The organism is Nostoc flagelliforme FACHB-838 (genome assembly GCF_014698065.1).
Classification (GTDB): Bacteria; Cyanobacteriota; Cyanobacteriia; order Cyanobacteriales; family Nostocaceae; genus Nostoc; species Nostoc flagelliforme_B.
Map to the genome: position 1 here is coordinate 1 of NZ_JACJSI010000022.1, position 57,671 is coordinate 57,671.

Annotated in this window: 49 protein-coding genes and 3 pseudogenes (1 of these 52 running past the window's edge); 15 read left to right on the forward strand and 37 right to left on the reverse strand. The window is 41.8% G+C overall.

Annotated elements, in window-relative coordinates:
* Positions 1-76 precede the first annotated feature (76 nt).
* On the reverse strand, positions 77-487 hold the full coding sequence (locus H6G97_RS13420; protein ID WP_190941084.1) for a hypothetical protein: 411 nt from the start codon (positions 485-487) through the stop codon (positions 77-79).
* A 363-nt stretch (positions 488-850) separates the two neighbouring features.
* Positions 851-979: pseudogene (locus H6G97_RS13425) on the reverse strand (transposase family protein); the annotation flags it as partial.
* Between the two features lie 235 nt (positions 980-1,214).
* On the opposite strand from H6G97_RS13425, the gene H6G97_RS13430 reads away from it, so the two are divergent.
* On the forward strand, positions 1,215-2,807 hold the full coding sequence (locus tag H6G97_RS13430; RefSeq protein WP_190941085.1) for an alkaline phosphatase D family protein: 1,593 nt from the start codon (positions 1,215-1,217) through the stop codon (positions 2,805-2,807).
* A gap of 312 nt (positions 2,808-3,119) precedes the next feature.
* Complete coding sequence (locus H6G97_RS13435; protein ID WP_190941086.1) at positions 3,120-4,565, forward strand: alpha/beta hydrolase; 1,446 nt, start codon at positions 3,120-3,122, stop codon at positions 4,563-4,565.
* A 364-nt stretch (positions 4,566-4,929) separates the two neighbouring features.
* On the opposite strand, the gene H6G97_RS13440 is transcribed toward H6G97_RS13435, so the two are convergent.
* Positions 4,930-6,939, reverse strand: a complete 2,010-nt coding sequence (locus H6G97_RS13440) for a protein phosphatase 2C domain-containing protein (protein ID WP_190941087.1) — start codon at positions 6,937-6,939, stop codon at positions 4,930-4,932.
* 231 nt (positions 6,940-7,170) lie between these two features.
* Between H6G97_RS13440 and H6G97_RS13445 the strand changes: the two genes are divergently transcribed.
* The 3 genes from H6G97_RS13445 to H6G97_RS13455 all read left to right on the forward strand — a co-directional run bounded on the left by H6G97_RS13445 (position 7,171) and on the right by H6G97_RS13455 (position 9,648).
* Complete coding sequence (locus H6G97_RS13445) at positions 7,171-7,605, forward strand: NfeD family protein (RefSeq protein ID WP_190941088.1); 435 nt, start codon at positions 7,171-7,173, stop codon at positions 7,603-7,605.
* Between the two features lie 104 nt (positions 7,606-7,709).
* Positions 7,710-8,717: an SPFH domain-containing protein gene (locus H6G97_RS13450; protein WP_190941089.1), complete on the forward strand. Its 1,008-nt coding sequence runs from the start codon at positions 7,710-7,712 to the stop codon at positions 8,715-8,717.
* Positions 8,718-9,078: 361 nt separating this feature from the next.
* Positions 9,079-9,648 carry a Uma2 family endonuclease gene (locus H6G97_RS13455; RefSeq protein WP_190941090.1) on the forward strand — a complete coding sequence of 190 codons (570 nt, stop codon included), beginning with the start codon at positions 9,079-9,081 and terminating at the stop codon, positions 9,646-9,648.
* Positions 9,649-9,779: 131 nt separating this feature from the next.
* Here H6G97_RS13455 and H6G97_RS13460 read toward each other — a convergent pair whose 3' ends face one another.
* Complete coding sequence (locus tag H6G97_RS13460; RefSeq protein ID WP_190941091.1) at positions 9,780-10,013, reverse strand: type II toxin-antitoxin system Phd/YefM family antitoxin; 234 nt, start codon at positions 10,011-10,013, stop codon at positions 9,780-9,782.
* Positions 10,014-10,112: 99 nt separating this feature from the next.
* Complete coding sequence (locus H6G97_RS13465) at positions 10,113-10,517, reverse strand: Fur family transcriptional regulator (protein WP_190941092.1); 405 nt, start codon at positions 10,515-10,517, stop codon at positions 10,113-10,115.
* Positions 10,518-10,661: 144 nt separating this feature from the next.
* On the opposite strand from H6G97_RS13465, the gene purS reads away from it, so the two are divergent.
* The 3 genes from purS (at position 10,662) to H6G97_RS13480 (ending at position 13,616) form a co-directional block, all read left to right on the forward strand.
* The gene (gene purS / locus H6G97_RS13470; protein WP_190941093.1) at positions 10,662-10,940 is read left to right on the forward strand and encodes a phosphoribosylformylglycinamidine synthase subunit PurS; all 279 of its coding nucleotides are present in this window, start codon (positions 10,662-10,664) and stop codon (positions 10,938-10,940) included.
* A 174-nt stretch (positions 10,941-11,114) separates the two neighbouring features.
* Positions 11,115-11,789 (forward strand): phosphoribosylformylglycinamidine synthase subunit PurQ, encoded by a 675-nt coding sequence (purQ, locus tag H6G97_RS13475; RefSeq protein WP_190941148.1) that lies wholly within the window; start codon positions 11,115-11,117, stop codon positions 11,787-11,789.
* 258 nt (positions 11,790-12,047) lie between these two features.
* Positions 12,048-13,616 carry a hypothetical protein gene (locus H6G97_RS13480; RefSeq protein WP_190941094.1) on the forward strand — a complete coding sequence of 523 codons (1,569 nt, stop codon included), beginning with the start codon at positions 12,048-12,050 and terminating at the stop codon, positions 13,614-13,616.
* Positions 13,617-13,618: 2 nt separating this feature from the next.
* Here H6G97_RS13480 and H6G97_RS13485 read toward each other — a convergent pair whose 3' ends face one another.
* Positions 13,619-14,206, reverse strand: coding sequence for a Uma2 family endonuclease (locus H6G97_RS13485; RefSeq protein WP_190941095.1), 588 nt, complete (start codon positions 14,204-14,206; stop codon positions 13,619-13,621).
* A gap of 165 nt (positions 14,207-14,371) precedes the next feature.
* Here H6G97_RS13485 and H6G97_RS13490 point away from each other — a divergent pair, with 165 nt between their 5' ends.
* The gene (locus tag H6G97_RS13490; RefSeq protein WP_190941096.1) at positions 14,372-14,827 is read left to right on the forward strand and encodes a nuclear transport factor 2 family protein; all 456 of its coding nucleotides are present in this window, start codon (positions 14,372-14,374) and stop codon (positions 14,825-14,827) included.
* Positions 14,828-15,236: 409 nt separating this feature from the next.
* Here the strand turns inward: H6G97_RS13490 and H6G97_RS13495 are convergent, their stop codons facing one another.
* From H6G97_RS13495 to H6G97_RS56460, 4 genes and pseudogenes are all read right to left on the reverse strand, one after another.
* Positions 15,237-15,929 carry a hypothetical protein gene (locus tag H6G97_RS13495; RefSeq protein WP_190941097.1) on the reverse strand — a complete coding sequence of 231 codons (693 nt, stop codon included), beginning with the start codon at positions 15,927-15,929 and terminating at the stop codon, positions 15,237-15,239.
* 156 nt (positions 15,930-16,085) lie between these two features.
* Positions 16,086-16,730, reverse strand: a complete 645-nt coding sequence (locus H6G97_RS13500) for a pentapeptide repeat-containing protein (RefSeq protein WP_242054919.1) — start codon at positions 16,728-16,730, stop codon at positions 16,086-16,088.
* A gap of 417 nt (positions 16,731-17,147) precedes the next feature.
* A complete protein-coding gene (locus tag H6G97_RS13505) occupies positions 17,148-18,110 on the reverse strand; it encodes an orange carotenoid protein N-terminal domain-containing protein (protein ID WP_190941099.1) in 963 nt (320 codons plus the stop codon).
* A gap of 144 nt (positions 18,111-18,254) precedes the next feature.
* Positions 18,255-18,350: pseudogene (locus tag H6G97_RS56460) on the reverse strand (hypothetical protein); the annotation flags it as partial.
* A gap of 580 nt (positions 18,351-18,930) precedes the next feature.
* On the opposite strand from H6G97_RS56460, the gene H6G97_RS13510 reads away from it, so the two are divergent.
* Positions 18,931-19,170: a hypothetical protein gene (locus tag H6G97_RS13510; RefSeq protein ID WP_190941100.1), complete on the forward strand. Its 240-nt coding sequence runs from the start codon at positions 18,931-18,933 to the stop codon at positions 19,168-19,170.
* Between the two features lie 579 nt (positions 19,171-19,749).
* Here the strand turns inward: H6G97_RS13510 and trpE are convergent.
* From trpE to H6G97_RS13535, 5 genes are all read right to left on the reverse strand, one after another.
* A complete protein-coding gene (gene trpE, locus H6G97_RS13515) occupies positions 19,750-21,279 on the reverse strand; it encodes an anthranilate synthase component I (RefSeq protein WP_190941101.1) in 1,530 nt (509 codons plus the stop codon).
* Between the two features lie 94 nt (positions 21,280-21,373).
* Positions 21,374-21,799: a photosystem I reaction center subunit II PsaD gene (locus H6G97_RS13520; RefSeq protein ID WP_190941102.1), complete on the reverse strand. Its 426-nt coding sequence runs from the start codon at positions 21,797-21,799 to the stop codon at positions 21,374-21,376.
* A 152-nt stretch (positions 21,800-21,951) separates the two neighbouring features.
* Positions 21,952-23,961 (reverse strand): DICT sensory domain-containing protein, encoded by a 2,010-nt coding sequence (locus tag H6G97_RS13525; RefSeq protein WP_190941103.1) that lies wholly within the window; start codon positions 23,959-23,961, stop codon positions 21,952-21,954.
* Between the two features lie 1,428 nt (positions 23,962-25,389).
* Positions 25,390-25,719: a DUF2973 domain-containing protein gene (locus H6G97_RS13530; RefSeq protein ID WP_104905415.1), complete on the reverse strand. Its 330-nt coding sequence runs from the start codon at positions 25,717-25,719 to the stop codon at positions 25,390-25,392.
* A gap of 300 nt (positions 25,720-26,019) precedes the next feature.
* Complete coding sequence (locus tag H6G97_RS13535; RefSeq protein WP_190941104.1) at positions 26,020-26,337, reverse strand: DUF2605 domain-containing protein; 318 nt, start codon at positions 26,335-26,337, stop codon at positions 26,020-26,022.
* A gap of 588 nt (positions 26,338-26,925) precedes the next feature.
* Between H6G97_RS13535 and thrS the strand changes: the two genes are divergently transcribed.
* The 3 genes from thrS to H6G97_RS13550 all read left to right on the forward strand — a co-directional run bounded on the left by thrS (position 26,926) and on the right by H6G97_RS13550 (position 30,425).
* Complete coding sequence (thrS, locus tag H6G97_RS13540; protein ID WP_190941149.1) at positions 26,926-28,776, forward strand: threonine--tRNA ligase; 1,851 nt, start codon at positions 26,926-26,928, stop codon at positions 28,774-28,776.
* Between the two features lie 309 nt (positions 28,777-29,085).
* The gene (locus tag H6G97_RS13545) at positions 29,086-29,601 is read left to right on the forward strand and encodes a hypothetical protein (protein ID WP_242054920.1); all 516 of its coding nucleotides are present in this window, start codon (positions 29,086-29,088) and stop codon (positions 29,599-29,601) included.
* Between the two features lie 380 nt (positions 29,602-29,981).
* A complete protein-coding gene (locus H6G97_RS13550; protein ID WP_190941105.1) occupies positions 29,982-30,425 on the forward strand; it encodes a DUF29 domain-containing protein in 444 nt (147 codons plus the stop codon).
* Between the two features lie 260 nt (positions 30,426-30,685).
* Here the strand turns inward: H6G97_RS13550 and H6G97_RS13555 are convergent, their stop codons facing one another.
* The 5 genes and pseudogenes from H6G97_RS13555 to typA form a co-directional block, all read right to left on the reverse strand.
* On the reverse strand, positions 30,686-30,970 hold the full coding sequence (locus tag H6G97_RS13555) for a hypothetical protein (protein WP_190941106.1): 285 nt from the start codon (positions 30,968-30,970) through the stop codon (positions 30,686-30,688).
* Positions 30,967-31,205, reverse strand: a pseudogene (locus H6G97_RS52420) (hypothetical protein). The gene H6G97_RS13555 and the pseudogene H6G97_RS52420 overlap by 4 nt, the downstream one beginning before the upstream one ends.
* On the reverse strand, positions 31,189-31,350 hold the full coding sequence (locus H6G97_RS13560) for a BrnT family toxin (protein WP_190941107.1): 162 nt from the start codon (positions 31,348-31,350) through the stop codon (positions 31,189-31,191). The pseudogene H6G97_RS52420 and the gene H6G97_RS13560 overlap by 17 nt, the downstream one beginning before the upstream one ends.
* Positions 31,351-31,404: 54 nt before the next feature.
* A complete protein-coding gene (locus H6G97_RS13565; protein WP_190941108.1) occupies positions 31,405-33,102 on the reverse strand; it encodes a DUF4435 domain-containing protein in 1,698 nt (565 codons plus the stop codon).
* Between the two features lie 321 nt (positions 33,103-33,423).
* Positions 33,424-35,214 carry a translational GTPase TypA gene (typA, locus tag H6G97_RS13570; protein ID WP_190941109.1) on the reverse strand — a complete coding sequence of 597 codons (1,791 nt, stop codon included), beginning with the start codon at positions 35,212-35,214 and terminating at the stop codon, positions 33,424-33,426.
* A 546-nt stretch (positions 35,215-35,760) separates the two neighbouring features.
* Between typA and atzF the strand changes: the two genes are divergently transcribed.
* Both atzF and H6G97_RS51225 read left to right on the forward strand, forming a co-directional pair.
* Positions 35,761-37,146, forward strand: coding sequence for an allophanate hydrolase (gene atzF, locus H6G97_RS13575; protein ID WP_199349373.1), 1,386 nt, complete (start codon positions 35,761-35,763; stop codon positions 37,144-37,146).
* Positions 37,143-37,562, forward strand: a complete 420-nt coding sequence (locus H6G97_RS51225) for an allophanate hydrolase-related protein (protein ID WP_199349374.1) — start codon at positions 37,143-37,145, stop codon at positions 37,560-37,562. Before atzF ends, H6G97_RS51225 begins: the two co-directional genes overlap by 4 nt.
* 158 nt (positions 37,563-37,720) lie before the next feature.
* Here the strand turns inward: H6G97_RS51225 and aroF are convergent, their stop codons facing one another.
* The 17 genes from aroF to scyB form a co-directional block, all read right to left on the reverse strand.
* A complete protein-coding gene (aroF, locus tag H6G97_RS13580) occupies positions 37,721-38,821 on the reverse strand; it encodes a 3-deoxy-7-phosphoheptulonate synthase (RefSeq protein WP_190941110.1) in 1,101 nt (366 codons plus the stop codon).
* A gap of 81 nt (positions 38,822-38,902) precedes the next feature.
* Positions 38,903-39,994 carry an anthranilate phosphoribosyltransferase gene (gene trpD, locus H6G97_RS13585; protein ID WP_190941111.1) on the reverse strand — a complete coding sequence of 364 codons (1,092 nt, stop codon included), beginning with the start codon at positions 39,992-39,994 and terminating at the stop codon, positions 38,903-38,905.
* 89 nt (positions 39,995-40,083) lie between these two features.
* Complete coding sequence (gene trpB / locus H6G97_RS13590; protein WP_190941112.1) at positions 40,084-41,325, reverse strand: tryptophan synthase subunit beta; 1,242 nt, start codon at positions 41,323-41,325, stop codon at positions 40,084-40,086.
* A gap of 49 nt (positions 41,326-41,374) precedes the next feature.
* Positions 41,375-42,676 (reverse strand): tyrosinase family protein, encoded by a 1,302-nt coding sequence (locus H6G97_RS13595; RefSeq protein WP_242054921.1) that lies wholly within the window; start codon positions 42,674-42,676, stop codon positions 41,375-41,377.
* Between the two features lie 102 nt (positions 42,677-42,778).
* Entirely contained in the window at positions 42,779-43,606 is an 828-nt protein-coding gene (gene trpA / locus H6G97_RS13600) for a tryptophan synthase subunit alpha (RefSeq protein WP_190941113.1), read from the reverse strand.
* 48 nt (positions 43,607-43,654) lie between these two features.
* Entirely contained in the window at positions 43,655-43,960 is a 306-nt protein-coding gene (locus H6G97_RS13605; RefSeq protein WP_190941114.1) for a hypothetical protein, read from the reverse strand.
* Positions 43,961-44,062: 102 nt separating this feature from the next.
* Positions 44,063-44,890, reverse strand: a complete 828-nt coding sequence (gene trpC / locus H6G97_RS13610) for an indole-3-glycerol phosphate synthase TrpC (protein WP_190941115.1) — start codon at positions 44,888-44,890, stop codon at positions 44,063-44,065.
* A 105-nt stretch (positions 44,891-44,995) separates the two neighbouring features.
* Positions 44,996-47,197: an anthranilate synthase gene (locus H6G97_RS13615; RefSeq protein ID WP_190941116.1), complete on the reverse strand. Its 2,202-nt coding sequence runs from the start codon at positions 47,195-47,197 to the stop codon at positions 44,996-44,998.
* 346 nt (positions 47,198-47,543) lie between these two features.
* Complete coding sequence (locus H6G97_RS13620) at positions 47,544-48,752, reverse strand: 3-dehydroquinate synthase (RefSeq protein ID WP_190941117.1); 1,209 nt, start codon at positions 48,750-48,752, stop codon at positions 47,544-47,546.
* Positions 48,749-49,393: a DsbA family oxidoreductase gene (locus H6G97_RS13625; protein WP_190941118.1), complete on the reverse strand. Its 645-nt coding sequence runs from the start codon at positions 49,391-49,393 to the stop codon at positions 48,749-48,751. The genes H6G97_RS13620 and H6G97_RS13625 overlap by 4 nt, the downstream gene beginning before the upstream one ends.
* A 12-nt stretch (positions 49,394-49,405) precedes the next feature.
* Positions 49,406-50,491 (reverse strand): bifunctional chorismate mutase/prephenate dehydrogenase, encoded by a 1,086-nt coding sequence (tyrA, locus tag H6G97_RS13630; RefSeq protein ID WP_190941119.1) that lies wholly within the window; start codon positions 50,489-50,491, stop codon positions 49,406-49,408.
* A 114-nt stretch (positions 50,492-50,605) separates the two neighbouring features.
* Positions 50,606-51,895, reverse strand: a complete 1,290-nt coding sequence (locus tag H6G97_RS13635) for a glycosyltransferase family 4 protein (RefSeq protein WP_190941120.1) — start codon at positions 51,893-51,895, stop codon at positions 50,606-50,608.
* A 220-nt stretch (positions 51,896-52,115) separates the two neighbouring features.
* Positions 52,116-53,297: a scytonemin biosynthesis PEP-CTERM protein ScyF gene (scyF, locus tag H6G97_RS13640; protein ID WP_190941121.1), complete on the reverse strand. Its 1,182-nt coding sequence runs from the start codon at positions 53,295-53,297 to the stop codon at positions 52,116-52,118.
* A gap of 173 nt (positions 53,298-53,470) precedes the next feature.
* Complete coding sequence (locus H6G97_RS13645) at positions 53,471-54,856, reverse strand: ScyD/ScyE family protein (RefSeq protein ID WP_190941122.1); 1,386 nt, start codon at positions 54,854-54,856, stop codon at positions 53,471-53,473.
* Positions 54,857-54,953: 97 nt separating this feature from the next.
* Entirely contained in the window at positions 54,954-56,258 is a 1,305-nt protein-coding gene (locus H6G97_RS13650) for a ScyD/ScyE family protein (protein WP_190941123.1), read from the reverse strand.
* Positions 56,259-56,373: 115 nt separating this feature from the next.
* A complete protein-coding gene (gene scyC, locus H6G97_RS13655) occupies positions 56,374-57,342 on the reverse strand; it encodes a scytonemin biosynthesis cyclase/decarboxylase ScyC (RefSeq protein ID WP_190941124.1) in 969 nt (322 codons plus the stop codon).
* A 25-nt stretch (positions 57,343-57,367) separates the two neighbouring features.
* Positions 57,368-57,671, reverse strand: the final stretch of a protein-coding gene (gene scyB / locus H6G97_RS13660; protein ID WP_190941125.1) for a tryptophan dehydrogenase ScyB. 758 nt of this gene lie beyond the right edge of the window; the window shows 304 of its 1,062 coding nt (coding positions 759-1,062); its start codon lies beyond the right edge, outside the window — the gene reads right to left on this strand; its stop codon occupies positions 57,368-57,370.

The window sequence follows — 57,671 nt, forward strand, 5'->3', positions numbered from 1 at the left end:
TCTGGCGCACAGTGGAATGTTGATAGTGTTAATCACATCCTCTCTATTCGTTGTGCTTATCTCAATGGTTTATTAGCTATTTGAGTCTTTCTGCCAAAAGTGGATGCTCCCCTAAAAAAGTTAGTGTAGTGCGAATTGATAACGGTAAAAAATTCTCGCTTAAAATAATTGCACTTGCTAAACCAATTGGCACAGCTAAAAGCAAGGCAATTAATGAACTCAGGAGTGTTCCATAAATCATCGGCAACACCCCATAAGTGTCTTCTACAGGGTTCCAAGCACTTTTAGTCAGGAATTGTAGACCAAACTCTCGAATAGCAGGTATTGAGTTTATGGCGACTTGTACGGCTATCCAAACCAAGACTGCTGCAACAGCAAGTGCTAATATGCGTGTACCCCACAAAAAACTTTGATCTAGCGTTTTTTCAGTCTGCGATCGCGCTGCTTCAGAGTCTATCTGAGATTCATTGCTAGTTATTAAAGTCATAAATTACCTCTATCACAGCAAAGCTAATAATGAATACAATTAATGCTCATTACTTGAGATTTATGTACTCAAAATATTTTTTCAGAAAACTATAGAGGATATAAAAACATTTTTCCGAATATTTTATAATTACTTGTTTAAGACAAGTAATTATTATTATTTGATTAAGGTGTATTTATCTAAACTTTAAAAAAGCAACAAATTCAACGATTCTGATGATGAATACTTGGTGATTGTATAGCTTATCTTGTTTACTTTTTTACAACTTACGATGGATTTATTCTGAAAAAGTTATCGTTATTATCCGATAATGTCTGGTTGTACTGGTCTAACTCTGACTTCACCTGTACAAGCGTTAATTTTTCTGGGAAGTCCGTCAGAAGATGGTATCCCATTTGGTAGCTCTAAAAACGTTTTTAACCACTCAGACTTCGCACATCCGTATGTTTCAATTGCTACCCAACTATCTGCCTCACATATCACTACACAAATGGCAAAAATGCAAGAAATAGTAGGCATTCCCATCTCTGACAGAAATTCGCGGTAACTGTGGCTGCCCGCACTCCTCCACTTATTCACTGGCTGATTGTGAATAAATTATTGCAATATTAATAACTTCTTAAGCCCTAATTAAACCTGACTTGGTAATTAATCTTGTTAATAACTAGATGGTTATTATTTAGGTTTTTTATTCCCTTTTATTGTATAAATCTCAACAAGGACTTTTATGGAGCGTGTACATTTCCAGCGATTGCTATCCACTACAGCAAAGCGGCGACGTTTTCTGCTCGGTGCCGGTACATTGACCGCAAGCGCCATTGCTAGTCTTTGGACTCATAAAGTTGTTGCACTGTCAAGATTCTCTGCCTATCCCTTCAGCCTTGGTGTTGCTTCTGGCGATCCTTTACCAGATAGTATAGTGCTATGGACGCGGCTGGCTCCAGATCCCTTAAATGGCGGTGGTATGCCGCAGGTGAATGTGCCAGTACGATGGCAAGTTGCTTTGGATGAAAACATGAGACAAGTTGTGCTGAGGGGCGTGGCATTAGCAACCCCCGAATTAGCGCATTCTGTTCATGTAAATGTACGTGGTTTAGAGCCTAACCGTTGGTATTGGTATCAGTTTAAAGTGGGTAATGAAGATAGCCCGATTGGTCGTACCCGTACTGCTCCAGCCATTGGCGCTAGGTTGAATCAGCTTAACTTTGCGTTTGTTACTTGCCAAAAATGGGAGGATGGTTTCTATTCTGCTTATCGTCGTCTAGCTGAAGAAGATTTAGATTTAGTTTTTCACTTGGGTGATTATATTTACGAATACGGCATCCCTGCTACAGGTGGTGTACGCAACGTATCTTTACCAGAGGAGTTTAGAAAAGAAACGAATACACTGGAGCAATACCGCCTTCGATATGCTTTATATAAAACTGACCCGGATTTACAAAAAGCTCACGCCTTATTTCCTTTTACAGTCACTTGGGACGACCACGAAGTTGAAAATGACTATACCGATGACATTTCGGAAAACAACGATCCGGTCAAAAAGTTTCTCAAAAGGCGTGCTGCTGCTTATCAGGCTTATTATGAGCATCAGCCATTGCGGGAATTTTCCCTACCACAAGGGTCAGATATGCTGATTTACCGTCGGCTGACTTTTGGTAATCTGGCGGAGTTTAGCGTACTTGATAGCCGCCAGTATCGGAGTGATCAGCCATGCGGTGACGGTGAAACACTCCGTTGCCCAGCAGCGCTAGATCCATTTAAAACCATGCTCGGTACTCAACAGGAGCGCTGGCTGCTGGATGGTCTTGACCGTTCTCAAGCACGTTGGAACATACTTGCTCAACAGGTGCTGATGGCAGAGCTAGATCATAAAATTGGGCCAGGCGAAATCTTTTGGAACGACTCATGGGATGGATATCCCCTTGCACGTAATCGTGTTTTAAGTCACATCGCCAACCGCCAGATTTCTAACCCAGTGGTGATTACTGGGGATTGGCATTCTACATTTGTCAACGACCTCAAGCTCGACTTTAAGGCTTCTAACTCTCCAACAGTGGCTACAGAGTTTGTGACTCCTTCGATTACTAGCAATGGTGATGCTAATGTCTATGGCCCCTACTACGGCCCGATGATTCCAGAAAACCCACATATTAAGTTCTTTGATGGCGATCGCCGAGGCTACTTCCGAGTCAACCTTAACTATGAGCGTTGGCAGACTGACCTGCGTATTGTTACAACTGTAAGTCGTTCAGATGCGCCTGTATACACCTTTGCTTCCTTTGTTGTTGAGAATGGTCATCCTGGTGCCAAATTAGACTAGTATTTAAGTTTTTGCGTATTCAAATATTTGAATACGTAAAAGCAAAAAAGTGTAATCGCTAATCTGCTAGTTCTTCTTGCTGGAAAACTAAGATTGCTTCAACAAATTGATTGAGTATATCGAGAGGGATGCTAGAAATTTTTGGTTTATTTATCCATTTACCAGAAGCCTGTAATTTTGCAATCACAAAATAGCGTTGATTCTAAGAGAATGTCTGAGAAGTAAGAAAGCTCATGTAACAGTATCCTGTCGTGAGAAGAAATACTTAAGTATTGAAAATAATTTTGCAAAGGGTCTATTAACTAGAAGCCTATGAACAATAAGCGTTTACTGACGCTAATTTTGGCACTATTAGTAATTGCTATTTCTTGGTGGAGAGTAATGACGGTACAGGTGTCTCTTACGGTAAAAGAAATAGTCTCTAATGGTGTGCCGCTATTATACATAGTGTCAGAGAATGCAAAAAACGTACCGGGCGTTTTAATAGCACATGGGTATGCAGGTTCTAAGCAGTTAATGCTTGGGTACGCCTACACATTAGCAGATGCAGGTTACGCAGTGATGGTGTGGGACTTTGATAGTCATGCAGCTAATACTAAACCGTTGGAAAAAAATTCACTTCAGCAAAATCTTGATGTTGCTTATGAAGCACTTGTAAAACAACCAGAGGTAGATAGATCGCGTTTAGCTACTTTAGGTCACTCAATGGGTAGCGGTGCAGTAATGTCTGCTGCTATCAATAATGTCAATCGTTATGCGGCAACCGTAGCTATTTCTCCTACAAGTGCTTCAGTTACACCAAAAGCTCCCCATAATCTGCAATTGCAAGCAGGAAGTTGGGAAGGTAGATTTATTGCCAATGCAAAGCGGTTACTTGAAAGCGCAGGTGGAGAAAATAAAAATTTATTTCAGGGCAAGGGAAGAGAGCTAGTAATTATTCCTAATGCTGAACATATTACAATTTTGTTCCGTAATCAAAGCCACCAAGCAGCTAGAAACTGGCTTGATGCTACTTTTGGAATCCAGCGTCAAAGCAACTATGTTGATTATCGAATAATTTGGTACGTTTTACACTTATTAGCGTGGTTAGTAATATTAGGAGCAATTGCTCCGGTTTTAACTACTTCTTTCCTCCCTAGTAAAGTAGAACAGCTAAAAAGCTGGGCAGGTTTGTTAATAGCGCCTTTTATCGCAAGTGGTACGCTTTTAGTAGGTAATCGACTTGGTGATATTGATAACTTAGGTGGAGTTTTAGTAGGCACAGCAGTAAGTATTTGGTTTGGTGCAGCAGGATTAACTTGGCTTGTGATTATGTCACGAATGCAACTACCTACAGTTAGAGGTTTAGGAATCGGCATTGTTCTATTCATAGTGTTATGGATTGGTTTCGGAGCGATGGCTCAAGTAGTGTGGTTACAGTGGTGGCTAACTGGGATACGTTTGCAGTTGTTTCCTATACTTGCACTTGTTAGTTTTCCTTGGTTTTTAGCATCAGGTATAGCCCAACAAAATCTCTTGTTTGGAAAACGTCTTTTGTGGTGGCTAGGACAAAGTGCAGCCTTAATTGGAGGTTTTATTTTAGTACTTTACTTGCTACCAAATCTTGGGTTTATTTATCTTTTACTGCCCTTGTTCCCTATACTTGTGGCTATTTTTTCATTTACTTCTAGCTTACTTAACGAATATTGGAGCTATGCTATCGGTAATGCCTTATTCTTTGGATGGATGTTAGCAGCAACTTTTCCTTTAGCAAGCTGAAACTATGATCAATTTTGCTCTCAACCCCAGCCGTGAGATCCATCAGCACAGCCCGCAGTCCCAGCCACTGAAGATGCGATCGCTAACCTAGATTAACCCACTAGCGATCGCTACTTTTTTATTCATAACCCTGAATATTAAAACCATTCTGACAAACATTGCAGCATTCATAAGGAACATTGTAATATTCCTCATAAACATTACAATATTCCTTATCAATACTCTAATATTCATCAACATTGCAGCATTCATAAAGAACATTGTAATATTCCTCATAAACATTACAATATTTCTTATCAATATTGCAATATTCCTCATAAACATTACAATATTTCGCCATAACCTATCCCCCAATCCCCAATCTCTACTTTCCAGGCGGACAAAGTTGCTGTACTTTTTGAGGAAATTGCCGACACATTTGCCGGAACCCTTGAGGATTAATTTGCCACCAAGCAAATAATCCCAGACTTGTACCCCCTACAAGCAACGCCAACACTCCCCCCAGCATTACTAAACGTTTACCACGATTAGGCTTTGTAATTAAAGTTGGTGGAATTTCTGGGTTTAGAGGTGATTCTTCTGAAAGCTCCAAATCTAAATCTAAATCTAAATCAAGCATTGTTTGCGAACTTTCTGTGAAATAAATTAATTCCTCTTGTTCCTCTTCTTCTAATATTTCCTCTTCTAGTACTGGTATTTTTTCCTCTTGTATTTTTGCTTCTATAATCTCTTCTGGCAACTCTGGAGTCACAGGTATTAAATATTCTGGAGAAACACGGCAATAAGTGAGAACAACCGATGTATTATCCCGCCCATTTTTTTCATTTGCCAAGTTAATCCAGTTGCTGACGGCATCATTAAGTGTAAGTTTACCTGCAAACACTGGAATTGCATAATCTTGCCAAGATTGTTCCACCCAGTTATTATCACTTAAACCATCAGAACACAGTAGCAATATCCCATCTTCTTCGATAATAAATCGCTGAACTTTCAGACGCAAAAATTCTGAATCTCTTGTCCCTAATGCTTGAGTTAAAGCACTAGCATCTGCTCTCAAAACTGCCTGACGATACAAGCTTTTAGCAAAGCGTACTTCGCGTGTTGCCACATCATCATCTACCGTAAGTAACTGGCAATAATTACGAGTAATCCAATAAGCACGGCTATCGCCAACACTAGCTAAATAAAGCTCATGAGTATTATTTGATTGCCAACCAGTACTCGTCTGTACTCGTTGGGGAACTTGCAGCGCCATAACAATAGTTGTCGCCATGCGCTCTTTGCCTTGGCGATTTTGTTCATTATTACGCGCACAAATCACATTATTTACCACCCGCAAGCTGGCCTCTAATTGTTCTTGTAACAACTCTGGCGCTACAGATAAAGTTTGTTTTGCAACCTCCGCTAGTAAAACCCGAATTTGCAATTTTACAGACTGCACTGCCAATTTACTAGCAACCTCGCCGCCTTCATGTCCACCAATGCCATCACAAACAATCGACAAATAAGGCAATAAAGGTTCATTTAAATCAGTTAAAGCATTGGGATAGCAAGCGTCTTCATTTTGCGCCATAATTGGGCCAATATCTGTAGAACCTGCCACCTTTAAAGTTAATGGCAATTCTGCCGCAGATGCTAGTAATAAATTATTGAGTTGAATATTAATAGCTTCTAACTCAATCTCAGTTTCACACATCTGCTGGACAATATTTTGTAACCCTTTAGCAACTGATGTCTTAGCAGAAACTACCCAAAACTGCCAACACTCCCCCAGATTTTGTAAACTCAGCTTCTCATTTATTGGTGTTTGGTAAAGTTCTAACAGTCGCACACACCAACCTTGAACTCTCAAATTATCTACTACCAATAAACTCCGGCTAACTCCCAATTCTGATAAAGGTTTCCAAAGTTGGAGAATTTGCCACAGCCAATAAACTTGTCGTACTGCCGTTGCTTGCTCCCATGCCTCAACAATAGTTGGATAGATATTTCCTGTTTTATCTATCGGCGCATTTTCCAATAAGAGGATATCGGCTGTATCTTCTTCAAGATTACTAGCAAACCCATAAGCCTGGGGCAAATGTAACCGCTCTTGATATAACCGTAGATAAGGAATTACTTCTGTTGGCAATTCTTCAGGTACATCTGGCGTTAATCCGGGTTGAGTATCCAGCCAAATCTGGTGACTAATTACTTCATACCTATCTGCTACCTTTGTGCCGGGTGCGATTTGAGCAGACAATGAGCCAGTAGCCCAAAGATAGCGGTGAACTAAAGGAGTTTGGCAATTGGCGCAAATAGTATCACCCATAGGATTTATGGGGCTATTACAGCGTGGATTTATACAATAAATTATCAGTTGAGTAGAAATCATAAAGGTATAAATTAAAAAACCAATCAACTTATGAACTTCGATTAACTTTAGCTGGCAATGACTTAAAGGCTAGAATAGACTAGATTTGTGTACTGTTAGCTACACCTAGTTACTGAAATTAATCAAAATATTGGTAAAACTACCAAGTTTTGTTTTCTGTAAATAACTTACGTCTGGCTGTATCTAATCGTAGAAATGCATTTACGTCAATGTAGAGACTAGGATGGCGCTATGCCAAGTTTTACCTTAATCTGGCTTCTGGCAGGAGCAGTTTTGTGTTTGATGGAACTGTTCTTACCATCGGCGTTTGTCGCCTTCATGATGGGAATTAGCGCTTTTGTGGTGGCGCTGCTGTCTGGAGTGGGTTTGGGAAGTGTATGGTTGCAAGTTTCAATTTGGTTATTACTTTCCACATTATTAATCGTGCTTTCTCGTCGGTTTTTGCAACCACGACGACGCCAATCGAAAATTCAGGATGCAGTTATAGCTGAAACCTTAACAGAAATTCCGCCTGGGAAAACGGGGCGAGTGCTGTATGAGGGAAATTCTTGGCAAGCACGATGTGACGATGACAAATTTACTATATTACCCCATCAAAGAGTTTATGTAGTCAGGAGAGAAGGTACTACTTTAATTGTGATACCCGAAAATTTGTTGAATTCTTAGGAGGAGGCAGAAGGCAGTAGTTTTTTATCTTCCTCTGCTCCCGTGTCTCTCACTCTCTTATGCTTTTGAGTGACATTAAATACTTAAAAATCAGGAGATTTATAATGGAACAGTTTTTTTTACTTATATTTCTAGCCCTTGGTGGTTCTGCTGTAGCGGGGTCTGTAAAAGTCATTAATCAGGGCAATGAAGCTTTAGTGGAAAGATTGGGTAGCTATAACAAAAAGCTGGAACCAGGACTGAATTTTTTAGTGCCTTTCCTAGATAAAATCGTTTACAGAGAAACCATCCGAGAAAAAGTCTTAGATATTCCTCCCCAAAAATGCATTACCCGCGACAACGTTGGTATTGAGGTGGATGCAGTGTTTTACTGGCGGATTGTGGATATGGAAAAAGCCTGGTATAAAGTAGAAAATCTCCAATCGGCAATGGTGAACATGGTGCTGACTCAAATTCGCTCGGAAATGGGGCAATTGGAGTTAGATCAAACCTTTACTGCTCGTTCTCAAATCAATGAACTTCTTTTAAGGGATTTGGACATTGCCACAGATCCTTGGGGTGTGAAAGTGACGCGGGTAGAACTGCGGGATATTATTCCTTCGCAAGCAGTGCGAGAATCGATGGAATTGCAAATGTCGGCAGAACGACGCAAACGGGCAGCAATTTTAAATTCTGAGGGTGAACGCGAAGCTGCGGTTAATAGTGCTAGAGGTAAAGCAGAAGCGCAAATATTGGATGCCGAAGCTCGTCAAAAATCAACAATTTTGCAAGCGGAAGCTGAACAAAAGGCGATCGTCCTCAAGGCTCAAGCTGAACGTCAGCAACAAGTTTTAAAAGCCCAAGCGATCGCAGAATCATCAGAAATTATTGCCCAAAAACTCCAGACGAATCCCAATGCTAATAAAGCAGTTGAAGTTCTGTTTGCCTTGGGTTATCTAGACATGGGCGCGACAATTGGTAAAAGCGATAGCAGCAAGGTGATTTTTATAGATCCGCGTTCAATTCCTGCCGCTTTAGAAGGTATACGTTCTGTTGTTTCAGATGGTCAGGCTAACCCTAACGAATTATTTTCCAAGCAAATCCCAGGATTAGAAAACAACTCTCTTCGTTAAGAGAATGTTGGAAAAGTCCTCTTCTCGGTAGTGAAACGTTTAGATCCCCCTAAATCCACGGCAGTTGCTCATGGGGGAAACCCCCTTCTCCACGAGACGCTCCGCGTTGGCGGAAGCCTCTCGCAAAGAAGGCGCTAGCCTCTCCCTTTGGGAGAAGACCGCACTGGCTCCCCTATAAATTGGGGGACTTTGATTCAATAGGGTTCAGTTAAGGCTATCGCCTCATAATTTCATCTAACCCATTCGATAAAATTACAATAACTAGTGAAGAAAATGCGATGTCTACGATGGGCTAGACCTACGCATTAATTGTCGTATTCTTCCAGTGATAAAATAATCAAGCTTTGATAAGTTGTAAATTATGACCTTATCTATTCAGCCAACTACAGCATTAAGTGTAGGAGAGTTCTTAAAATTACCAGAGACAAAGCCAGCAAGCGAGTATTTTAACGGGCAAATATACCAAAAATCTATGCCACAAGGAGAACAAAGTACATTACAAAGCAGTTTAATCACGGCTATTAATGAGATTGCTAAACCGCAAAAAATTGCTTATGCTTTTCCTGAATTACGCTGTACATTTGAAGGCCGTTCAATAGTACCAGATATTGCAGTTTTTGAATGGCAAAGAATTCCATTACTTCCTAATGGAAGAATTACAAACAAATTTGAAATTCCTCCAGATTGGATAATCGAAATTCTCTCACCAGAGCAATCACCCAACCGAGTTATCAGCAAAATTACATTTTCTATTCAAAATGGAGCAAAACTAGGTTGGTTGCTAGATTCTGCTGATGAGTCAATCATGATTTTTGAACCCAATAAATTACCAGAATTAAAAGAACAGCAAGATATCTTACCCGTTTTGAGTGTTTTAGAAAATTGGCAATTAACAGTTGCAGACGTATTTAATTGGTTGAATTTTGTATAACGTAGAAACGAGTTCAACCTCAACCAACTGACTTAAACCTACTTCAGTTTTATTCAGTAGTAATTGTTCAACTGTATCGCTTAAAGCTTCTGCCCAATACAAAGGAGCTATAACGCTTGTATCTAAATAAATCAACAACGTTCCTCTGTACGTGCATTTAGCACAGTTGTACTCAATGACTCACCCTTAATCGCAAGAGTATCACGAAATTGTCTCATACTTGCTAATCGTTCTTCTTTTTGTAGCGGAGGGACTAAATGAGCTACAGCTTTATCTTGCTCTAGCAAAATTACTTCTCCTCTAGCTACTCGTTCCAAGAGAGATTTTAAATTCATAGCTGCTTCTTCAACGCTAATTCTCAACACTGCATTACTCCTGTAGTTAAGCTTGAAGATCAAAAAAAATGTCCTGTTTACCGAAGAAAGGCAGAGGGCAGGAGGTAGAAGGAATATAAATTGATATGGCTATTGACCAATACCAGTAGTTTGATTTACCTGGCATTGACTGCACAACCCAAAAAACTCTAGGGTATGGTAAAAAACTTTAAACTTATGGCTGGATTCTAACTGGTCTTCTAAATCATGAACGGGGCATTGATTAATCGGAATTGAGACACCACATTGCAAGCAAGTAAGGTGATGTTTATCTTGCTGCGCTAAACTATAGAGGGCTTCACCGTTAGCCAAATTCCGCACTTGTACCATACCTTCGAGCTTTAAAGCATCTAGGGAACGGTAAACTGTTGCTAAACCCATGCTCTGATTGGTGTTACGTAGTTCTACGTAAATATCCTGGGCGGAAATGCCTTTTTTGATGGTTTTCAGTAGGTTGAAAATACGCTCTTGACTGCGGGTGCGTATGGCTCTCATAGATGATTCTTTAAATATGCCACTGTAGTTGAAGCTGTTAAATCAGCTAATTAATCAATTAACTTTAACCGCTTCGTAATCTTATTTTCACTCACTTGGAACAGAAAGTTATAGTATAGCGATTGCAGCATTCAGCAAAAGCCCGTGCAAACCAAGTATCTAGCCAAAATTTTCGTAACGCTTCGTCCTTCAGTCCTAGACCCTGCTGGTGTGGCTGTACAATCCGGTCTTGAGCAATTGGGATACGATAACGTTGACCACGTGCGGATTGGCAAGTACATTGAACTCACCATCACCACGACTGACGAGAAAAAAGCGCGTCAAGACCTTGATAACATTTGCAACCAAATGCTATCAAATCCCGTAATTGAAAATTACCGCTTTGAATTAATTGAGGTCGAAACACAAACTGGGGTTTTTTAGGAACTGGGCATTGAGAATTGGGCATAGGGCATAGGGCATAGGGCATGGGGCATAGGGCATTAGTTATTCTTTTTTCCCCTGCCTCCTCTGCCTACCCTGCCTCCCTTGCCTCCCCTGCTCCCCAAGACGCGATTAATCGCGTCTCTACCCACTCCCCACTCCCATTGACTAATGATGAAATTTGGTGTTGTTGTTTTTCCAGGTTCTAATTGCGATCGCGATGTTGCTTATGTAACCAGAGATTTGCTCTTACAACCAACTCGCATGGTTTGGCATCAAGAAACAGATATTGCTGATTTGGATGCCATTATCATCCCTGGTGGCTTTAGTTACGGGGATTATTTGCGCTGTGGTGCAATCGCGCGTTTTTCACCCGTGATGCAGCAAGTTGTCGAACACGCTCGAAAGGGTAAGTTTGTCCTCGGCATTTGCAATGGATTTCAGGTATTAACTGAAGCTGGACTTTTGCCAGGGGTGTTAACCAGAAATCGAGATTTGCATTTTATCTGCGATCGCGTTCCCGTTAAAGTTGAGCGTAGTAATCTCTCATGGACGCAAAATTATACCAGTAGCGAAGTTATCACTTTGCCCATTGCCCACGGAGAGGGACGATTTTACGCTGATGCAGCTACTCTCGCAGAAATTGAGGATAACGGACAAGTCGTGTTTCGCTATGAAGGAGAGAACCTCAACGGTTCATTGAACAATATTGCCGGGATTTGCGATCGCCAGGGCAATGTGTTGGGGATGATGCCGCACCCAGAAAGAGCATCAGACGCGATGCTAGGGGGTAGTGATGGCTTGAGGTTGTTTCAAGGCTTGCTAGAGAAGGTTGCAGCGTTGGTTTAAAGTCGATGCTTGCACCTGGCATAGCAAACAAAGGGCGTTGCATATTTGCAGAATAATTTTGATGATTTTGGGGGATGGGTATTTACCTGTCCCTTAAATTTATATTTAGGTTTTCATGCTAATACCTTTCTATATTTGGTATCTCTAAACTTAGTAAAGTATCTACAACTACTATACTATCCAAACTGACTTGATAAATTGCTAATTACACAAACAAAATAAGGCATAGCAAATTTATCCAAGCAGGTCGGTTATTTGATGACTATTCCAGAGCCAATTAAACAATTCATCACATGGATACAAGGTTTTGACCATCGTGTTTTACAAAATGAAGATGATGTAAAAGAAAAGTTTATTTTGCCAATGTTTCACTATCTCTGTTATCCAGATAAATGTCATCGTGAATACTGTTTAACAACAAATCAATCAGGAAAATATAGCATAAATTCCGAAACCGCTCAGATTTGTTTTACAACAGATGATTTAGAAAAATTTGATTTTGAACCTTCCATCATACGAGAAGGCTACCACTTAGTTGTTGTGAAACCGAAAGTAGCGATCGCGTGTAATTTACCCAACGCTTTTGGAGAAGGTAATTGTGAAATAGAATTCAGCAGTATTCTTTTCAGAGGTCTAAAAATCAACTTAAATCATCAAGATATTTTAGGTCAATTAATGACTGGATTGCATACCCAACCAGATTGGGGATGTCGTCAGTTTTTGAAACAGCTAGATAAAAATACTTTTAAAGTAAGCTTAGGTCAAACAACAGTTATTTTATCGAAGTTAGAAGTAGCAGACTTGTGTTTGTGTATTGATGAAATTTGCCAAGAATATAAAAATTTAATAATTGAATTTGAAAATGCTTTAGAAACATGGGATTTTGAATTAGTAAAATTTTCAGGCATTCACGGCTTTATTCTTTTTTCTGTAAGAGAAGAGTTATGGAAGCTAATACAGCAGTTTTTTAAAGAATTTGATTATACCAAAGGCAAGTCAGAATGGCATCTATTCCATAGAGAACATATATCAATTCGAGTAAGTCGAGGAATTCGTGACCATACATTTATCTTTCCAAAGTTCCATAAAGACTTTTCTTTATTCCCTGACTATCAAATTGACATTATTTACGAGCTAAATAATATAAATTTACAATCTTTTGAAATAGGTAAAGCAACCTTATGGCAGCAAGATATAGGGGTACGAGGAACCTGGACAGCTAGATATACCAAACAGTGGTTATTAGATAAATATATCCCAAAAATTATTAATTATTACTCAAAAGAGTGCCAATTATCTGAAGCTCAATTACTAGCCCAAATAACAAATTACACAAGTAATCGTCTGCTGATAAAAGAAATTGATACTATCATAGATTTAGCACCTTATCTTCACGATATCCAATCTTGGCTACATATCTATATAGAAAATATAGCTGCTTCGCTATTGAAACCATATTATCAAGCTTATACAGATTTGGTGCGTAATACTGATTCTTCCATAATAGGCATAGACTATATTATCGGCAATTTGTGTAGAATTGAGTGGAAAAATACACCCGAAGAAATTTCTAATAATTCCACAGATTGGAAAAACTTGACATTCAAATATGCTATGTATTGCTTAGATGAGCAAGTAGCAAGAATAAATAATTGTGAATACGAGAACAGTTTAAATGCAGATATAATAACTCGAACATTTATTTGGATTATAGAAAATGGTAAAATTTCTTTCTCGCAAGCTCAGTTAAATGCTGCTAAACAGGCTTTGCTACCACTTTGGGAACAGAGCCGCTTTGAAATGCGCCATGTGTATCCTAATCGATAAAGTTACATAATCTGCTCTAAATGCAACACAAATCCAGGTAGTACATTTTCTCCTGATAAACTAACAGGATTGTCTAATATCTCTACATCTTTACCTGGACGATAAATTTCCACTCGCTTGTTTTTCCGGTCGATTAACCAGCCTAATTGAGCGCCATTTTCGATATACTCCTGCATTTTCTCTTGCAATTCTTTCAAAGAATCAGTACGAGAACGCAACTCCACTACAAAATCAGGACAAATTGGGGCAAATTTTTCTTGTTGTTCTGGGGTTAAAGCATTCCAGCGCTCGATTTTTACCCAAGAAACATCAGGAGAACGTTCTGCACCATTAGGTAGCGTGAAGCCGCTTGAAGAGTCAAAACCTTTGCCTAATTTAGTCTGTTTATTCCAGATTCCTAACTCAACAACCATATCAAAGTTACGGTTGCCAGCATCACTACCTGTGGGTGGCATAATTAATAATTCCCCTGATGCTGTGCGCTCAAATCGATAATCGCGGTTTTTCTGACACATCTGGAAAAATTGATCATCAGTTAAGTCAATTTTCAATTTGAGTGTAGAAGGTAAAGTGGTTGTCGTGGTGTTCATAGGCTATTGTGAGCATCTTACTTTCTAGTTTAGTGCTGTGTGGGGTGCGATCGCATGATGAGATGATGGAGAGCGATCGCACTTTACCTAAATAAATTTGTCTACCTATTCGGTGCAGCTTTACCCGAATAGATTTGTTTAGAACCCTTGGGAATAGAAATCCAGATGCTTTGGTTATCTCGATGGCTAGTGTTAGGAACTATATTTGTTAGCTTAACTTTCAGCACACCTTTATTTGCCAGTCAGTCTATGAACCAAAAAGATATCCAGATATTAATAGAAAAAGCTAAAGATGCATGGGTTGCTCAAGATGTCGATGCCCTTGCAGAATTGTTTACGGTTGATGGGGAACTAATCGTGCCGGGTCAATGCTGGCGGGGACAAGAAAGAATTCGAGAAGGAGTTATTCATTTTAAACAACAGTACTCAGATGTCAAAATAGTCATCCAACGGATTATTATTGCAGCAAATCAGGCAGCAGTGGAGTGGTACTACGAAGATACGGAAAAGGCGACAGGTCGTCGTAATAAAGCTGATGACGTAATTGTTGTAGATTTTAGGGATGGTCGAATTAGTCGTTGGCGTGAATATTTTGACACACAAACGCCAACTAACAGCTAATTGCACTAGCGGTGATAGTCAAAATCTCCTTAATTCAAAATCAATTAAGGAGATTGGAGTGTCAAAATTAAGTTGTAATCTAAAAAACACAAGACGTTTACCACCTCAGACCGCTCTGATGAAGAATTTAACCTTCCCTTGGTGCTAATGAAGTGGAGGAAGCGACAAAAACTCCACACCGTCAACGCATTTAATTTACACTGTTCAAACATCTGCGGTCGCTCTCCTTCGATGTTCGACAATGGGTCACAGCGGCATAACACCCATACAGTGTTGTCTGTTTTCATTCATTACAATAGCTAACAGTTAGGTGAAAAACTTTCCCTCTAAGGTATAAATACTAGCTAGCCAAAAGAGAGAGCTATATTGTTCAAGCTTATCTAAAGTAATATTTGAATTCTGTATAACTTTAGCTGTTCATTTGCCGTCGTTGGGACTGTTCTTGGTTAAACTGCTTTTGTTGTGGTGTTAATTGCTTGTAATCACTTGAAGATTGCATATCCCACTGTAATTCCGCTAGTAACAGTAAACTAACGGTCATAATTAGCCCCGTTGAGAGAAACTGCATGACACCGCAGTAGGGTAAAACTATGATTCCCAGCAAATGAATAAACCCCATCAGAAGAAATGTGCGTGAACGCATTCCTACGCCGATGCAAAAGTATCCGATAGCGCTTAATCCTAACCATAGTGGACACAGACGGATCAAGACCTCTCCCCATCCCAAAAAAATGCTTAGATCAGTTAGGATTAAACCCGCTAGGATTAATATCCCCCAGCTATAAACAACCCAGCGTAGCTGTTCTACAGTTGCCCAAAACCAAGTTAAACTTACCATGCCGATTGCACCGAATAAGGTAAGCACTGACCACAAAATCGCCTGACTACTCCAGCTAATGGGTAGAAACTGAGCGGTTACAAAAATCCCGGATGAAATGAGTCCCCAGAGAATAAATGCTTGATCAACGCGAGTATAAAACTTTGAGAAGAGGATGAAATTTCCAATTTGGTAGTTTAGACACACTAGACCTTGAATATCTTGAAAATCTAGCTCTTGCTGTTTTTCACGGAGGAGCGGCTCAGATAAATTGAAAAAGCTCATTGATAATCTATTACTATCGGTAGATGGAAAAAGTTGTTACTCTATCCAAAGAGGTATTGTTATTTAAATATTAACAAGTAAAAAAGTAGATTTGAAATTGCCTTGAAAAAAGACTAATTTTTAAATTTTGGATTTTTGATGAGACAGCAGCGACAGTCAACCCGCTTCGATTAAGCTTCGTTCAGTTAGGGTGACTCCGTTCAATAAGCAGTAGCGCAGATCCACCCCGGTCAGGTCTACTTCCGTGAAATCAACATAACTTAGATCAGTTTTGTACAAAATAGCTTTGGCAAAATTGGTATGACTCAGGTATGTATTGCTCAAGTTTGCCCCAGTTAGGTTTGCACTACTAAGATTTGTCCCAGACAAGTTTGCACCAGTAAAGTTGGCATAACGCAAGTCTGCCCCAGCCAAGTTTGCACCACTAAGGTTGGCATAGCGCAAGTCTGCTAAACGCAAGTCTGCTTTCACAAGGCTTCCCTTATGCAAGTCTACCTTCCTAAGAGTTGCCCGTATCAGGTTAGCAGCTTTGAGGTTTGCCAAAATCATATTTGCTCCACTGAAGTCGGTTCTCCAGAGAACCGCCGCAGTCAAATTTGCTTCGATCAAGTTTGCTTGGCGCAGGTTGGACTGTGATAAAGTCGCATTAGCCAAGTTAGCTCGATTCAAATTGATTCCAGCTAAACACACCTCGCTGAGGTTAGCTAAGTGCAGGCTTACTTGAAGGAAATTTCTTTCTCCTGCACGATAGAATTTGAGAAGTTCATCAGCATCCATACACCCCGCCTCCCAAATCTCCATTTATCACCTAAAAAGTACACTATCTAATCGATATTGCTGGAAGTAGCTCTCATTCGGAGACTTTTAACAACTCCGCACTAACCTTAAAACTGTTTAACAATCTTTTACAATATTGCCGATGGTATCGGTTGCTTTTAAGAGCGATCGCACAACGAAAATACCAAATTAAGCCCTTATTTAAGTTTCTTTTGTTTAAGCATACCGAGGTGGCAATGTCTACGATGGGCTATGACGCTCGGTCGCATACCGTAGGCAAGACTCGCTAACGCTTCTCTAGGAGACCGCCTAGCTTGCTTCTCCGTAGGGGTACGCTATCGGCGTCGCTGCTTCGCTCATCCACGTCTAGAGTTATTTTTAGTTAATTAAATCACAGTTTTTCGTAGGGGCACGGCACTGCCGTAACCCTAAAAAAGTGATTTATTTACGTACTAGGTTAAGCAGTTCTTTAGGAGAAGCAAGCAAGTCAATCCCTACAAAGAATATTTTGCCTTGGGGATCTAGCAAAAATCGCCATGCAATATTCATCCCCACGCTGGCACCGAACCAAGGGGTTTGAACTTTGCCAGTAACTTTAACTTGAGTATAGCCATCTTCCACTGGCTCAGATATACCGCGCTCTGGGATCATCTTCAGTCCCTGACATTCTTCACGCATATAAGCACGGATTGCCTCTTGACCAATAATCGGTCTTTCAAAGGGAGGTTGTAAAGCACCTTCAGAGGTAAACAGAGAAACCGCAGCATCAAAGTCATTGGCATTCATGTTGTTGATATAGCCCAACACCGTAGGATTGTTAACGCCGTCGATGGTGACTTTAGTCCGAAACGCTGGTGCAGTGGGAGGAGACACTGGTTCTGAGACTTTTTTGTAACTACCTGGAGCATTCGGGTCAAATCCCATGCTAATTACTGTATTGCGTAGGATGGTGATTTGTTGACCTGAATCAGCATTTCGGATTGCTTGCAATACGTCTGCTGCTTTAGAAGAAAGCTTGTAGCCTTCTGGGATAGGAGCAACGATTCCCTGAGCCATCCATTCTCCTAACTGATACCAGAAGCCCAACTTAATGTTCACGGTGAAGGATGCATAGGAACGGCAGATGGGAGTGTCAGCACGGTTAGCCAAATCGTACATGACTTGGGTTTGAGCTTCAAAAGGCATCTGCTTAATTTGTTCGAGTAAGCCTTGTGCGAGGATCATGTTAGCTGCTCCAGGAGCAGCAACCGTAATACTTCTACCCATCTCGGTATAGGCAAACCAAAGTAATGCTAGTTGATCTTCAGCATTAAGCTGAGAGAATGATTCGACAACGGTTGGAACAACGTCAGCAATTAGAGTACCGGGAAAAATACCTTGAGCTGATTGGATGGTAAAAGACATAGCAGAAATTCCAAAAAGAAAATTACAGTTCTATACAAATGTCAAAAATCAACCGTGAAAAAACGCAAGAAAAATGCGTTTAGCTGTTAACAAAGGCACTCAGCAGTGTTTGCATCATCGAACAACCAGATCGTGGACACCGCTTTACCAAAGGCATGGTAATTTCGCTGCCATTGATTTTGGGCATTCGGCAAGGCACATTGCAGGCTCATCTGCATAGTTATTTAGAAAGCCTTGATTAAGAGTGGTTTAACGCGTTGATGTTGTTTTTGTATTTATATGTAAAGGAACATAACAATTTCGTTACAAATAAGCAATAGTTCCTCAGTTATAAATTGATAATTTTTATTTATATAGTTCATAAGATTTACTGAAGTCAGATTAAATGCAATTGGTGCTTTTATCTGTGTGTACTTTCAAGAGCGTAGGCGTACCCTGTCGTAGACATCGCATATCTTTACAGGCATCAAACTTCTATCTATGAAACAATCCTTACCAAGCAGTTAGTTATACGCATGGTCTACTTCTTGCACAAATCCGAAATAGAGCCGCTTAATACAAACGAATCAATCTAGAAAAATAAATGACGATTAGCTTACCCTACTTACTTGGTACGGTTCTCACTACTTTTATTTTCATGTCAAGTAGTTGCAAAAAATATTTACAATAGTTAATACTTATTTACAGACGGCAAAAAAAGAGTAAAAGATTACATCACTAAACGCAGTTTGGTTGAACGGCTAACCTGACTTTAGAGAAGACACTTTGATATTTACGAATTTTCTTTACTTGACAAATAAAACAATTTAGAGGCAAACTTATGAAAACTGATTTTGATTATCCGCAAAAAGATTTGATTGGGCCTGTTGTTTTTAGACCTAATTTCAACAACTTTGAGACTATCAATGCAAATCAAGCTTGGTCATTGTTTTTCAGCGTTGGTCAAGACGACAAAGGGTTAGGACAAGAGATTGAATTCGGCAGATTTTTCACTAACCTTTTAATTGCCATTGGGGTAACTGGAATGCTTTGGGCAATTTACTTCAGCCAATTGGGATAAACAAGTTTGTTCCTTTATAGTATGTAGTAAATTCAGCGAAGGTCTTGGATTTGAATGCCAAGACTTTTTTAACTTTTCAACATATCTAAAAAAGTCTGTTTAGCTTTGGAAAAAGTTCGATGTTAATTGGATTTATAAAGCTTCCTAATTTATCACGATATTGTGGATACGTGGGCTTAGAAGTGGCACAAATTGTTTCCAAATATCTTGCAGTTCAAAGTAAAATCTATGTGATTCAAAATAGAAAGATATTGGTATCTCAACTTTTAAAGTCTGGTCTGGATTCTCATACAGCAAATAGAACTGTTACTGTACTTATATCAAGCCCGGTTTTACAATTAACTAACAAAAATCAGTGCGCAATTAATTGTATGCGAGAGTAATTACTATATAGATAGAAAAAGAGCCTGGGGATTAGGGAGATGAGGATACATTTACAAAAATTAATTATTCGTTACCTTAAAACCTTGTAGAGACGTAGCAGTGCTACGTCTCTACATTCATTTTCACTCCTATGTGTAGGGAGATGATGAGAATAATTACTGGCTACTAACAATTGACCAGTCCCCAATCCCTAGTTCAACGCAAACAACGAATCGCCTCTAACAGACCTTTAGCTTTATTTAGCGTTTCTTCGTATTCTTTCTCTGGCTCAGAATCAGCCACCAAACCTGCGCCGGCTTGTACGCTTACCGTATTATCATGGACTACCATTGTGCGAATTGCGATCGCAGTATTTAATTGTCCTTCAAAATCATAATATCCATACACACCGGAATAAACACCCCGACGGCTAGATTCTAACTCGTAGATAATTTCCATTGCCTTAATCTTGGGTGCGCCGCTTACCGTACCTGCTGGAAAGGAAGCTTTCAATAAATCCCATGCTGTTTTCCCAAGTGCTAATTTACCCACAACATTGCTAACAATGTGCATCACATGGGAGTAGCGCTCAACCACCATTAATTCATCAACTTTGACGCTACCACTTTGACAAACACGCCCCAAATCATTCCGCCCTAAATCTACCAGCATGACGTGTTCGGCAATCTCCTTGGGATCTTGCAGTAAATCCTCAGCAAAGGCTGCATCTTCTTGGGTAGTTTTACCTCTTGGACGTGTCCCGGCAATTGGCCGTACCGTTGCTATCACTCCACCATCTGAATCGGTTTCGGCTTTCACCATTACTTCAGGACTGGAACCGATGATTTGCCAATCTTGAAAATTAAAGTAAGCCATGTAAGGCGAAGGATTTATCTGACGTAGGGAGCGGTAAAGGGCAAAGGGGTCGCCTGTGTATGTTGTTGATAGTCGCTGGGAAATTACTACTTGAAAAATATCGCCTGCTTTAATATGGTCTTTGGCCTTTTGGACGCTGGCACAAAAATCAGGGCGGGTAAAGTTACTCTGATACTCCTCTGCTGCTTTGCTGCTTTGCTGCTCTGCTCCCCTGCTTTCCGGCGGTTTCCATTCCAATCGAGTTTTTTCTGGCGATAGTGGTAAAGATAGCTTTTCGAGCATTTGGGTGACGCGATCGCACGCTTGGTGATATGCTGCTTTCAAATCTACTTTCGGGTCACGTAAATCAGCATAAGCGATCGCCCAAATTTTCCGCTTCACTTGGTCAAAAATCAACAGGTGGTCTACCTGCATCCACAACCCATCAGGGATATTTCGCTCATCTGGTGGATAAATGGGCACACGCGGCTCTATCCAGTGAATTAATTCATAGCCCCAAAACCCAAATAAACCACCAATTCCAGGCGGTAGCTGTGGTAACTTCACTGGGTGATAAGGTGCTAAACACTCGGCTAAAGCTGTAAAAGGGTCGCCGGGAAAAACGACCTGCGAACCATCGCGGTTTTTCTGGGTTGTGCGATCGCCCCTTGCTTCCAAAACCCACACCGGATCGCAACCCACTAAACTATAGCGTCCCAGTTTTTCTCCACCTTCGATCGATTCCAACAAAAAGCTATAGGGCTGACCTGCACAGACTTTATACCAAGCAGATACGGGCGTATCTAGGTCTGCCACCCATTCTTGATATACCGGGATGAAGTTGCCTTGTTGCGCTAGGGTGCAAAACTGGGAGAAATCCGGAAACATCATTATTTTTTAAAATTAATTGGTAATTGGTAATGGGTAATGGGTTTTTAGTTACCAATTACCCATTACTAATTACCCATTAGCTACTAACAGCTAGTTACGGAGCGTCGTAAGTAGTAACACCGCTAAACTTAACTTTAGAGGGACTAGGGTTTTGTCCGATACGACGGTCTACATAACGCACTTTGTCACGACCTGGGTTCACCTTTTCGGGGAAGACACCATCAGCTGGGTGAAGTAAAGTAGTTTCTCCGTTGGGTAAAATCCGGTAAACTTTATAATCTGTGATTTTGAGTTTCCGGAATTGTTGACCGCCCAAAAAGATTCCATATTCTTTACGAGCTATATACAGCAGGTTTTCACCTTGCCGCATAGTAGCAGCACCACCTGTAGGCAATTCAAAAACTTGCTCTTTCGGGCTAGTCCAAGTGATAGCGTACTTTTCTTCAACTGCTGCTTTTGTAAGCAAGCCACCAGTGCTGCCAGCAAATAGTGGGGTTTGTCCAGAGAGTGTTTCTGCCATAAAGTGATTTCTCTCAACGTTTTTAGGGAATCCTAACACTGCAACCAGGATCATATTGCGATCGCGTCATAGACTGTAACAGTTTTTAGTCATTTGTCCTTCGTCCTTTGTCATTTGTTAAAAGGCAATGCCCAATCACCCATGCCTCATGCCTATTTACTCTTGACTTTTGTCCGCTTTTCCTCTTGGGTATTCTGAACAATCGGTATAGTAAAGTGAAATTGACTACCCTGGTCTTTGCCAGTTGACTCTGCCCAAATTTCTCCACCCCAGCCATTAACAATTTGACGGCAAATTGCTAAACCAAGTCCAGTCCCACCTGTGGTGCGGCGCAGCGCTCCCTCTTCTTGGTAAAAGCGGTCAAAAACTATTTCTAAACGATTTGGTTCAATGCCTCGTCCAGTATCAGCCACAGTCACCTCAACCATTTTACGGCTGTTGTAAATCGCTTTAATGGTGATTTCTCCTTGGGGTGGCGTAAATTTAAAAGCATTGTCCATGAGTTTTGCCAATACCTCGACTAGCCAATCACCATCAGCTCTAATCAGGGGTAGGTCTTCGGCAATTTGAGTCTTGATTTGCGGCGGTTTTTCCGTTGAGGAACGCGTGCGATTTCGGCTGAGTGCTAAATCCACACACTCTTGTAAACTCAGGGATTCTGGATGCCATTCCACTCGACCGCTTTCTAAGTTGGAAAGTGTGAGAAAATCTTGTACCAGTTTTCGCATCCGCTCTGAGTCGGAAAGAGCAGTGTTGAGCATGATTTGCTGCAACTCTAAGGGCATATCCGGTTCAGTAGCGAGACTTTCTAGGCAGACTTGAATGGTAGATAGGGGGGTACGCAGTTCATGTCCGGTGATGGCTATGAGGTTGCTGCGGGTGCGGTCTAGGGCTTCTAGCTGCTGGTTCAGTTCTTCTAGGTTAGCGTAAGCCTCTGCTTGGATGAGAGCTGCTCCCACTTGGGTAGCGATCGCTTCTACCAAATCCAATTCCCCAGGTTGACACTCGTGCGGTGGCATCTGGCAATAGTGTAACTCCACAATGCCCAATAATCGCCCCTGATAAAAAACTGGTTCCATCAGCCAAGAACGAATGGCAAACTTTTTGGCGATCATCGAAAGTCCTGGCGAATTAGTCACACGAGGGTCACTCAGGGTATCGCTCACACAAACACCTTCAGCTTGTTCCACTATGTGCCGAAATAGGGAATTTTTTTCTAACTCCCAGGTTTGTCCACTAACAGATAGAACACCGGGAGTCAAAAACTCGTGTTCAATTATGGCTTGGTTATCTGTAGCTTGAGCGCGGTAAATTAAACAGCGACAAGCTTCTAGGTGTTGTCCTAATTCTTGTGCCGCCACTTGGAGAACTTCGTGAGGATCGAGCGATCGCCGAATGGCAGTGCTAATAGAGTTGACTAATCGTTCTTTCCGTGCCTGAACAGCAATGGAACGGTAGGCTTTGTGCAATTTGTATTGACTAGCTTGCAAATAAGTTACTAAGCGCTGCACAAAGGGATCTGTATCAATGTCACAAGCATATTCGTTTACCTGTTCTACTCCAGAATTATTCCGTGGCTCTCCTATGCCAAACCTTTGACGCGCTTGTTGAATTTTACTTGCTAGTTCTGGTCTGTAAACCAAAACTCTGTCTAACAGCAATTCGGCTGCTTTGAGGCTAACTCCCCTTTCCGATGTCCAAACTCCCTCAAATCTTCGCGCTGTATCTATATCCAGATTAGGGTTTAGTTCCGGGACTTCCTTGTTTTTGGCAATAGAACCAAGGTTTTCTCGGCAAACCAGACAAGTAGCATAATTGTCAGCAATCACGACCAAATGCCACTCTTGACTTAAACCATCATCTGGCTCAAAAGCTACCTTTTCGTAGTGTTCCGAACTGTTGGTGAAATCCGTTTCTGGAGCAGATAATACATATATCTGATTACTCCGCAAGGCAAGTCGCTGGTAGCGATGAGCTTCTTGGCGGTAGAATCGCTCTCGCTGGAAACTAGCAATTACAAGGGGTTGGGCTAAAGTCGCAGCCAAAACTTGATCTTCCATCGCGTGGGAGAGCGCCGTTAGTGAAGCCTTAAAATATAGCTGGGGCCGCAAGTACGGTAGGGACTTTAGCAGATCACTCAGCACAGAAGTCGAAATGCTCATGAATTATTGTTAAACGCTCAACCTCGACAAGATCCACGTCACAGCTGCATTGTACAAATTCCAAGGGACTCTCAAGTTAAATAGACGGTTGCAATATGTAAAGAACGCTAAAAAGCGCTTTTCGCCAAAGTAGGCGCAACACTTTGTTACCAACTAGCAGGAGTGCATACAACTTGATTTGTTGATTGACAACCTAACTACGCCCAATATACATTCTCAACTAACTTTGCTATGTGCTTGCACAAGTAAAATCTTTCAGAACTAAGTATTAAAAAGAAATTATTGTATATTTTAAACTATTCTGTTCACTGATAAACAGGGTTCACTAATTATATAGTCGAGACCTTGGCGTAGTCTGTTGTAGACATCGCCTACTTTGCCTAAGTTGATTTATACTCTCTAAATAAATTTTCTTACCCAAAAATTATTACTATTACATTTACATAATTTAATCCATGATGAGTGATTAAATTCAATCAATTAATTAATTGTCATAAATTTATCTAATCAGGTATCAAAGATGTTTAAGACAAAATTGTATAATAGAAGGGAACAAATGCATCTCTATACGCAAAAAATCTCTGAATTTCGTATTTCTGCTGAGTATACTATAGCGGTTTTCAATTGCACGGAAAATAGACCTAGCCCCCAGCCCCTTCCGTATTAGCGTTGGCAAGTAACACTTTCATTGTAAAAAGAGAAGATATGGAAGTGAGTTCAAAATTTTACTGCACCCAAGGGAGAAGTGCTATATACGTCTTGTTTTTCTGAAAGTTTAATAACTAATGAATTCTTTCAAAATCCTGAGTTTTCAGTTTTAACTTTACAACTTAACTAAAATATAAATTTATCAAAATTTACTTATTTATATAGATTTGAATGCTGCTTTTTTGTCAGCAGTGTGGAAACATTATTTTGGCTCGAATCGCTCAAACGAGTTTTATAGAGCGTTTTTTGGCAAGTTGTGAGGATCAGTACTGCTGAAAAAGGGTTTTCACTCTCAGTTTTCTGTACTAACCCTATAATTAACTTTCTTTTTGAAGATGTAGCTATAGAACTTACGCAAAACTATACGCTGTAAAGATATATTTACTTGTTGTCTTGCTGACTCGACTACAGTATTAAAAGCTACCACTCAGGAGCTTCGCTGAGTCCTTCAGGAATTATCTTATAACTTACACCATGCCGTTTCAGACTGGCAATCAATATAGAAATTGTGGCTTGCGTCAACCACCATTAGAAACGGATCGAAAAAAATCTTCAAATGCTTTTGGTGAGAGAATTATTCTCTAGTTCGTTACCTGCGCGATCGCTTCAAATTCAACTATGGTAATAAATTTTTGCTAAAAGTAAAGAATGTTAAGGATGTAAAAACAACAATACTTTACACCCAAACTACTTACAGACGCGATTAATCGCGTCTTTACATTATGCTTCCTCTGAATTTTCTCTCTTATGTCCTGGGGATGCTTCGTAAAGTGCATCGAGATGTTGACGCGCATCTTCAACGTTAATTGAACGCATTACCAAAAGCGGCTCTTTAATTAAGTTGCCTGCGCTATCCAATAACTCAGGATGGGGTACAAACTGTTTTTTTGATGAATAATAACCATAGTTACCTTGATTATTCATTGGCGAGGAATTCGTCGGATAAGTTCGCTCCCGATCAAAACTGAACATGATCAGGTTACGAATTAAATTGCCAACAGCTATAAATGCAAGGATTGTAAAAGCAAGAATGTAAAGAAGATGTAACATCGGATTTTCCTCCAGAGTAGCAATTTTAAAACTTTATTTTGTAACGCTTTGTTTCGCCGATACTATGACTCACAGTTAAGACGAGTATTTGAAGCACTTTTGGTGCTATTAGATTTATATGAAACTATTTGTCAACCGTTATTCCACTTACGGTAGCATAGGATACATTACCTTGTTAATCTAAATAATGTTAAGAAATTATTAAGGTTTTTTACTATCTCTTTAATGACTCGTTGACCATCTTAGGTAGACGCTTCCTCGGCTTGTCGTCAGACATCGATAAGTACTTCCAGGTGCTATTTATATCTCACGCCCTTGACGAAAGCGCATTGCGACATTCCAGCATTCTGTTACTAATTCATGCCAAGGCATTAACGTTGCCATATCAATCCCAACTTGTTTGTCAGTAGCAGCAAATAGCATCTTCGCCGTATTTACTTCCTTCTGAGCTTGCTTAACCCGCAAAAGTAAGTCAGATTGCTCTTGATGACTCATAAATGATAGTTGCTCAGTTTCGAGTAAATGGCGCGATCGCGTAAACCAATGCTGAAAATCTTCTAGCAGAGGTTCTAAAACTGTTTTCAGCAACTCAGTCCCTGGTAAATTTGAGTCTGGCATAAATGAGAAGCATATTTCAAGCTTGCTTACTAATATTAACGTTATTTACGTTTCTTAATATTTTTATTATTTTTATCATAATTCAAGATGTAAAATTTTGTAACAAATGACACAAATTTATTATATAGTCTTGATATCTGGTTTGTACAGTTCCTTTGGAGAGAAGGCTATAGGTATATATGAAAAGGAGTTGTAATTCATCAGATAATTTAGCGATGTCTACGACGGGCTACGCCTACGCCTTGAATCCTGAATTTCACGCTCAGATAAAAAATCAAAAATTTATCTTTATCCCTGATTGAAGAAGAATTCAGGAGTCAGGAGTCAGAATTCAGAATCTATATAATGGGGGATTCAAACCCGCCACCTAGAAGCACTGCTAAAGAAAGCATATTCACTGGGAGTTTAAAACCTGTTAATTCAGACGCGACGCTCATTCCGACGCTGCGCTATCGCGGACTCGCTATCCTAGTTGGACTCTAAATCATTCTGAATTATTTCTAAAGCTGAAAAAAGCAAAAATCAAAGTCGTTATAGTTGAATAAGCCTACAGATTCAGATAAATCACCTTTTGTAATCACTTCGCCAATGGTTCAGCAGCCAATGTCGCCAAATTCATCAAATCAGTCACAACAGCCAGAACAAGTTGAAAAAATTTATTTACCGCGTACCAGCGAATCGGAGAACTTAAAAAAGATTCGCCACACTGCTTCCCATGTAATGGCAATGGCAGTACAAAAGCTGTTTCCCAAGGCACAAGTTACAATCGGCCCTTGGATTGAAAACGGTTTTTACTATGACTTTGACAGTCCAGAACCATTTAGCGAAAATGATCTCAAAGCCATCAAGAAAGAGATGGTAAAGATTATCAATCGCAAGTTGGCAGTAATTCGAGAAGAAGTCAGCCGCGAAGAAGCCGAACGCCGGATTCAGGGAATTAACGAACCTTACAAGCTAGAAATCCTGTCAGATATTAAAGAGGAACCAATCACGATTTACCACCTAGAGAATGAATGGTGGGATTTGTGTGCGGGGCCTCATCTGGAAAATACCAGTGAATTAAACCCGAAAGCAATTGAACTAGAAAGCGTTGCTGGGGCTTATTGGCGTGGGGATGAAACTAAAGCTCAATTACAACGCATCTACGCCACCGCTTGGGAAAGCCCAGAACAACTCGCTGAATATAAGCGACGCAAAGAAGAAGCGCTGCGGCGAGATCACCGAAAACTGGGTAAGGAACTGGGATTATTTATATTTTCTGATCTAGTAGGGCCAGGTTTACCTTTGTGGACACCCAAAGGCACTCTGTTACGGAGTACTTTAGAAGACTTCCTCAAGCAAGAACAATTAAAAAGGGGTTATTTATCTGTAGTAACGCCTCACATTGCCAGAGTAGATTTATTTAAAACCTCTGGACATTGGCAGAAATATAAAGAAGATATGTTCCCTTTAATGGCAGATGACTCCGAAGCTGCTGCACAGGAACAGGGCTTTGTCATGAAGCCGATGAACTGCCCTTTTCACATCCAAATATATAAGAGTGAGTTACGCTCTTATCGAGAACTACCGATGCGCTTGGCGGAATTTGGTACTGTTTACCGTTACGAACAATCAGGAGAATTGGGCGGTTTAACGCGGGTGCGCGGTTTTACTGTAGATGATTCTCACCTGTTCGTCACCCCAGAACAGCTAGATAGCGAATTCCTCAGTGTGGTGGATTTGATTTTGTCGGTGTTTAATAGTCTGCAACTGAAGAACTTTAAAGCTAGGCTAAGTTTCCGCGATCCAGCTAGTGATAAATACATTGGTTCAGATGAAGTTTGGGACAAAGCCGAAGGTGCAATTCGCCGTGCGGTTGAAACCTTGGGGATGGAACATTTTGAAGGTATTGGAGAAGCGGCATTTTATGGGCCAAAACTCGACTTTATCTTTAGTGATGCCTTAGAACGGGAGTGGCAATTAGGAACTGTGCAGGTAGATTACAACTTGCCAGAACGCTTTGATTTAGAGTACGTTGCCGAAGATGGTGTTCGCAAACGTCCAGTAATGATTCACCGTGCGCCTTTTGGTTCACTGGAACGATTAATTGGGATCTTAATTGAAGAATATGCAGGTGATTTCCCTTTGTGGTTAGCGCCAGTGCAAGCTAGATTACTGCCAGTGGGTGATACACAGCTAGACTTTGCTAAAGATGTGGTGGCGAAGATGCGTGCGTTGGGCATCCGTGCAGAAGTTGATACTAGTGGCGATCGCTTGGGTAAACAGATTCGCAATGCAGAGAAAGAAAAAATACCCGTGATGGCTGTGGTGGGAGCTAAGGAAGTGGAAACCAACACCTTGAGTATCCGTACCCGCGCCTCTGGGGAATTGGGAGTTATCCCTGTAGATGAGGTGGTGGATAAGATAAAGGATGCGATCACTAAGTTCGAGAATTTCTAAAATCTAACCACAGACGCACACTAATTATAATTGGTGTGCGTTTTGTCTGGTAAATCAGATCATCGGCTAGCTGGTAGGTTTTGGCAAAGGTGCGATCGTCATGTATTTCCAGTTCAAAGATTTATTTTAATTTTAACTTTTCACGGGATTTGGAAGGTCAGAAAGTATCATAAACAACAAAAGTTTTCTCAATCACCGCACCCAAGAAAACTTTTTGAGTTTTTCAACACTGATAGAATTGATTTAAAGACTTGTGGAATCTGCTCTTCCTAAACAGACTGGACTTGCATAAATTAACGTCAATAATTTTTGACTAACATTATGAACCGCTTTACCTCTATTTTGCTGGCTGGCTTGATAGCATCTGCATCAGCTTTGGCTATTTCTCCAAAAGCTGACGCTAATACACCAGTGTCTTATCTTGCTGAGTTCGATAGCCACAGCTATCAACGCAACGATGATGGTAATTACGAACGTCATAGTCGTCACTACAGAAATGGTGATTATGACCGCCAGAATGACGTTCGCAACATTCGTAACAATTATCGCCGTTATGACATTGAAAATTATCGCCGTTATGACCACGATAACAACCGTCGCTATGAACGCGATAACAATCGTCGCTATGAACGCGATAACAATCGTCGCTATGAACGCGATAACAACCGTCGTTATGACCGCGATAACAACCGTCGTTATGACCGCGATAACAATCGTCGTTATGAACGCGATAATAATCGTCGTTATGAACGCGATAATAACCTTCGCAACATTCGCGACAATAACCATCGCTATGAGCGCGATCGCAACTGGGATCGTCGTTAATCCCTCCGCCTTTATTTATTAAGCTTGGTTCCGGGTGAACTGAGCATTTAATTTTACTTGGCGGTAGGACAGACACAATCTCTTTTTCCATATCTGACTTTTCACTCTTATCTAGAAAATCTCGCTTCCATTCCCTAGTAGGAAAGCTTGCTTAGGGTTTATGTGTAGTCTTGGGTTTTCTATATGAAGTGAAAAGTCAGATTTTAATTAAATCAAAAACTTCCCTCAGCCTAGTACAATTTCTAAGCTAGTTTTGAGGGTTTAGAGTAAGGACTAAAATCCTGACTACGAACTAGCTTACCCATGAATTTAAACTTGACAGATAGAAAATTTATAATTGTATATGATTAAATTATGGAATGTAGGTAGAAGGTAAAAATATGACAATTACTACCAACTTAAAACAACTCTATGAAACCGATGAGAATTTATGGTTAGAAGAAACTATTGAATTATTAAAACAAAAACAGTTTACCCAACTTGATTTAGAAAACTTAATTGAGGAATTAATTAACTTGGGTAAAAGAGATTTAGCTAAAGCAAAAAGCCTTTTAAGGCAAATAATTATTCATTTATTATTACTTCAATATTGGCAGGTAGAATATCAAAGAAACTATCGTCATTGGATTGGAGAAATTCAAACCTTTAGATATGACTTAAATAATCATTTAACAACGAATTTAACAAAAAAGTTACAGGATGATTTAGAGAATATTTATCAAAGTGCGGTTGATTTGGTGAAAATTAAAACCGATTTAACAATTTTTCTAGAAAAGTCTCCTTATACTCTTGTACAATTATTAGATGAAAATTATTTACCTTAAATATATAAATATTATCTGATTTTTGGTAAATAAAAGCAGTACTGAGATCGGTCACTTCTTGCAGGGGTGGTTTGGAAAGTTGCTGCGATTTTGCGTTAGCGAAGCTCGCCGTACCACTTCGTGGAAGCAAGCTACACGTAGCGTCTCGTAGAGAAGGCATCGCAGTTTCAGGAATAGTCATGAGAATAATCCTTTTTCAGTCTTCTTTATTTTGACTCAAGGATTTGACTAAATGCACGGCAATGGCGATCGCAATTGCACTATTTTTGAGTAACTTCAGTGAGGGCTTCATGGATAACCTCATCGTTAACACCGTGACGTTTCAAGCTAGCAATCAGTGCTGAGATAGTATCACCTTCCAGTCGTTCCAGATCAACTCTTAGCCCTTGCCCAATATAGGCACGAACTAACGGCTGATAGCCAGAAAATCCCAGTAATGGTGCTATTCTTTTTAAATCTTCAATGACATCTTCGGGAATGCGAATTGTGACTGTCGTCATTGGACGATTTTTATCGAGTCGCTTTTTCAGTGCTTCAGCTTTCATAAGAAGGTCGTTGTGTTAGGCTGCTGGCGCTGGGCGACCTGGATTAACAACCTTAATGCCTCATTCACTGCTTCATCGTTGGGAAAAGCTTGGGCAATATCGGGAGCTAAAGTACTAGGTTCGTTTTTGTACGATACCGTTCAACATATTTACCTGTAACCCCGCTTGCCATTTGAGCGAAGTCGTACTCAGAACGTAATTCATCTTCCATTTCGTTTTCAACTTCCTTGTTCATAAAACCTCTTCTCTTCGCGAGTAGCATTTCGGGCGCTGATAATTCGTATCTTTTCCCCTCTACCAGTATGTGCAACAACTAAAAGTCGTTCAAACCTAGATAAGGCAATAATGTCACAATGATGCCTATCACCGACCGATCGCATATCTCTTCTCGTTCTCAACAAATAACCTTAATTTAGTCAATTACATAGGCTTTGTTAGACAACAGATGTAGTAGCTTGAATTTCTACCACAAGATTTAGGTCTGCCAACTCAGGAACTGATTTTTGAAATGCCTTTAAAATCATTTCATTACTCTTACTTTTAACTAGCCGTTCTATATAGTTTATTAACTCGTTGGTAGATTTATTAGTCCTGAATCCAAAGATACTAGATGCTTGAGGCAATAATCCTTTATTGTTGTACAAGCGCAGTGCCGCAGGATAATTCTGGTTAACTAAGATAGAATCCACTAAATTATTTGTCTCTGCATATAAAGACGGAATATCGATGTTGCTCATTATATCATTCAATGCCTTTATAAGTTCTGACTCTCCAAGGACTTTTGCATTGAATTTTAAGAAACTTCCTTCAATCCGATCTGCAACAATAGCAGAGATAAGACGTTCTTTTTCTTTTTCCATGTGAGTAAATACTAATTTTTTGGTTTCTTCAATGAGGCTATTTGCATCTTCAGGTCTATTTAATGCTGTTGCCACAATACGTAATACATCTTCTGAAAGAAAAAGATTCTCAATTTCTGAGACATCAAGACAGAATATATCGCGCTGCTTTAAATATTGGACTTGTTCATCTGCCCTAAAGTCACGATCAATAATTCCCTTACATTCAAGATTATGGAGAGTTTTTAGTTTCAAGAATGAGCAAGTTGAATGAATCACTTCTTCATGACCACCACATGGAGTCACAGTAAAATTTTTAAACAAATGCGAGAATAAGAAGTACTCCAAGCTATTTCTATCGCCTTCGACAAATAAAATTGGTTTTCTGCTTCCCAGAATTTCTAGAAGAAGCCGTTCGGGAATATCTTCATTCTCAGGAATTAAATGCCAATCCCACTGATTGCTGTTATAGCTCTTAAGCCAGATTTTTGTAGCACTCACGCGAGTTACTGCAAAATCCAAGTCGTGGGTCAAATATACAAATATACAATCTGGTCTTTCAGCTTCGACTGCATCCCACAAACGACTTTGTAATGCTCTATGTAGATGAAGTTCAGGTTCATCAATAACTAATATGCCGTTTTCTTTTGCAGCAAGGCACTGCCCAATAAGATAAAAGATTACCCGTTCTCCATCACTCATTTCAGAGGCATGATACGAAGTTCCACCATCTTTAGGGCGGGCTTCTATTTTTCCTGCGCCAATAATAAGCTCACGATGTGGAAGAACAAACTCCCAAATTCGTTTGATGATATCAAGGTTAGTTTCTGGAGGTATTTCTGGTTGACCTGTAATTCTGATCCGTTGCCGATATTTCGTACTTTTATCAAACTCTTCTGTAAATAAATAGGTGAGCAACTTATCATAATCAGTCTGGAGAAATGTACTGGGCTTAGACTGATATTTATGTCCCATTTTGTAATTCTGTAACTGTTCAGGCTCTATATTGTGCTGATAATAACCATAACGAAGGTTATTTTCAGCAGCATCAATGGAAGAAGTAGAACAGTATTCTGGTATCGAAAGGGATTTTTGCGCTCCAATTCGGTGTACCAAATGTTTTTGTGGTGATTCCAAATCAACCCAAGAGCCAAAACGTGTCTTACCTGAACCGTTAGCCCCTACTATGACAACACTCGATTTAACTAGTACTTCTGTCGAAGCCTGGGAATTTAAAATCGGTGATGGCAGAGCCAGGCTGCGAGTTCCGGGCAACTGAGTATCTGTTTGCATGACGAGCTAATTCAGTACATAACTCAATATTAGCAAGTTTACACTGCCTAAGTAACTATTATACAGACAATTACCGTATATACACCCTGGTAAAAATGATATAGCAGTTACCAAAGCCGTTAGGACAGTTCGCGGTAAACGCGTCTTCAACAGGGTACTATGTGATTTTATTGTTGTCCAAAGCTCCCTGTCCGTTGCTATATCCAAAAAAATTCTGGATATCATTCTCTGAAATAACGTATGTATAGATGCGTGATGGAAGATAAATAAAAACAAAAAGCCCGCTCATGCGGGCTTTCTAAATCAATTAAGAATTCTTACTTATCGTTTCGCCAACTTCTTCGACATCTTGCGCAGACGAATTGATTGAGGTGTAACTTCCACCAATTCATCGGAGCCAATGTATTCCAAAGCACGCTCTAAGCTCATGTCTATCGGTGCTTGCAGTTGCACCAATTCATCGCCACCAGCAGCCCGGTGGTTGGTCAACTGCTTGGTCTTACAGATATTCAATTCCAAATCTTGGGAACGATTGTGTTCTCCTACAATCATGCCTCTGTAAACCTTTGTGCCGGGAGTAATAAAGAATGCTCCTCTATCTTCGGCGTTTCTCATAGCGTAGAAGGTAGAAACACCCTCTTCAAAGGAGATTAAAACGCCTTTGTTACGGGCTTCAATATCACCACTGATTGGACGGTAATCTAAGAAGCTGTGGTTCATGATGCCTTCGCCACGAGTCATCCGCATGAATTCACCCCGGAAACCAATCAAACCACGGGCGGGAATCACAAACTCTAACTGGGTGCGATCGCCACTACCCGGTTGCATATCTTGCATTTCGCCTTTGCGTTGTCCCAGGCGTTCAATACAGCTACCCACACCATCAGCAGGAATGTCTAACACCAAGAGTTCGTAAGGTTCGCAAGGTTGACCGTTCATTTCGCGGTAAATTACCTGTGGCTGAGATACCTGAAACTCGAAGCCTTCCCGACGCATGGTTTCAATTAAGATACCCAGGTGGAGTTCTCCACGGCCGGAAACGAGGAATTTATCGGGAGAATCGGTTTCTTCGACACGCAAAGCAACGTTGGTTTCAAGTTCGCGGAATAGGCGATCGCGTATTTGTCTTGATGTCACCAACTTGCCTTCTTGACCAGCAAAGGGCGAATCATTCACCCAGAAAGCCATTTGCAAGGTTGGTTCATCCACTTTAATTAGTGGTAAAGCTTGTGGTTCATTGGGGTCAGTAATCGTTTCCCCAATATAAGCATCAGCGAAACCAGCCACCGCCACAATATAACCTGCGGTTGCTTCTTCCATGTCTACCCGCTTCAGACCTTCAAAGCCCATCAGCTTGGTAATTTTACCTTTGACAATCGTGCCATCTTCTGTAACTAAAGCCGCTTGCTGTCCTGAGCGGATAGTACCGTTGTGAATTCTGCCAATGACAATCCGTCCCAGATATTCAGAATAATCTAGGGTTGTAACTTGCAATTGCAGAGGCTTTTTGCTATCACCCACTGGTGGTGGAACGTGTTTCAGAATTGCATTAAACAGGGGTTGCATATCTACCGATTCTGCTTCTAGGCTTTCCTTAGCAAAACCTGCCATCCCGGAAGCAAACAGATAGGTAAAATCACACTGGTCTTCATCTGCCCCTAATTCCAAGAACAGATCCAATACTTTATCAACAGCAACGTGGGGGTCAGCTTGGCCACGATCAATTTTGTTGATGATAACAATGGGGCGCAGCCCTTTTTCTAAAGCTTTTTTGAGGACAAAGCGTGTTTGGGGCATGGGGCCTTCATTGGCATCGACAATTAGAAGACATCCGTCAACCATGCCGAGTACGCGTTCAACTTCACCACCAAAGTCAGCGTGTCCAGGAGTATCAACAATATTAATTAGTGTTTCTTTGTAGCGAACCGCCGTATTTTTGGAAAGGATAGTAATACCCCGTTCTCTTTCTAGGGCGTTGGAGTCCATAACGCAATCCGGAACGTCTTCGCCTTCGCGGAAAATGCCGGATTGTTTGAGGAGTGCGTCAACCAGGGTGGTTTTACCGTGGTCAACGTGGGCGATAATGGCGACGTTGCGAATTGGGAGCGTCATAGAAGCTTTTGGTGAACTCTAGAGTTGGGTTTTGAGATTTACATTACATTTGAATGCTAGGCTTTTCTAACAGAATTGGGGATGATCAGCAAACTCTGTAAAGAACCTTTAACAATTCTAGCGTAATCGTCACAATTACGGTGAGTTTTGTAAACGTTGCTGAGGGGCTTCCAACTAAAAAAATACCCATCACTTTGGTGAGTAGGGGAAGCAGGGGGCGCAGGGGAAGCAGGGGAGGAAGAATCTAGCGATCGTCTTCGCTCCCAAAATTGAATAATTTAATTTCTGGAAGTCCTTGAGACGGAAAGTTATGCAGGCTGAATTGTGTGCTTTGAGTTAAATTATTTATCCGATGTTGTTAGGAAGATTAACAAAGGTAGTTGAAGAGCGGGTAAATGTATGGTTAAAACTTCTAAAATATATTTTGTTCTTTAAATCAGTCTGGCTTATGCGACAATTAACACCAGCATTTTGGAGTTTTAAATAATGACTTGAGTGTTAAAACGGCAATTGCAGAAAGTCAAAAAATCTAAAATCTAAAATTGTGTGAAAGACTTGCTCCGCCTGGATATTTTATCGCTGCTTACAGCTTATCGAACCGCTCAGTTGCAACCAACGGATGTCATTGAGTCAGTTTATCGCCGGATTGCCGCACGCGGAAACGATGCTGTCTGGATTCATTTATTACCACAAGCACAGGCGATCGCTCAAGCTCAAGCCCTCGCTGGCAGGAATATCGATGAATTGCCTCTTTACGGCATCCCTTTCGCTGTGAAAGATAACATCGATGTGGCAAAAATGCCTACGACTGCTGGCTGTCCAGCTTACAGCTACATCCCCGAAAAAACGGCAACGGTAGTTGATCGCTTGCTTCAAGCCGGGGCAATTTTAATCGGCAAAACCAATCTCGATCAGTTTGCCACGGGGTTAGTCGGGGTGCGATCGCCTTATGGAGCCTGTAGCAGTGTTTTCCATGAAGATTATATTTCTGGTGGCTCTAGTTCTGGTTCCGCCGTGGCCGTGGCAGGGGGGCTGGTGAGCTTTTCACTAGGAACTGATACAGCAGGTTCTGGACGAGTCCCAGCGGCATTTAACAATATTGTCGGACTCAAACCTACCAGAGGTGTATTAAGTACTTCCGGCGTAGTGCCTGCCTGTCGATCGCTCGATTGCGTTTCTATTTTCACATTGAATTGCCAAGATGCTGAAATCCTCTGGCAAGTTGCCAGTGGCTTTGATGTCTGCGATAGTTATTCCCGCCAAGTTCCAGCAGAAACCGCAGCAATTCCATCATCTTTTTCTTTTGGAGTACCCAAGACAGATCAATTGCAGTTTTTTGGTGATGCAGCCGCAGCAGATTTGTATCAGCAAGGATTACAGCGGTTAAAGGCGATCGGTGGGAATCCTGTTGAAATTGATTTTCAGCCCTTCCACCAAGCCGCTAATTTGCTCTACTCTGGTGCTTGGGTAGCAGAACGACTCGCCGCTATCCAACCGTTCTTTGAAACTCAAGCTGATGCTATTCATCCGGTTGTGCGCCAAATTATTAGCAATGGTTTACGCTACACAGCGGTAGATACTTTCAAGGGTTTTTACGCTTTAGAAGCACTAAAGCAGGAAGCATCACAGCAGTGGCAAAAAGTCAATATTCTGGCATTGCCTACCACCGGAACTATCTACACCAAAGCGGAAGTAGAAGCCGAGCCGATCGCTCTCAACACGAACCTAGGTTACTACACCAATTTCGTGAACTTGATGGACTTGTGCGCGATCGCTCTTCCCTGTGGCTTCCGTGCCAATGGTTTACCCGCTGGCATCACTTTAATCGGGCAAGCGTTTCAAGATGTGGCACTGTGTCAATTAGGTGGCTTGTATCACCATCAAATGGGCGATACTTCTGGTAAAACAACTGCTGTGAGGATTTCTGCATGACAACCGCATCCACCAATATGATTGCTCTTGCTGTTGTTGGCGCTCATCTCACTGGGCAACCCTTGAACTATCAACTGCAAGAGCGTCATGCTACCTTACTGAAAACTTGCGAAACCGCTCCTACCTATCGCTTCTACGCCCTTGCCAATACCCAACCTGCCAAACCTGGATTAGTTAAAGTTCTCGATGGTTCTGGGGTAGGGATTGAAGTAGAAGTTTGGCAACTGAGTGCAGAAGGCTTTGGTACTTTTGTCGCCGCAGTACCACCGCCCTTAGTGATTGGCACTTTAGACTTGGAAGACGGTTCCTCAGTCAAAGGATTTTTATGTGAACCTTATGTAATTGCCGATGCACAAGATATTTCCCAGTATGGCGGCTGGCGCAATTATCTTGCTAGTTCGGGTAAGACTAGCTAGATAAGACCTCTTGCAAAAGTGCTTTTTGCAAGAGGGGGAAAAGGGAAAAGATTAAAGGGGAAGGGGACAATACAGAACTTTTTTCCCCGCCCCTTATCCCCAGAGGGGGCCCCACCTTCCCCTTTTCCCTACTTATGCAAGAAGTCTATAGAGGGGAACTACTTTGAGAGTTCTGGGGTGAGCATAATTTGGGTTTCACCAACGCGATTATATACAGGTTTAGACCAGCGATCAACTACTTTGCCCAGAACTGACATATCTTGAACTAAGCGGTCAAACTTATCAGGGGTGAGAGATTGGGGGCCATCGGATAAAGCTTTTGCTGGATTGGGGTGAACTTCAATCATTAAGGAATCTGTACCAGCTGCGATCGCAGCCATTGCCATCGATGGAACATATTCAGACCTACCCGTACCATGACTAGGATCAATCATGATCGGTAAATGGGTAAGCGATCGCAACACCGGAAGCACCGATAAATCTAAAGTATTCCGAGCATATTTGCCATCAAAGGTTCTAATTCCCCGTTCACAAAGAATCACATTGGGATTTCCAGATGCCAAAATATATTCTGCCGCCATCAACCACTCGTCAATTGTGGCAGACATCCCCCGCTTCAGCAGCACTGGTTTATCTTGAGCGCCTACCTTTTTGAGCAGTGAAAAGTTGTGCATATTTCGCGCTCCGATTTGGATTATGTCAGCTGTTCTCGCCACTGCTGATAAATCGGCAGCATCCATGAGTTCTGTGACGATACCCAAACCAGTAGCTTCCCGCGCTGCTGCTAACAAATCTAAAGCGCTTTCGCCATAACCTTGAAAGGCATAAGGTGAGGTGCGGGGTTTGTAAGCTCCGCCACGTAGAAACTGCGCTCCTGCTGCCTTCACGCGTTTTGCTGTTTCGACAATCATCGCTTCATTTTCAACGGAACAAGGCCCGGCTACTACTACGATTGGATGATTTTCGCCGAAATAGACATCACCATTAGGTGTTGGTACAACAACTTCGCTGGCTTCTCCATGTCGGAATTCTCGACTTACGCGCTTGAAAGGTTGTTGCACTCGTAATACTTGTTCAATCCAAGGGCTGAACTCTTGAACCTGTAATTTATCGATGCTAATGGTATCACCAATTAGCCCCAGCACAACTTTATGAGTGCCAACGCTTTTTTCTACCGTGACTCCCCAAGTCTCACTCACTTCTTGGCTGATGCGAGTAATTTCTTCAACAGGCGTACCGCTCTTAAGTATGATAATCATCTATTTTCCTTCCGTATAGTTTTTGGGTGTAATACAGTCCGTTCGTAGGGACACAGCATTGCTGTGCCCTTACCTTGGGAATTAGTGCAAAAATTCAGCAAGTTGCTCTAGTTTTGTCCAAGCCGCGCCGCTTTGCAGAATTTCCTTGGCAAGGGCAATACCTTTAACACAACCTACTAAAACATCAGTTTCCCCATCAATGGCTTCACCAACTTGCAACGCGAGAGCTGTATTTAAAGCAACTACATCCTGCTGCGCTTGAGTGCCTTTACCTTGGAGAACTGCCTTCAATATCTCGGCATTTTCTTCGACATCTCCACCGCACAAAGCCGCAGTTGGTGCAAAACTCAAACCAAGTTCTTGAGGATTGAGGGTTAGAGAACGGACTTTTTTATTTTGGAGTACAGCTAAGTCAGTAACATCTGCCAAACCAGCTTCATCTAAACGTTCCCGTCCGTGGAGGGCGATCGCTTGCTGACATCCCAGTTGGGATAAAGCTTGAACAATCTCCTCTAGTAAAAGCGGATCGTTGACACCAATAATTTGCCCTGTCGGTCGCATGGGATTTACTAGCGGGCCGAGCAAGTTAAAAACAGTCCGCACCTTCAAAGTTTTTCGCAAAGTAGCGATCGCTTTAAGTGCAGGATGCCAGCCGGGAGCAAACAAAAAGGTGATTCCGACTTCACCTACTGCGGCTTGCACTTTCTCAGGAGTGGCGTTGAGATTTATACCCAAAGCTTCCAACACATCAGCCGAACCAGTTTTGCTGGATGCGGAACGATTGCCATGTTTGGCAACTTTTACCCCGGCGGCGGCGGCAACAAAGGCGACAGCAGTGGAAATATTAAAGGTTGAAGCGCCATCTCCACCAGTTCCGCAGGTGTCTATTAGGGGAGTTAGGGATTGGGTACTAGGGATTGGGGATTGGGATTGTAAGACGCTAGCCATCCCGACTAATTCTTGGGCAGATACGCCTTTAGCTTGGATTGCGGCTAAAATCGCTCCTGAGAGGACATCAGGAATGGCATCTGTGAGCCAACCTTGCATCAGATCCGCAGCTTGGGAAACCGTCAAAGATTGCCGAGCAAACAACTGTTGCAATAATTCTGGCCAGTTGTATAACTCAGAAGTGACAGGGATGTTGTCAAGTGGGGTTTTAGTTACAGCTATCATAATTTGTCGTTAGTCATTGGTCATTAGTCATCAGTCATTAGTCATTCACGAAGGACAAATGACTAATGACTAATGACAAGAAGAGAAAATTAAGGAATCAGGACTTTGGCAACGGTTTGCACATCTTTGTCACCTCTGCCGGAACAGTTGATGACGATGCGGGGGTTGCCTTCTAATTGAGGACAAAGGGTTTCGAGATATGCGATCGCATGAGCAGTTTCTAAGGCTGGGATAATCCCTTCTAGTTGCGAAAGCCTTTGGAATGCTTCTAAAGCCTGTTTATCGGTAACACTGTAATATTCGGCGCGACCAAGATCCTTTAAATAACTATGCTCAGGGCCAACGCCGGGATAGTCTAATCCGGCGCTAATTGAATGGGCTTCGATGACTTGACCATCATCATCTTGCAGTAAATAGCTCATTGCACCGTGTAACACACCTATTTTTCCTTTTGTCAAGGTAGCGGCGTGTTTTTCTGTATCTACACCTTCACCCGCCGCTTCTACTCCGATTAGGCGCACCGAAGGTTCATGCGTAAACTCATGAAATAAGCCGATCGCATTGGAACCTCCACCCACGCAAGCCAGTAGAATATCTGGTAATCCTCCCCATTTCTCCTGAGCTTGAGTGCGAGTTTCTACACCAATTATCGCGTGGAAGTCACGGACAATCATTGGGTAGGGATGGGGCCCAGCAACAGAACCGAGGATGTAATGGGTTGTTTCTACATTTGTCACCCAATCCCGAATTGCTTCAGAAGTTGCATCCTTGAGAGTTCCCGTACCTGCCTCAACTGGACGAACTTCTGCCCCCATTAATTTCATGCGGAACACGTTCAAGGATTGGCGTTCCATATCCTGAACGCCCATGTAAATTACACATTTCAAACCAAACCTAGCACATACAGTTGCAGTTGCTACGCCGTGTTGTCCTGCACCTGTCTCTGCAATCACCCGTTGCTTGCCCATGCGTTTCGCTAGCAAAACCTGAGCCAAGGCATTATTAATTTTGTGAGCGCCTGTATGATTTAAATCTTCGCGCTTTAAATAAATTTGCGGCCCTGTGCCATCTGGTCTAGCGTAGTTTGTTGTCAAACGTTCAGCAAAATATAATGGGCTGGGTCGTCCTACATAATCGCGCAGTAAGTTTTGCAGTTCCGCTTGGAAACTCGGCTCGTTGCAATATTGATTAAATGCCGCTTCCAATTCACTTAATGCAGGCATTAAGGTTTCGGGGACGTACTTACCACCGAATTTTCCAAACCTGCCTAAAAGGTCAGGTAGCACAGATGTAGTTGAAATCGTAGCGTTGATATCTTGGATGCTTACCACAGTTGAAAATCCTTTATGTTCAAGTATTGTTTACTTTCGTTCTAACTTTTTAGAACTTCTGCCACAGATAAGATTCTTTTCGCGCTTCCTTTGCACGGGTTTCGTAGGTATAGCCCAATTCCCTGTGATTCAAAACGTCTATAGGGCGCACCAAATCTTTAGAGTCAAAATTTGGCAATAGCGATAGTAAATCTCCTAACGCTGTAGCTTTGGGGGTAGACATACCGCCGTCCCAAGGCCACATTAGGTCTTTAAGATTGTGTCCATTAGGCTGACCATCAGCAGGATAAAAATCGCTACCTTTATGACCATTTTCTTGCCATTCAGCCCAGAGGCGGTCTGCGTTCGCATGATGTAACCAAAACACTGGGTCATAAGGCGAACTTGGTATATTGCTCATGGTACCCAAGCCCTTAAACTTTACGGGTATTGTGCTTGCGTCTATCTGTACCCCACCAACTAAACCATGAATGTAGTTGTGTATGAATCCTCCTGGAGTGACTTTACCTTGCTCATCTACAGAGATAAATCCTTCCAAAGCAGGGCGAAATAGAGAATAGTCATTAAGAGCCAAGGCACGCTCAATATCTTTTTTGGGGACAGGGTAATCGGTGGCAGGAGGTAGTTTTAGAAAGCGGACAAGTGATGTACCTAATGATGTGTTGGTATCTGGGTCAATGTTTAATGCTGGATTCATAACCCAGCCATTTGCAGCCGAAAAAGCGCCAGGTACAGGCCCGCCTGTAAAGTTTCCCTGATTGGGAATTTTGATGGTTACTCCTTGACCGTTAGAACCAAGAAAGTCATCGTTAAAAATTACATCAAGTGCTTTGGCATCTGTCCAATCCCAGTATGGGAGAGTAACATTTGGGTCTACTGCTTGCAGTGCTTGTTCAAATCTGCGAATATATTCTCGATGCCAAGGGAAAAATGCAGCATTTTCATGAGCCAATTCTTGAACGGAACCATTGGAATGTCCTTCATGGTTATGAATCAAGCGTGTTGCCCCTATATGTATGGCAACGAATTGGTCGTAGATACTGAGCTTGCTACCTGCGGGGATTACAGTTTTTAAGGTTTTGATCGCTTTGACGAAGGCTGTTTTCTCTGCTGATGTTAGGTCAGTTACGTTCTTCCTTACAGTTGGGCGAGCGTATTGTCCAACATTGTGATTCCAATTGTATTTGTATTGTTTGTGGTCAATGCGATCGTGGGCGAAGACTGTAATAGCACAGGCGCTAACTAGAAGTACGCTATAAATTAATATTTTGAGAGATTTCAGCAGGGATTTCATGGCCAAGATTTCCTTTGTATTTCTTCCTTTGCGATCTTTGCGACGGCAGTCGCTCATGGGGGATACCCCCAAGACCGCGCTGCCTCCCCTTTGCGGTTGGCTATTCTTTGTCGAACCACAGAGGCGCAGAGAACGCAGAGAGAGAAAAAAGAGAGCTTTTTATTTTGCGGAACCAACTTGTTGCAGGGATACTTGAGTAATGGCTGTTTTAAGTTCTTTACAGAGTTGTTCTACAGCTTGCAATCTTTGGGTTGGGCTACCTTCAGCTAACCTTTTAACGAAGGCACTACCAACAATTACCGCGTCTGCACCCCATTCCATTACTTGATGTGCTTGTTCTGGGCCGGAGATGCCAAAACCAACGCCGATGGGTTTATCGGTGACGCTTCGCAAATCTGTAATTAAATGCTTTACGCGGTCTTGGATTTGAGCGCGGATACCTGTAACACCTGTAACGCTTACTAGGTAGATAAAACCCTGAGATTGACGAGCGATCGCTTCAATCCTATCTTGAGAACTGGTAGGAGCTACGAGTAAAATTACCTCAATTCCGTAAGATGCAGCAGTTTGGATTAGTTCTTCTGCTTCTTCTAAGGGTAAGTCTGGCACTACTAAGCCTCGGACGCCAGCAGCAGCAATTTTTCCTAAAAATGGCTTAATACCTCGGTGTAAAATGGGATTGTAATAAGTAAATAAAATGATCGGCGCTTTTATGTTAGGACTCACCACCTGTAACATCTCTAGCACTTGCTCTAATTTCGTGCCTTTTTGCAGAGCGCGGGTTGCTGCTGCTTGAATTACAGGCCCATCTGCGAGAGGATCGGAGTAGGGAATACCCAACTCGATAAAGTCTGCACCGTTGCGATCTAAAATGCGTAAAGCTTCGGCAGTGGTTTCTAAGTTAGGATCGCCTGCTGTGATAAAGGGGATCAAAGCACACTGTTGGCGATCGCGTAAAGTTTGAAAGGAAGCAGAGATAGAAGTCATATTGAAATATAGTTAATGATTGGTTAATAGTTTTGGAATAATTAACACTTACCAATTAGTGATGTCCACACTAAGTTTTTGGTTAACGAGCCTTTTAGCTCCGTGAATGAGGCTTTTATCTCCGTTAACGAGCCTTTTAGCTCCGTGAATGAGGCTTTTATCTCCGTTAACGAGCCTTTTAGCTCCGTGAATGAGGCTTTTATCTCCGTCAACGAGTCTTTTAGCTCCGTGAATGAGGCTTTTATCTCCGTTAACGAGCCTTTTAGCTCCGTGAATGAGGCTTTTATCTCCGTTAACGAGTATTAGAGCTTCACTTTTTGAAGGTGGGATATAGCGCTTTTCGCTTGGATGCAATACAGTCTAACCTCTCTCCAAACCTCTCTCCTAAAAGGAGAGAGGCTTTGAATCTTACTCCCCAACGCTAGCTCTTAAGGGGCTGGGGGTTAGGTCTGTATTCTAAAAAAGGCTCAAAAGACTGCGTACACCTTGCTCTACATCGCTTTGTTTAACTAAAGACTCTCCAATTAAAACTGCACGCGCCCCAGCTTCAGCCACAAAAGATAAATCAGCAGGTGTATACAGTCCAGACTCGCTGACGACAGTGATATCCAAACTTTGTAATTGTTGTTGACGCTCTGCTAAAAGTTGCTGTGTTGTTCTTAAATCAAGGGTAAAATCTTCTAAATTGCGATTGTTGATTCCGACTAGATGTAAGTCCTCAAGTTTTAGCACCCGATCCAGTTCCGCCAAGGTATGAACTTCCACCAGCGCAGTCATCCCCAAATCATGAATCACTCGCAAAAAATCTTGGAGTTCTCGATCTGATAAAATGGCGGCAATCAATAATACTGCATCTGCGCCTGCTGTCCGTGCTAAATAAATTTGATAACGGTCAATGATGAACTCCTTGCAGAGTAGGGGTAATGCAACTTGCTTACGCACTCTCCGCAAATTATCAAAACCACCCTGAAAGAACTTTTGGTCAGTCAGGACTGATAAACAAGCTGCACCACCCCGTTCATAAGCTTGAGCGATCGCTACTGGGTCAAAATCTGCACGGATAATCCCACGGCTAGGTGATGCTTTTTTAACCTCGGCAATTAAGCTCGGTTGGTGAGGATTTTTTTGTAAGGCAGTCAAGAAATTTCGCACAGTCGGGGCTGCATTTAACTGTTTTCGCAAGGAGGCTAAAGGCAGTTCTTGCTGCATTTGGGCAACTTCTTGCCTCTTATGCGACACAATTTCTTCAAGAATATGGCGGGAAGTGGTAACTTGGTTAGTCATAAATTGCTAGGGGGAGTGGGGAGTAAGAATTTTAGATTTTAGATTTTGGATTAACAATTTTAGATTAAAATTTAGTCCAAAATCTAAAATTGAATTGCCCAATGACTAATGACCAATGACTAATGACTCTTTGGTTGTATATGCACCCACCACATTTTTAATGATTGCCAGACCGACTTCTCCGGCTAAAGTCATAATTGATTCTGGATGAAACTGAACGGCGGCGATGGGAAGTGTCTGATGTTCAATACCCATAATTACGTCGTCATCAGAAATCGCTGTTACTTTAAGTTCTTTTGGCAAACTTTGCGGTAGGGCAAACAATGAGTGATATCTACCGACTGGAAAAGATTGTGGTAAATTTTTGAAGGTAACAGAATTGGAATCGGTGACAAAAATCCGTGAAGATTTACCATGTTGGGGATAGTTGAGGACTCCCAATTCTCCATCAAAAGCTTCAACGATGCCTTGCAGTCCCAGACAAACTCCGAAAATAGGAATTTTGCGATGGAGAAGCGCACCTACAGTCTGGGGAACCCCAAAATCACTTGGTCTACCAGGGCCAGGAGATAAAACAACTAAGTCAGGGCGTTCTTTATCGAATAGCGATTCGGAGAAACCATGACGCAGTGTGGTGACATTTGCACCAGTTTGACGAATGTAATTGGCTAGGGTATGAACAAATGAGTCTTCGTAATCTATTAGTAAGATGCGTTTGCCACCTTCTGCACTGGGAAAGATTTTAGTTAATTTTATAGAACTGGATTGAGCAGTTTTCTGAGTGGTTTGCTTAACACGGCGAATTGTCTCAAATAAAGCAGCAGCTTTGGTAATTGTTTCTTGTTCTTCTGCTTGTGGTATGGAGTCATAAAGGACTGTAGCGCCAGCTCGCACTTCTGCAATGCAGTCTTTTAACCGGATTGTCCGCAGAATTAATCCAGTATTTAAATTACCGTTGAAATTGAGATAGCCAACTGCTCCACCATACCAACGTCGAGCGCTCTTTTCGTACCGTTCCAAAAAATCTATTGCTGCCCTTTTGGGTGCGCCTGTGACTGTAACTGCCCATGTATGCGAAAGAAAGGCATCTAAAGCATCAAATTGCGATCGCAGTGTCCCTTCAACATGATCTACTGTATGTATCAGGTGGCTGTATAATTCGATTTGGCGACGACCAATGACTTGTACTGAACCAGGTTCGCAGATTCGGGATTTGTCATTGCGATCGACATCAGTACACATGGTCAACTCAGCTTCATCTTTGTGAGAGTTGAGTAACTGACGAATTTGCACCGCATCGTCAAGAGCATCTTGTCCCCGGCTAATAGTGCCACTAATTGGACAAGTTTCTACCCGTCTACCTTCAACCCGCACAAACATTTCTGGAGATGCACCTATGAGATATTCTCCACCTAGATTAAAAATAAACCCGTAAGGACTGGGATTTATTTCCTTTAAGGTGTTGAATAGTTTACTGGGTTCGTCTTCATAGCTCTCAAGAAAGTTTTGACTAGGAACAACTTCAAATAAATCGCCTCTGCGGAAATAGTCGAGTGCAACCTCAACTTTTTTCGCATATTCGCCTATTTCATGGTCAGCAGTTTGACTCGGTTGAAGATGTTTGCCGCGATAATCTACAGACTCACCTGTTCTCGGAAGATTCTTTGTGTTGCCGTGCGCTGTTTCAAAATCATATTGTAGACGAAATGCACGTTGCTGATAGTAGTCAACAACAATCAATTCATCTGGCAGATAAAGCACCAAATCTCGCTGATCTGTAGGACGTTCGAGATGTTGGGTAATTGGTTCAAACTGAAAAACTAAGTCATAACCAAAAGCACCATACAAGCCTAAATGCTCGTCTTCTTGGCTAGAGAAAGTATATAGAATTTCGCGGACAACTGTAAATGATGAAGGTTGCTTACTGCGTTCTTCTTCAGTAAATAATTTTTTAGTAGGTTTAATAAAACCGACAATATTGTTATTATCTTGGGTGACTTTCTCAAGCTGTGCTGACTGAGATAGACGCTTTAAGAGGAATGGTAAAAGTGTTTGACCACGTTCATTTAACGCTATCAAAGTGAAAGCATTCTCATGTGTAGTCAACTCTAAAGGTGGATTGACAAATCCGATCGCCCATCTTTTGTATCTGCCTGGATATTCGTAGCTACTCCTTAGCAAGCCTCCACGCTGAGAATTTAAGTGGAAGAGAACATCTTCGAGAGCAGTGTCCATCTGAACTTCGGCGATGGAGCGAGAAATACTTACACCGCCAAGGGTTTGGTAGGAACGTGAATCAAAAACCATGAGTAATTTCTCTGTAATAGTTATTAGTCAGTCATTAATCAATAACCATTAATCATTATTAGTAGTTATTTGGGAATTTAGAACAGGCTTAGACAGCTTACTTTCAATCCAAGCCAAAATATTTTCCTTCGCCTATTCTTTTTAAAAGATGTAATGAAAAACTTTTTGTTTCTTACTTAAGAATACTAGATATTAAGCAGATAATACATTGAATAATTTTTAGATTGGGTGTCAATTTATTCGCTTTTTATACTGCTTTTTTAGTATATTCTCTGATAAAGCTATCCAGAAAACTCCGCTTCTCCCAAAAGTAGTAGATTCATAAAAACTCAGTGTTCTTCTGCGTTTAAAACTTCACCCTAAATTCTTGCAACAGCGATATTGCTTGCTTGTACAAAAACAAATCCACCTCATGAACCTCAATTCTTTTCCCAATCCCTTGTAACAGCGTTAAAGTTAACTCTCCCCCTAAATGTTCACGGAATTCAGTTAAACCCCGAAATAGACAATCAGGATCTTCCAATTGTGATAACTTCTGGGCTAGTTCTGGCACATACAATGTGAAACCCAACGCCGATAAAGTCTTTAATATTCGTTGCCAATCTGAACAATCCAGCAATCCTGCTAAAAAGGAATAGGTGCTATCCAAAGCGATACCGATCGCAACTGCTTCGCCATGACGCAAGCGATAATTTGTCAAATGTTCGAGTTTATGAGCCGCCCAATGTCCAAAATCTAGGGGACGAGAGGAACCCATTTCAAAAGGATCGCCGCCATTGGCAATATGTTCTAAGTGCAACTGAGCGCAACGATAGATAACTTGTTGCATACTATCCATATCTCGGCAGACCAAGGCTGGGGTGTGGCGGTGGATAAAATCAAAAAAGCTAGCATCTTTAATCAGCGCTACTTTGATTGCTTCTGCGATTCCAGAACGCCAATCGCGATCGTCTAGGGTTGTCAGAAAGGCAGAGTCATTTATAACTGCATAAGGTGGCGCAAAAGTGCCGAGAAAGTTCTTTTTCCCAAAGGCATTGATGCCGTTTTTGACTCCAACCCCAGAATCATTTTGTGCCAACACTGTTGTCGGCACGCGAATTAGGCGAATTCCTCGGTGAGCAGTTGCGGCTGCATATCCTACCAAATCCAATACAGCCCCGCCACCGATCGCTAATATGTAGGAGTGGCGACATAATCCAGCTGCTTCAATCTGTTGCTGGATTTGATCTACTAAATTGCGATCGTTTTTAGCAGCTTCTCCTCCCGAAATTATCATTGGTTCGGCTGCGATCGCTAGTACCTCTGCATAAAACTTGGTATACGCAACTAATTGCTTCACCAATTCAGGTTGATACTTTAATATTCCTGCATCTACAACTGCAAATATTTTCTTTGGCTTAGTCTCTGCATCCGCTGTAATCACTTGGGCCAAGGTGGGATTTTTCAACTCAAATAAATTTTGGGTGAAGTAAACCTCGTAGTTGAAAGAAACCGAAACACGTTGATGAATTGGTTGCAGATTGAATTTATTTTTTTGCTTAATGTCAACTATCATATTTTTGCGGGTATATCTAAAAGTGCAGCACGATTCAAAGTTTCAAGGAACACCTTTACCGAGTGAGAGCCATTTACCTTGATTTTGTTATTGATCACAAAGAAGGGAACGCTGTTGATGCCATTTAATCGAGCAAATGTTGATTCAGCAACAACTGTATCGACCGCACCATCATCATTTAATTGTAGCCGTAATTCACTAGCATTCATCTGATATGCTGTACCGATGGCAACAATCACATCAATATTTCCAATGTTCAAACCATCTTCAAAGTAAGCTTTATAAATAGCTTCTACAACATCATTTTTTACGTTGCTGGGTGCAAGTGCAATCAGCTGATGAGAAAGCTTAGTATTGACAGCCAAACTAATTTTGTCAAAATCTAGCTTAACTCCAGCCGCCTCACCTGCGCGTTGGGCACTATCAAACATTTGTTGAATTTCTTCCGCTTTCATGCCTTTTCTATTTTGCATAAAGCTACGGAATTCATAACCTTCAGCAGGAACAGTATTGTCCAGAAGAAAGGGATGCCATCGAATATTTATCTCTTTTTCTTGCCGTTGTGCCAATGCATCAAACAGATGTTTTTTACCAATCCTGCACCAAGGGCAAACGGTATCATGAAAGATATCTATCAGCATATTTTTTCTTACTCAAATGCTAATATTTGTGTGCATCTGTGGTTTAAAATCTCGTTGGATAGCTGTTTTAGCAGCTGCATTTAAAGGCTGGATAAAACTGCTAATTTTCTCTTCAAAGAAGCTTTGAGCGTTTTCAAACTCTTGAATTAAGGCATCTCTATCTTTTTTCGCTACCAGTCTCGCTAATCGACTATAAGTATCAGCTAAAAAGCTAATTGTCTGACATCTTTCTTCTGTAGCTAGCATAATATCCACACATAAGTGCGGATTTTGGGAAAATAAACGTTTAACAATGTCAATTTCTTGACGGTAATTAGGAGTTGACATTGTTAAACTCTGCTCTATATCGATTCTTGCTTGTGTCAAGAAAACGCCAAGGCTAAATCTACAGAAATGTTGCGTTGCTTGAACAATCACCATCATCTGATCGTGTTCTTCAGGCGTGCAAGCGACTAACTCAGCACCTTTACTTTTAAGAAAGTCTAAAAACCATTGAAATGAATCGTCGTTTCTACCTGGACAAATTATCACTTTTTGTCCTAAAAACGATTTGATATTTGGCCCAAACATTGGATGTAAACCCATGACGGGGCCACAATGGTGTTCGAGCATCGCTTGAGTTGGCTGTGTTTTAATACTTGTGATGTCACATAAAGCTGTAGTTGGGGCAACATATTTTGCTACACGCTTGATAACATCAACCGTATGTTCGATAGGAACGCTTACTAAAACTAATTCTGCCTGACTCAACAGTTTATCTGCGTATTCCCAATCTTCATGTTCGAGAACACTAACATTGTTACCTACTAGCGAAAGCTGCTCTTTAAATAATTTTCCCATCCTGCCGCGTCCACCGATGATCGTAATTTGTCGGGGAGTGACGTGATTTGTTGCAGATTTAGGAATCAAAGTAGCATGGCAACTATTTACTACACCTGCCCAAACAGACTCAGGAATACCAGCTTGAGCCAGGAGAGGAGCCACATCAGCCAGTTGTTCATCTAAAGAAGGTTGTTCTGATGCTGCTAATAATGATATGCGATCGCTCAGTAAGGCAATCAAGCTTTCGTCTGTTTTTTTAAGCTGATCTAATATCATAAGTCAGTCATATTATAAAGGTCGCTTAACCTAGAATTGGGCATTAGGTATTACGCATTGGGCATTGCATATAAATTCTCATATTTTTAATCCCCAATCTCCAATCCCCAATTTTCAAATATCAACAAGTGATTCCTTAGAACTCAATTCTGGCAAGATATCCAAAGTTGTCGCCCGTTTAGAAACCACATCAGCAAATAACTCTTCATACCGATTTAGCGCTTGCTCAAAGGAATAGTTTTCTACCGCAAACTTTCTGCCTTTGCGCCCTAATTTTGCTGCTAATTCCGGCTGATTATATAAATTTAATACTGCACCAGCTAAAGCATCTGCTGACTCCGGTTCAACAATAATGCCGCCACCACTTTCTTTGATAGCTTTGGCAGCAGTACCAGTGGCAGGAACTGAACCCACTATTGGGCGGCCACTGGCTAACAGCAGTGGTATTTTAGAAGGCATATTGAAGGAAATTACATTGCTCTTTTGCACAATCAAACCGACATCAGCGGCTGCTAACATTTGCGGTAGTTTTTCTCGCGGTTGCAATGGTAACAGCAAAACGTTATCTGCACCACAAGCAAGACAATGCTTTTGCAACCTTTTGAGAGCTTGAGATTCACCCGCAATTACAAAGACAATTTCTTTGAGATGACGCAAGCGAGATGCTGCTTCTATTACTGTCTCCAAACCTTGCGTCAGAGCAATATTACCTGAATAAAGCACTACAAATTTATCATCAAGTTGATGGGTAGCTCTCCAATAGTTATTCTCCTTCGGTAAAGGGCGAATAAAATTTAGATTTACCCAATTTGGAATGCAAGCAATTTTATTAGCCGGGACACCTTTATTTTTTAAATTATCTACAAAGCCATCGGCAATAACGCTAATGCTATGTGCAGTTCGGTAGGCAAATTTTTCTAAAGTTTCCAGGGCTGAAATCATTAACTTATTTTTAATTAGCCCAACACGCACAGCAGCTTCTGGCAGAATATCTTGCACATTCAGCACTACTGGACAGTTGTATAGCCAAGCTATTAAGGTTGCAGGTAAGCAAACTAGTAACGGCGGCACTGTTAAGAGAATTAAATCAGGTCGCTCGCCCCTGAGAGCTTGTGGCAAACTTGTAAAAACAAAGCTCAACTCTAGCAGTAGGCGATCTATAAGGTTAGGTTTAGATTTAATCCGCAGGTAACTACGCTGAATTTTGACACCATTTTTATGTTCAGTAACGTATAACTTACCCCGATAGCGATCGTAAATCTGACGCTGAGGATAGTTAGGCATACCTGTAATTACCCGTACTTTATGCCCTCGCTTCACTAGCCCTTCTGCTAGTTCAGTCATCAAAGGTGCAATACCGATTGGTTCTGGATGATAGTTATATGAATAAATCAGAATTTGCATGAACTATTAATGTCCTAAAAGCACCTTAATAATGTTGGCTCTGCTGTCTTATACAGTTTTTATCTGCCTTGTTCCAGATTTAATCACCTGAAACTTTTGTTGGGTGTTACCGCCGAGAGTACGCTACCGAAATTATTTACGTGGTGCGTTATGCCTTTGGCTAACGCACCTTACCAGACTGTTATTCAAGCATCAGCAGAACTCAGTACTATTTTTGCAATTACTTCTCTAAACTGAAGACTGTCTTTTGTTGTCCACGTTTTCGCAATGTGACGGTAGCAGCCCCAAGTCCAAGCAATGCTAAACTCAGTGCTGAACTTGGCTCCGGTACTTGCTTTCTGCCTTCTACATTTAGCACTTGGACGCGACCTTGGAAGAAATCGCCCACATAAAGCTTGTCATCTTTGAGGGTTGTGCCACCCGTCCAGTTAAATCTGCCAGGAGTGAGGTCGAGGGGGTTGCCAAAAGGAGGGCCAGTGAATGCTGGAGGCGGTACAGGGTTCCCTGATGCATCGCGGGCATTTTCACCGAAGGAAGTCAAGAAGTTACCGTTTTTATCAAATACCTGAACGCGACTGTTGATAGAATCAGCTACATAAACATTCTCTTCTTCGTCCACTTCGATGCCAATTGGCTGAAGAAGTTGTCCAGGTTCGCTACCTACTGAACCAAATGCCAACAGAGGGCTACCATTTGGATCGAGTACTTGAACGCGGTTGTTATACTGGTCAGCTACAAAGATATTTCCACTAACTGGGGAAATTCTTATACCTGCTACACCTTGGAATTCCCCAGGTGCAGTGCCTCTGGTACCACCAATGATACCAATTGGCTGTCCGTCTGATGTATATTTAAGAATCCTTTCGCCGTTAAAATCACCTACGTAGAAGTTGCCATCCTTGTCAAATGTCACACCAGATGGCCCAAAGAACAATCTATCCTCTACCAGAGGGGTAAATGCTCCATTTGCAAAGGATCTAATAAAGTTACCCTGAGAATCGAATTGATTGATGCGGTTGTTGCGAACATCACCTGCATACAACTCCCCTGTTACGGGATTAAAGTCTACAGTTGTTGGCTCGTCAAACTGCCCAGGCCCTGTGCCGCCGGAGCCAATTGCTCCAATATACTGACCGCTAGGATTAAATATTTCAATTTTGTGACCGATGTCGTAGTTAGAAGTACCATCCGCCGGGTTAACACCGCGTCCGTTAGCTATGAGGGTATTCCCTTGGCTATCGACTGCTATCCCTTGGGGAACAAACAGTTCTCCAGGGCCGAAGCCAGGACTGCCGATACTTCTGTCGTAAGTTAATGTTACAGCCTTGGCTTGGGCTGCTGTTGCCAGCACCATCAATCCAGTACCGAGAATGCCGATTGAGAAATTTTTGACTAATCCCATGAGTTTGAAGTCCTGGTTGTATGAGTGTATACTCTTTCCTAGACTAATATTCGTTCCCAGTCCTAGTTCGGGAACCCTAATATTTGGGCTGCTGCCTGCTGTTTGAAATGCAACTTTCTGTGTGAGGCAGCAGCCTATTCTCTAACTATTACCTGACACCAAGTAATGAGGAATTAGACTATCTCTGCTTTGGGTAGTAACTCTTCACCCAACTTGTGTTGGCGTTTGCGCTTGGCGATCGCACCAGTTGCGCCTACACTAGCAAGTGCTAATAAGCCAAGTATTGAAGTAGGTTCGGGGACTTTTTCGGCAACGAGACCATCCACCCGAACAACCGATCCTAGTTGTGGGCCGACACCGCGCTTGGTGATGTATATTTGCCCGTCAGGGCCAATATCGATTCCAGCAGATGATTCCAACCCTTCACCCGCAGCAACCAGCGTTGTGCGAGTTAGATCAGGAGCAACTTTAATCAGAGAACCGGGAAGGAACCGCAAGTCACCCTGCAACTGGGATTCGTCGCCGAACTGTAACACCAGCAAATTGCCTTGATCGTCAAAGGTTAAGTCTGTGATTTGTGTAAACCCATCCAGAAAAACCTCTGGGTTGCCATCTTCGCCGATGCGGAAGATCCGCGATTCATTTTCTGGATATGGAAAACCTGAATATTCCGCAACGTACAAGGCTCCATCGGGGCCAATCGTGCCACCTGTAGGTACTGATTGAATTGCGATGTTTCCTCCTGGAAGTATGTCTACTAACCCTGGAGGCAGTTCTTGTCCTGGTGGAAGGGGTGGCAATTTTGAAGCACTAAGGACTTTCTTAGGAATTGCAATTGCCTCAGACTCACTTCCGTCAAGTTTGACTTTGTAAGCGGCGTTTCCACCCCCGTCAACGACATAAGCAGTATCGCCATCAATGGTCAAATCAAACGGATTGGTAACTACATCCCCACCGTCTGGGTTATTAGCAATTTCATACTTGCCGAAGTCGAAAATACTTTCCAGCTTTCCGGTATTCAAGTCAGCTTTGAAAAGTTGTGCTAAAAGCGGGGTATTCAGTACTTTATCGGGTGTGGATGGGGGGAAAGTAATTAGTTGCTGCTCTGGGATCGGGAAAGTAGCACCAAGGTTAAGTGATTCTAGATCACGATTTCCTGGATAACCGGCAAACCCAGTTAGAAGATAAGCATTCCCCTGAGAGTCGAATTGTACGTCTTGAATACCAGCGCCTTGGTTGCCACTGGGTTGCTCTGCTATAGATTCAAAGTTATTGAATAGACGCTGTGTGGTGCCATCTGATGCAACTTTGACCAGTGAACCACTATTACCAGCACAGATAGGCTGAAACAGAGTACTCGGAGATGGTTGGCAATTTCCGTTCCCTCCGATACCTGGCTCTGCTACGTAGAGACTGCCGTCAGGGCCAAAGCTAACACCCCGTGCATTACTGACTCCATCGACAATTGTTGTTAGTGTTGCAGCTTGTACAGATGGTGTTCCACAAATAGCAGCCAAACAAAATGTCAGAGATGTAAGAGCAAATGATTTGAGTTTCATACCTTTGGAGATTGAGAGTTAAATAAATGGAAACTTTTATGGTTTTAAAGACAACGAATCGCAGTCTTTGAGGAACGTAGGATTGGTTTGAAACTCTTTACTTGAGCGCCACAACTCCATTTATGGGAGGTTTAGTAGCTCTCTTTTTGTGCAACCAAGCAACACCTAAAGCACCGATCGCTAATATGCCTAAAGCAGAATCAGGTTCAGGGACAGATTTGATATTTTCAATTCTGAGAACTTGTCCTTTTCCTGGGCGATCGCCTCGGTTTGTGACGTATACGGCATCATCAGCACCAATAGTTAGGGCGCTAGGTGACTCTAATCCATTGCCACTCAGAAGAGTTGTGCGTGTCCCATCGGCAGCTATTTTGATGACAGAACCATCAAAATCACCTTTCCAGGCTGACTGATTGGCGTACTGCAAAGCATATAAATTGCCTTCAGTATCAAATTCCAAGTCTGTGAGTTGGGTAAAACCATCGGCGAAGACTGATGATGTTCCATCTACACTGACTCGATAAATTTTTGCGCCATCTTCTGGGAAGGGAAAACCTGTAAATTGGCTGACATAATAAGCACCATCAGGCCCTTTGGCCACATTTGAGGGGACTGCTTGGCTTGCAAATTGCGATGGGCGAAGCCCCGCCGTAGGCGATCGCACCTCTTCACCTTGAGATGGCACTTGTGCCGGTTCATTGGATGGTGTACCGGAGGGTGGAAAAACTGGATTAGTCAAGATGTCTTGGGGAAACGCAACTATCGCCTGCAAATTACTACCATCAGCGTTAACACTGAGTAAGTTGTTTGCACCTGCATCAACTGCAACTAACTTATTGCCATCTATTGCAAAACCCAAGGGATTGCTACCGACATCACCACCATCGGGATTGTTGGCGAGTTCATAGTTAGCTAAATCGGCAATACTCGCCCAGGAATTGGTTTTAAAATCGGGAGCGATAATTTTACCAAGGTCAGTGTCACCTAAATTGCGATCGCGAAAGGCTGGATTAGCCCCATACCCAATCAGAACATAAGGTTTACCTTGAGCATCAAATTTGATATCACGGGGGCCAGCCGCTCCAGTGCCATCTGGTAATGCTAAGGAAGGAAGTCCTGTAAGTATGCGCTCAGTTTTACCATTCTCAATTTTGGTAACTGCTCCACTTGTGCCGTAGCATAATGAATCGCCTTGACCGCTTGACGGTGGAACACAAGCGCCACTTCCCCCTATTCCCGCCTCTGTAACATAGAGATTACCATCAGGGCTAAAGCTCAAACCTCCGGGGCTATATAGACCGTCGGCGATTACTGAAAAGGATGCAGCTGAGGCAGCTTTGATTCCAGAAAAAGCGGCAACACAAAAAGTTAGGAAGGTAATCGTAAGTTGTCTCAGTTTCATGTGTTGCAATACAGCTTATCGTGGGAAATTTAGGGGTGAATTTTAAACGCAGAGTAACGCTGTAGACGCTTTTGCGGCTTGCCGCAGGCTGGGAAGCGCAGAGGGGCGCCGAGGTTTAGTTGGTAACTAGTGCTTCTGGAGTTTTTGGTAGATAGCTCATTCCTAGGTCAAATGATTTGAGATTGCCAGCTTTGGCTTCTAGTAAACGTTTGATGTTCATGCTCTCAGCGCCAAAGTCTTCAATCTGAAGTTTGCCGTGGGTCACAGTACCGTCTGTTTTCCAGAATGTGATTCGATGCAGAATAAAACCAGAAGCTTCAGGATCAGCGAAAGCATAAGCGGTTGGGATGAGTAAGGCTACAGAGCGCTGGTAATATTCGTAATCTGGATAGAAATGTTCTTGCTCAAGCAAGTAGTATTTACTCAGACTATGAACGCGTACAGATACTTTTACTTTCTGGTCATATTCATCTTTGAATTCACCTGATTCAGACGTGATATCACCATTTGGTCGTAATAAATGCGCCCACTCATCTACGTTGTTTAGGTCTTTTAAGTATTCAATGCCGATATCAATTGGGGCATCAACATAAATTGTGTCTGTATCAATAAAGTGGCTTCCTTTAGCTGCTGAGGTCAGACCTGCCTTGCGTTCTAAATTACCTTTGAGAGAACGACATTCGGAAGTATGTACTGTATGAATTCCCTGCATAATCATTTGAGTCTGCCGTTTGGGATCGACAAAGCTCAACCAATGAAAATACACACCTTTTTCATCTGTACCTGGCTCGATGTAGTCTGTAGGAAACAACAAGACAGGGTAAACTTGAAAATATTTCTGATACTCTAATCCGCAGTGCCACTCAATGCCATAAAACAGCGGATTTTCTAGTTTTTTAACGTGATAGTAAAGATTTTTGTGATAACCAGATGCAGTTCCCAGCCAGGTATCTTCGTCAATTTGTTCTTTCATCCGGCTATAAAGCGTCCATTCATCCAAGTTCTTTAAACTACAAAGGTAGTTAAAGGCGCTCTCTGGTGAAGTAGCGATATAAGCTGATGTTGCAAAGGTATTTTTTTCCACTTCTCACTCCTTAAGATAATAAAAATTAAGCTGCGAACGCTTTAGTCTTGTTTCGTTTACCGTTCTGAATACGGTCTTCTGCTAATCGCTTGGCAGCATCGTTAGTAGTAACTCCCTGCTGGTTAGCAATATCAAAAATTGCTAATAGCGTGTCATAAATGTTATGCACTTGCTTAAATGCTTTTTCTTCGTCATAACCAATCATTTCGTTATAAACATTGATTAGCCCTCCAGCGTTAATTACATAATCAGGGCTATAAAGAATTCCTTTCTTGGTAAGCATTTGGCTATGTAGTTGCTCATTTTCCAATTGATTATTGGCTGCACCA

Coding starts and splice junctions, on each gene's coding strand:
- H6G97_RS13595 (WP_242054921.1), bottom strand. CDS start 42,676: ATGAGCGACTGCCGTCGCAAAGATCGCAAAGGAAGAAATACAAAGGAA.
- H6G97_RS13535 (WP_190941104.1), bottom strand. CDS start 26,337: ATGCCAGACTCAAATTTACCAGGGACTGAGTTGCTGAAAACAGTTTTA.
- H6G97_RS13555 (WP_190941106.1), bottom strand. CDS start 30,970: ATGAAAGCTGAAGCACTGAAAAAGCGACTCGATAAAAATCGTCCAATG.
- H6G97_RS13565 (WP_190941108.1), bottom strand. CDS start 33,102: ATGCAAACAGATACTCAGTTGCCCGGAACTCGCAGCCTGGCTCTGCCA.
- H6G97_RS13650 (WP_190941123.1), bottom strand. CDS start 56,258: ATGAAACTGAGACAACTTACGATTACCTTCCTAACTTTTTGTGTTGCC.
- H6G97_RS13520 (WP_190941102.1), bottom strand. CDS start 21,799: ATGGCAGAAACACTCTCTGGACAAACCCCACTATTTGCTGGCAGCACT.
- purQ (WP_190941148.1), top strand. CDS start 11,115: ATGAAATTTGGTGTTGTTGTTTTTCCAGGTTCTAATTGCGATCGCGAT.
- aroF (WP_190941110.1), bottom strand. CDS start 38,821: ATGATTATCATACTTAAGAGCGGTACGCCTGTTGAAGAAATTACTCGC.
- H6G97_RS13455 (WP_190941090.1), top strand. CDS start 9,079: ATGACCTTATCTATTCAGCCAACTACAGCATTAAGTGTAGGAGAGTTC.
- H6G97_RS13550 (WP_190941105.1), top strand. CDS start 29,982: ATGACAATTACTACCAACTTAAAACAACTCTATGAAACCGATGAGAAT.
- H6G97_RS13560 (WP_190941107.1), bottom strand. CDS start 31,350: ATGCGATCGGTCGGTGATAGGCATCATTGTGACATTATTGCCTTATCT.
- trpC (WP_190941115.1), bottom strand. CDS start 44,890: ATGACTAACCAAGTTACCACTTCCCGCCATATTCTTGAAGAAATTGTG.
- H6G97_RS13620 (WP_190941117.1), bottom strand. CDS start 48,752: ATGATAGTTGACATTAAGCAAAAAAATAAATTCAATCTGCAACCAATT.
- H6G97_RS13465 (WP_190941092.1), bottom strand. CDS start 10,517: ATGAGAGCCATACGCACCCGCAGTCAAGAGCGTATTTTCAACCTACTG.
- H6G97_RS13525 (WP_190941103.1), bottom strand. CDS start 23,961: ATGAGCATTTCGACTTCTGTGCTGAGTGATCTGCTAAAGTCCCTACCG.
- H6G97_RS13490 (WP_190941096.1), top strand. CDS start 14,372: ATGCTTTGGTTATCTCGATGGCTAGTGTTAGGAACTATATTTGTTAGC.
- H6G97_RS13430 (WP_190941085.1), top strand. CDS start 1,215: ATGGAGCGTGTACATTTCCAGCGATTGCTATCCACTACAGCAAAGCGG.
- thrS (WP_190941149.1), top strand. CDS start 26,926: ATGGTTCAGCAGCCAATGTCGCCAAATTCATCAAATCAGTCACAACAG.
- H6G97_RS13435 (WP_190941086.1), top strand. CDS start 3,120: ATGAACAATAAGCGTTTACTGACGCTAATTTTGGCACTATTAGTAATT.
- H6G97_RS13635 (WP_190941120.1), bottom strand. CDS start 51,895: ATGCAAATTCTGATTTATTCATATAACTATCATCCAGAACCAATCGGT.
- H6G97_RS13450 (WP_190941089.1), top strand. CDS start 7,710: ATGGAACAGTTTTTTTTACTTATATTTCTAGCCCTTGGTGGTTCTGCT.
- trpE (WP_190941101.1), bottom strand. CDS start 21,279: ATGATGTTTCCGGATTTCTCCCAGTTTTGCACCCTAGCGCAACAAGGC.
- H6G97_RS13615 (WP_190941116.1), bottom strand. CDS start 47,197: ATGGTTTTTGATTCACGTTCCTACCAAACCCTTGGCGGTGTAAGTATT.
- H6G97_RS13510 (WP_190941100.1), top strand. CDS start 18,931: ATGAAAACTGATTTTGATTATCCGCAAAAAGATTTGATTGGGCCTGTT.
- H6G97_RS13495 (WP_190941097.1), bottom strand. CDS start 15,929: ATGAGCTTTTTCAATTTATCTGAGCCGCTCCTCCGTGAAAAACAGCAA.
- typA (WP_190941109.1), bottom strand. CDS start 35,214: ATGACGCTCCCAATTCGCAACGTCGCCATTATCGCCCACGTTGACCAC.
- H6G97_RS13420 (WP_190941084.1), bottom strand. CDS start 487: ATGACTTTAATAACTAGCAATGAATCTCAGATAGACTCTGAAGCAGCG.
- H6G97_RS13485 (WP_190941095.1), bottom strand. CDS start 14,206: ATGAACACCACGACAACCACTTTACCTTCTACACTCAAATTGAAAATT.
- scyF (WP_190941121.1), bottom strand. CDS start 53,297: ATGGGATTAGTCAAAAATTTCTCAATCGGCATTCTCGGTACTGGATTG.
- H6G97_RS13445 (WP_190941088.1), top strand. CDS start 7,171: ATGCCAAGTTTTACCTTAATCTGGCTTCTGGCAGGAGCAGTTTTGTGT.
- H6G97_RS13500 (WP_242054919.1), bottom strand. CDS start 16,730: ATGGAGATTTGGGAGGCGGGGTGTATGGATGCTGATGAACTTCTCAAA.
- H6G97_RS51225 (WP_199349374.1), top strand. CDS start 37,143: ATGACAACCGCATCCACCAATATGATTGCTCTTGCTGTTGTTGGCGCT.
- H6G97_RS13440 (WP_190941087.1), bottom strand. CDS start 6,939: ATGATTTCTACTCAACTGATAATTTATTGTATAAATCCACGCTGTAAT.
- tyrA (WP_190941119.1), bottom strand. CDS start 50,491: ATGATATTAGATCAGCTTAAAAAAACAGACGAAAGCTTGATTGCCTTA.
- H6G97_RS13480 (WP_190941094.1), top strand. CDS start 12,048: ATGACTATTCCAGAGCCAATTAAACAATTCATCACATGGATACAAGGT.
- H6G97_RS13505 (WP_190941099.1), bottom strand. CDS start 18,110: ATGTCTTTTACCATCCAATCAGCTCAAGGTATTTTTCCCGGTACTCTA.
- H6G97_RS13530 (WP_104905415.1), bottom strand. CDS start 25,719: ATGTTACATCTTCTTTACATTCTTGCTTTTACAATCCTTGCATTTATA.
- trpD (WP_190941111.1), bottom strand. CDS start 39,994: ATGATAGCTGTAACTAAAACCCCACTTGACAACATCCCTGTCACTTCT.
- H6G97_RS13625 (WP_190941118.1), bottom strand. CDS start 49,393: ATGCTGATAGATATCTTTCATGATACCGTTTGCCCTTGGTGCAGGATT.
- H6G97_RS13645 (WP_190941122.1), bottom strand. CDS start 54,856: ATGAAACTCAAATCATTTGCTCTTACATCTCTGACATTTTGTTTGGCT.
- trpA (WP_190941113.1), bottom strand. CDS start 43,606: ATGACTTCTATCTCTGCTTCCTTTCAAACTTTACGCGATCGCCAACAG.